This is a genomic window from Salmonella sp. 32100201201700099SM, assembly GCF_017572645.1.
In the GTDB taxonomy this organism is placed as follows: Bacteria; Pseudomonadota; Gammaproteobacteria; order Enterobacterales; family Enterobacteriaceae; genus Salmonella; species Salmonella enterica.
Map to the genome: position 1 here is coordinate 115,343 of NZ_JAGERQ010000004.1, position 57,076 is coordinate 172,418.

Annotated in this window: 55 protein-coding genes, 7 pseudogenes and 1 CRISPR repeat array (2 of these 63 cut by a window edge); of the genes and pseudogenes, 48 read left to right on the forward strand and 14 right to left on the reverse strand. The window is 50.9% G+C overall.

What is annotated here, in order from left to right:
• Positions 1-356, reverse strand: the 5' end (the start) of a protein-coding gene (locus J4685_RS07885; RefSeq protein WP_000192065.1) for a CRISPR-associated helicase/endonuclease Cas3. The gene continues 2,344 nt to the left of window position 1, outside the view; only the first 356 of its 2,700 coding nucleotides appear in the window; the start codon lies at positions 354-356; the stop codon falls past the left edge of the window.
• Positions 357-713: 357 nt separating this feature from the next.
• Between J4685_RS07885 and casA the strand changes: the two are divergent.
• The 7 genes and pseudogenes from casA to cas2e all read left to right on the forward strand — a co-directional run bounded on the left by casA (position 714) and on the right by cas2e (position 6,601).
• Positions 714-2,249, forward strand: a pseudogene (gene casA / locus J4685_RS07890) (type I-E CRISPR-associated protein Cse1/CasA).
• A 16-nt stretch (positions 2,250-2,265) separates the two neighbouring features.
• Positions 2,266-2,868 (forward strand): type I-E CRISPR-associated protein Cse2/CasB, encoded by a 603-nt coding sequence (gene casB, locus J4685_RS07895; RefSeq protein WP_000935107.1) that lies wholly within the window; start codon positions 2,266-2,268, stop codon positions 2,866-2,868.
• A 22-nt stretch (positions 2,869-2,890) separates the two neighbouring features.
• The gene (gene cas7e / locus J4685_RS07900; RefSeq protein ID WP_001670238.1) at positions 2,891-3,949 is read left to right on the forward strand and encodes a type I-E CRISPR-associated protein Cas7/Cse4/CasC; all 1,059 of its coding nucleotides are present in this window, start codon (positions 2,891-2,893) and stop codon (positions 3,947-3,949) included.
• A 9-nt stretch (positions 3,950-3,958) separates the two neighbouring features.
• Positions 3,959-4,684: a type I-E CRISPR-associated protein Cas5/CasD gene (cas5e, locus tag J4685_RS07905; RefSeq protein WP_000666426.1), complete on the forward strand. Its 726-nt coding sequence runs from the start codon at positions 3,959-3,961 to the stop codon at positions 4,682-4,684.
• Positions 4,684-5,388: a type I-E CRISPR-associated protein Cas6/Cse3/CasE gene (cas6e, locus tag J4685_RS07910; RefSeq protein WP_000281412.1), complete on the forward strand. Its 705-nt coding sequence runs from the start codon at positions 4,684-4,686 to the stop codon at positions 5,386-5,388. The genes cas5e and cas6e overlap by 1 nt, the downstream gene beginning before the upstream one ends.
• Complete coding sequence (gene cas1e / locus J4685_RS07915; RefSeq protein ID WP_000118672.1) at positions 5,388-6,278, forward strand: type I-E CRISPR-associated endonuclease Cas1e; 891 nt, start codon at positions 5,388-5,390, stop codon at positions 6,276-6,278. Before cas6e ends, cas1e begins: the two co-directional genes overlap by 1 nt.
• 29 nt (positions 6,279-6,307) lie before the next feature.
• Positions 6,308-6,601: a type I-E CRISPR-associated endoribonuclease Cas2e gene (gene cas2e, locus J4685_RS07920; protein ID WP_000062282.1), complete on the forward strand. Its 294-nt coding sequence runs from the start codon at positions 6,308-6,310 to the stop codon at positions 6,599-6,601.
• A gap of 84 nt (positions 6,602-6,685) precedes the next feature.
• A CRISPR array of direct repeats spans positions 6,686-7,141; the repeat unit is 29 nt; unit sequence GTGTTCCCCGCGCCAGCGGGGATAAACCG.
• A 14-nt stretch (positions 7,142-7,155) separates the two neighbouring features.
• Here cas2e and J4685_RS07925 read toward each other — a convergent pair.
• Positions 7,156-8,202 (reverse strand): annotated as a pseudogene (locus tag J4685_RS07925) (aminopeptidase).
• Between the two features lie 250 nt (positions 8,203-8,452).
• On the opposite strand from J4685_RS07925, the gene cysD reads away from it, so the two are divergent.
• The 10 genes from cysD (at position 8,453) to J4685_RS07975 (ending at position 15,894) form a co-directional block, all read left to right on the forward strand.
• On the forward strand, positions 8,453-9,361 hold the full coding sequence (gene cysD / locus J4685_RS07930) for a sulfate adenylyltransferase subunit CysD (protein ID WP_000372402.1): 909 nt from the start codon (positions 8,453-8,455) through the stop codon (positions 9,359-9,361).
• Between the two features lie 9 nt (positions 9,362-9,370).
• Positions 9,371-10,810: a sulfate adenylyltransferase subunit CysN gene (gene cysN, locus J4685_RS07935; RefSeq protein ID WP_001092272.1), complete on the forward strand. Its 1,440-nt coding sequence runs from the start codon at positions 9,371-9,373 to the stop codon at positions 10,808-10,810.
• Positions 10,797-11,402, forward strand: coding sequence for an adenylyl-sulfate kinase (cysC, locus tag J4685_RS07940; RefSeq protein ID WP_001173658.1), 606 nt, complete (start codon positions 10,797-10,799; stop codon positions 11,400-11,402). The genes cysN and cysC overlap by 14 nt, the downstream gene beginning before the upstream one ends.
• 50 nt (positions 11,403-11,452) lie before the next feature.
• Positions 11,453-11,776: a DUF3561 family protein gene (locus tag J4685_RS07945; protein ID WP_011233164.1), complete on the forward strand. Its 324-nt coding sequence runs from the start codon at positions 11,453-11,455 to the stop codon at positions 11,774-11,776.
• 190 nt (positions 11,777-11,966) lie between these two features.
• A complete protein-coding gene (ftsB, locus tag J4685_RS07950; RefSeq protein ID WP_000517480.1) occupies positions 11,967-12,278 on the forward strand; it encodes a cell division protein FtsB in 312 nt (103 codons plus the stop codon).
• A gap of 18 nt (positions 12,279-12,296) precedes the next feature.
• Complete coding sequence (gene ispD, locus J4685_RS07955; protein ID WP_000741651.1) at positions 12,297-13,007, forward strand: 2-C-methyl-D-erythritol 4-phosphate cytidylyltransferase; 711 nt, start codon at positions 12,297-12,299, stop codon at positions 13,005-13,007.
• The gene (gene ispF / locus J4685_RS07960) at positions 13,007-13,486 is read left to right on the forward strand and encodes a 2-C-methyl-D-erythritol 2,4-cyclodiphosphate synthase (RefSeq protein WP_001219244.1); all 480 of its coding nucleotides are present in this window, start codon (positions 13,007-13,009) and stop codon (positions 13,484-13,486) included. The genes ispD and ispF overlap by 1 nt, the downstream gene beginning before the upstream one ends.
• Positions 13,483-14,532: a tRNA pseudouridine(13) synthase TruD gene (gene truD, locus J4685_RS07965; RefSeq protein ID WP_000134246.1), complete on the forward strand. Its 1,050-nt coding sequence runs from the start codon at positions 13,483-13,485 to the stop codon at positions 14,530-14,532. Before ispF ends, truD begins: the two co-directional genes overlap by 4 nt.
• Positions 14,513-15,274, forward strand: coding sequence for a 5'/3'-nucleotidase SurE (gene surE, locus J4685_RS07970; protein ID WP_001221546.1), 762 nt, complete (start codon positions 14,513-14,515; stop codon positions 15,272-15,274). Before truD ends, surE begins: the two co-directional genes overlap by 20 nt.
• Positions 15,268-15,894: a protein-L-isoaspartate(D-aspartate) O-methyltransferase gene (locus J4685_RS07975; protein ID WP_000253542.1), complete on the forward strand. Its 627-nt coding sequence runs from the start codon at positions 15,268-15,270 to the stop codon at positions 15,892-15,894. Before surE ends, J4685_RS07975 begins: the two co-directional genes overlap by 7 nt.
• A gap of 138 nt (positions 15,895-16,032) precedes the next feature.
• On the opposite strand, the gene J4685_RS22500 is transcribed toward J4685_RS07975, so the two are convergent.
• The gene (locus tag J4685_RS22500; RefSeq protein ID WP_228370100.1) at positions 16,033-16,191 is read right to left on the reverse strand and encodes a peptidase; all 159 of its coding nucleotides are present in this window, start codon (positions 16,189-16,191) and stop codon (positions 16,033-16,035) included.
• On the opposite strand from J4685_RS22500, the gene nlpD reads away from it, so the two are divergent.
• Both nlpD and rpoS read left to right on the forward strand, forming a co-directional pair.
• Positions 16,121-17,203 carry a murein hydrolase activator NlpD gene (gene nlpD, locus J4685_RS07980; RefSeq protein WP_228370099.1) on the forward strand — a complete coding sequence of 361 codons (1,083 nt, stop codon included), beginning with the start codon at positions 16,121-16,123 and terminating at the stop codon, positions 17,201-17,203. The two genes, J4685_RS22500 and nlpD, sit on opposite strands and share 71 nt — an antisense overlap.
• Before the next feature lie 62 nt (positions 17,204-17,265).
• The gene (gene rpoS, locus J4685_RS07985) at positions 17,266-18,258 is read left to right on the forward strand and encodes an RNA polymerase sigma factor RpoS (RefSeq protein WP_000081498.1); all 993 of its coding nucleotides are present in this window, start codon (positions 17,266-17,268) and stop codon (positions 18,256-18,258) included.
• 44 nt (positions 18,259-18,302) lie between these two features.
• Here the strand turns inward: rpoS and J4685_RS07990 are convergent, their stop codons facing one another.
• The 3 genes and pseudogenes from J4685_RS07990 to J4685_RS22505 form a co-directional block, all read right to left on the reverse strand.
• Positions 18,303-18,539, reverse strand: a complete 237-nt coding sequence (locus J4685_RS07990; RefSeq protein ID WP_000562964.1) for a non-oxidative hydroxyarylic acid decarboxylases subunit D — start codon at positions 18,537-18,539, stop codon at positions 18,303-18,305.
• A gap of 10 nt (positions 18,540-18,549) precedes the next feature.
• Positions 18,550-19,977: a non-oxidative hydroxyarylic acid decarboxylases subunit C gene (locus tag J4685_RS07995; RefSeq protein WP_000863165.1), complete on the reverse strand. Its 1,428-nt coding sequence runs from the start codon at positions 19,975-19,977 to the stop codon at positions 18,550-18,552.
• A 6-nt stretch (positions 19,978-19,983) separates the two neighbouring features.
• Positions 19,984-20,571 (reverse strand): annotated as a pseudogene (locus J4685_RS22505) (non-oxidative hydroxyarylic acid decarboxylases subunit B); the annotation flags it as partial.
• Positions 20,572-20,741: 170 nt separating this feature from the next.
• Here J4685_RS22505 and J4685_RS08000 point away from each other — a divergent pair.
• A complete protein-coding gene (locus J4685_RS08000) occupies positions 20,742-21,146 on the forward strand; it encodes a MarR family winged helix-turn-helix transcriptional regulator (protein ID WP_000423337.1) in 405 nt (134 codons plus the stop codon).
• A gap of 18 nt (positions 21,147-21,164) precedes the next feature.
• On the opposite strand, the gene ygbI is transcribed toward J4685_RS08000, so the two are convergent.
• Positions 21,165-21,929, reverse strand: coding sequence for a DNA-binding transcriptional repressor YgbI (ygbI, locus tag J4685_RS08005; protein WP_000613181.1), 765 nt, complete (start codon positions 21,927-21,929; stop codon positions 21,165-21,167).
• A 196-nt stretch (positions 21,930-22,125) separates the two neighbouring features.
• On the opposite strand from ygbI, the gene ltnD reads away from it, so the two are divergent.
• Genes ltnD through J4685_RS08035 form a run of 6 tightly spaced genes read left to right on the forward strand, consistent with a single transcriptional unit; the run spans position 22,126 to position 28,153 of the window.
• Positions 22,126-23,049, forward strand: a complete 924-nt coding sequence (gene ltnD, locus J4685_RS08010) for an L-threonate dehydrogenase (protein WP_000206951.1) — start codon at positions 22,126-22,128, stop codon at positions 23,047-23,049.
• Positions 23,043-24,305, forward strand: a complete 1,263-nt coding sequence (otnK, locus tag J4685_RS08015) for a 3-oxo-tetronate kinase (RefSeq protein WP_000912483.1) — start codon at positions 23,043-23,045, stop codon at positions 24,303-24,305. Before ltnD ends, otnK begins: the two co-directional genes overlap by 7 nt.
• Positions 24,302-24,940: an aldolase gene (locus J4685_RS08020; protein WP_000153636.1), complete on the forward strand. Its 639-nt coding sequence runs from the start codon at positions 24,302-24,304 to the stop codon at positions 24,938-24,940. The genes otnK and J4685_RS08020 overlap by 4 nt, the downstream gene beginning before the upstream one ends.
• 4 nt (positions 24,941-24,944) lie before the next feature.
• Positions 24,945-25,670 (forward strand): HPr family phosphocarrier protein, encoded by a 726-nt coding sequence (locus J4685_RS08025; RefSeq protein ID WP_001136881.1) that lies wholly within the window; start codon positions 24,945-24,947, stop codon positions 25,668-25,670.
• 39 nt (positions 25,671-25,709) lie between these two features.
• The gene (denD, locus tag J4685_RS08030) at positions 25,710-26,660 is read left to right on the forward strand and encodes a D-erythronate dehydrogenase (protein ID WP_001165726.1); all 951 of its coding nucleotides are present in this window, start codon (positions 25,710-25,712) and stop codon (positions 26,658-26,660) included.
• Entirely contained in the window at positions 26,657-28,153 is a 1,497-nt protein-coding gene (locus J4685_RS08035; RefSeq protein WP_000202715.1) for a GntP family permease, read from the forward strand. Before denD ends, J4685_RS08035 begins: the two co-directional genes overlap by 4 nt.
• Positions 28,154-28,194: 41 nt before the next feature.
• Here J4685_RS08035 and J4685_RS08040 read toward each other — a convergent pair whose 3' ends face one another.
• A complete protein-coding gene (locus tag J4685_RS08040; protein ID WP_000216310.1) occupies positions 28,195-29,127 on the reverse strand; it encodes a LysR family transcriptional regulator in 933 nt (310 codons plus the stop codon).
• Positions 29,128-29,214: 87 nt separating this feature from the next.
• Between J4685_RS08040 and J4685_RS08045 the strand changes: the two genes are divergently transcribed.
• Positions 29,215-30,423 carry an MFS transporter gene (locus J4685_RS08045; protein ID WP_000222390.1) on the forward strand — a complete coding sequence of 403 codons (1,209 nt, stop codon included), beginning with the start codon at positions 29,215-29,217 and terminating at the stop codon, positions 30,421-30,423.
• Positions 30,420-30,800 carry a DUF4440 domain-containing protein gene (locus J4685_RS08050; RefSeq protein WP_001070461.1) on the forward strand — a complete coding sequence of 127 codons (381 nt, stop codon included), beginning with the start codon at positions 30,420-30,422 and terminating at the stop codon, positions 30,798-30,800. Before J4685_RS08045 ends, J4685_RS08050 begins: the two co-directional genes overlap by 4 nt.
• A gap of 55 nt (positions 30,801-30,855) precedes the next feature.
• Here J4685_RS08050 and mutS read toward each other — a convergent pair whose 3' ends face one another.
• Entirely contained in the window at positions 30,856-33,423 is a 2,568-nt protein-coding gene (gene mutS / locus J4685_RS08055) for a DNA mismatch repair protein MutS (RefSeq protein ID WP_001005811.1), read from the reverse strand.
• Between the two features lie 158 nt (positions 33,424-33,581).
• Here mutS and J4685_RS08060 point away from each other — a divergent pair.
• Positions 33,582-34,102: pseudogene (locus tag J4685_RS08060) on the forward strand (cytoplasmic protein).
• Positions 34,103-34,271: 169 nt separating this feature from the next.
• On the opposite strand, the pseudogene pphB reads toward J4685_RS08060, so the two are convergent.
• Positions 34,272-34,928: pseudogene (pphB, locus tag J4685_RS08065) on the reverse strand (protein-serine/threonine phosphatase).
• 226 nt (positions 34,929-35,154) lie between these two features.
• On the opposite strand from pphB, the pseudogene J4685_RS08070 reads away from it, so the two are divergent.
• Positions 35,155-35,582 (forward strand): annotated as a pseudogene (locus J4685_RS08070) (transposase); the annotation flags it as partial.
• 72 nt (positions 35,583-35,654) lie between these two features.
• Here J4685_RS08070 and J4685_RS08075 read toward each other — a convergent pair.
• From J4685_RS08075 to invH, 4 genes and pseudogenes are all read right to left on the reverse strand, one after another.
• A complete protein-coding gene (locus tag J4685_RS08075; protein WP_000971655.1) occupies positions 35,655-36,182 on the reverse strand; it encodes a GNAT family N-acetyltransferase in 528 nt (175 codons plus the stop codon).
• Entirely contained in the window at positions 36,179-36,469 is a 291-nt protein-coding gene (locus J4685_RS08080; RefSeq protein ID WP_000855694.1) for a DUF1778 domain-containing protein, read from the reverse strand. Before J4685_RS08080 ends, J4685_RS08075 begins: the two co-directional genes overlap by 4 nt.
• A gap of 269 nt (positions 36,470-36,738) precedes the next feature.
• Positions 36,739-36,939: pseudogene (locus J4685_RS08085) on the reverse strand (transposase); the annotation flags it as partial.
• 403 nt (positions 36,940-37,342) lie between these two features.
• Positions 37,343-37,786 (reverse strand): SPI-1 type III secretion system invasion lipoprotein InvH, encoded by a 444-nt coding sequence (gene invH / locus J4685_RS08090; RefSeq protein ID WP_000715096.1) that lies wholly within the window; start codon positions 37,784-37,786, stop codon positions 37,343-37,345.
• Between the two features lie 455 nt (positions 37,787-38,241).
• Here invH and invF point away from each other — a divergent pair, with 455 nt between their 5' ends.
• The 18 genes from invF to sipA all read left to right on the forward strand — a co-directional run.
• A complete protein-coding gene (gene invF, locus J4685_RS08095) occupies positions 38,242-38,892 on the forward strand; it encodes a type III secretion system transcriptional activator InvF (protein WP_001674874.1) in 651 nt (216 codons plus the stop codon).
• The gene (gene invG, locus J4685_RS08100) at positions 38,889-40,577 is read left to right on the forward strand and encodes a type III secretion system outer membrane ring protein InvG (protein WP_000848102.1); all 1,689 of its coding nucleotides are present in this window, start codon (positions 38,889-38,891) and stop codon (positions 40,575-40,577) included. The genes invF and invG overlap by 4 nt, the downstream gene beginning before the upstream one ends.
• Positions 40,574-41,692, forward strand: coding sequence for a type III secretion system gatekeeper InvE (gene invE / locus J4685_RS08105; protein ID WP_000612166.1), 1,119 nt, complete (start codon positions 40,574-40,576; stop codon positions 41,690-41,692). The genes invG and invE overlap by 4 nt, the downstream gene beginning before the upstream one ends.
• A gap of 24 nt (positions 41,693-41,716) precedes the next feature.
• A complete protein-coding gene (invA, locus tag J4685_RS08110; protein ID WP_000927219.1) occupies positions 41,717-43,774 on the forward strand; it encodes a type III secretion system export apparatus protein InvA in 2,058 nt (685 codons plus the stop codon).
• A 23-nt stretch (positions 43,775-43,797) separates the two neighbouring features.
• On the forward strand, positions 43,798-44,205 hold the full coding sequence (spaK, locus tag J4685_RS08115) for an SPI-1 type III secretion system chaperone SpaK (protein ID WP_001164071.1): 408 nt from the start codon (positions 43,798-43,800) through the stop codon (positions 44,203-44,205).
• Entirely contained in the window at positions 44,202-45,497 is a 1,296-nt protein-coding gene (invC, locus tag J4685_RS08120) for a SctN family type III secretion system ATPase InvC (RefSeq protein WP_000856761.1), read from the forward strand. The genes spaK and invC overlap by 4 nt, the downstream gene beginning before the upstream one ends.
• Entirely contained in the window at positions 45,475-45,918 is a 444-nt protein-coding gene (gene spaM, locus J4685_RS08125) for an SPI-1 type III secretion system protein SpaM (protein ID WP_000555884.1), read from the forward strand. Before invC ends, spaM begins: the two co-directional genes overlap by 23 nt.
• Positions 45,918-46,928, forward strand: a complete 1,011-nt coding sequence (gene spaN / locus J4685_RS08130) for an SPI-1 type III secretion system protein SpaN (protein WP_000503101.1) — start codon at positions 45,918-45,920, stop codon at positions 46,926-46,928. The genes spaM and spaN overlap by 1 nt, the downstream gene beginning before the upstream one ends.
• Positions 46,928-47,839, forward strand: coding sequence for an SPI-1 type III secretion system protein SpaO (gene spaO, locus J4685_RS08135; protein WP_000058733.1), 912 nt, complete (start codon positions 46,928-46,930; stop codon positions 47,837-47,839). The genes spaN and spaO overlap by 1 nt, the downstream gene beginning before the upstream one ends.
• Positions 47,829-48,503, forward strand: a complete 675-nt coding sequence (spaP, locus tag J4685_RS08140; RefSeq protein WP_000526017.1) for an SPI-1 type III secretion system export apparatus protein SpaP — start codon at positions 47,829-47,831, stop codon at positions 48,501-48,503. The genes spaO and spaP overlap by 11 nt, the downstream gene beginning before the upstream one ends.
• Positions 48,504-48,528: 25 nt before the next feature.
• Positions 48,529-48,789 carry an SPI-1 type III secretion system export apparatus protein SpaQ gene (gene spaQ / locus J4685_RS08145; RefSeq protein WP_000342503.1) on the forward strand — a complete coding sequence of 87 codons (261 nt, stop codon included), beginning with the start codon at positions 48,529-48,531 and terminating at the stop codon, positions 48,787-48,789.
• Between the two features lie 3 nt (positions 48,790-48,792).
• On the forward strand, positions 48,793-49,584 hold the full coding sequence (spaR, locus tag J4685_RS08150) for an SPI-1 type III secretion system export apparatus protein SpaR (RefSeq protein WP_000964940.1): 792 nt from the start codon (positions 48,793-48,795) through the stop codon (positions 49,582-49,584).
• Positions 49,571-50,641 (forward strand): SPI-1 type III secretion system export apparatus protein SpaS, encoded by a 1,071-nt coding sequence (gene spaS, locus J4685_RS08155; protein WP_000097721.1) that lies wholly within the window; start codon positions 49,571-49,573, stop codon positions 50,639-50,641. Before spaR ends, spaS begins: the two co-directional genes overlap by 14 nt.
• A 137-nt stretch (positions 50,642-50,778) precedes the next feature.
• Entirely contained in the window at positions 50,779-51,276 is a 498-nt protein-coding gene (sicA, locus tag J4685_RS08160; protein ID WP_000386309.1) for a SycD/LcrH family type III secretion system chaperone SicA, read from the forward strand.
• A 2-nt stretch (positions 51,277-51,278) separates the two neighbouring features.
• A complete protein-coding gene (gene sipB, locus J4685_RS08165) occupies positions 51,279-53,060 on the forward strand; it encodes an SPI-1 type III secretion system needle tip complex protein SipB (protein WP_000245785.1) in 1,782 nt (593 codons plus the stop codon).
• A 27-nt stretch (positions 53,061-53,087) separates the two neighbouring features.
• Entirely contained in the window at positions 53,088-54,317 is a 1,230-nt protein-coding gene (gene sipC / locus J4685_RS08170) for an SPI-1 type III secretion system needle tip complex protein SipC (RefSeq protein ID WP_000909021.1), read from the forward strand.
• Positions 54,318-54,386: 69 nt separating this feature from the next.
• Positions 54,387-55,409, forward strand: coding sequence for an SPI-1 type III secretion system needle tip complex protein SipD (gene sipD, locus J4685_RS08175; RefSeq protein WP_000932243.1), 1,023 nt, complete (start codon positions 54,387-54,389; stop codon positions 55,407-55,409).
• An 18-nt stretch (positions 55,410-55,427) separates the two neighbouring features.
• Positions 55,428-57,076, forward strand: partial view of an SPI-1 type III secretion system effector SipA gene (sipA, locus tag J4685_RS08180; RefSeq protein ID WP_000258813.1) — the 5' portion only. 409 nt of this gene lie beyond the right edge of the window; 1,649 of the gene's 2,058 nt are visible here — the first part of the coding sequence; its start codon is at positions 55,428-55,430; its stop codon lies beyond the right edge, outside the window.

Here is a 57,076-nt window from a genome sequence, read left to right on the forward strand (position 1 = left end):
CCCCATAAATAGAAGCCTAAGGAATCATGTCTCTCAAATGCGGAAACACCGCTAATGGGAGAGACTAAGGGAGAGTCTGGGAATTCGGCGTATTTTTGAAATCCTCTGGCGAATTTTCCGATATCGTGGCTGGCAAGAAACCAGATTATCCAGTTTTCTGCATTTGTACCTGAGATATTACATTCTTTTAATATATTACATGAATTGAATGTATTGTTTTTTATTATGTATTCCCCGCATGCAGCAACGTCCAGGCAATGGTATGCCAGTAAATGATAATTACAGGTTATGTTTTCTGTTGATTTATCTGTTTTCCCCCAATAGCAGAGGTAGTCCAGATATTCTATCTGTGTCATCTTTTTTCTGTAGGAGGGGGATTACAATGAAATCGATAATAAATTGGGATACGGGTAATTGGCCAGTTTTTTTGTCTGGATTAGGTTATCCCCGCTGGCGCGGGGAACGCTGCGCTATTAAGACTGCATCTACGGTTTATCCCATAATTTTAGGGAACGTATTAAAGATAACAGATAACTATAAAAAATACATAGTCTGATTTAAGACTGTATCTACTTTTTATTTATATTTTCGTCTTCGAGAAAATGTAGTATAACTCCGATGACAGTATTTAAGAGATACCTCAGGACGGAACCTACCTATAGGTAGGTAATATTCCAAATTGGCTTAATAAATAGCCCTGCAGGAGTAAAGGTATGGATTTAACCAAAGAGAAATGGCTTCCCGTCATATTCTCAAACGGCGATAAAAAGAAAATATCATTACGCGATCTTCTGGATAACCGCATTCAGGATCTTGCCTATCCTCGGGCTGACTTTCAGGGGGCGGCATGGCAAATGCTGATTGGTATTTTACAATGTACCGTCGCGCCGGAAGATAAAGAAGAATGGGCAGATATCTGGCATGAAAGTATCGAATTCGAACAATGGGAGAAGGCGTTAAATACGATTTCTCTGGCTCTACAGTTCGGCGAGCAAAAACCTTCCTTCCTGCAAAGTTTTGATCCTCTCGATAGTGAATATGGTTCTATTGCCGGGCTGCTGGTGGATGCTCCGGGCGGGAATGCGCTCAAGCTCAATAAAGATCATTTTGTAAAACGTGGCAACGTAGAACAAATATGTCCTCACTGCGCGGCGATAGCGCTATTTGCGATTCAAACCAATTCACCTGCCGGCGGGGCGGGTTACCGGGTAGGGATGCGCGGCGGTGGTCCGCTGACTACGCTGGTGGTACCGCAGGAAGAAGATAAATATCCACTATGGAAAAAACTTTGGCTTAACGTTTTGCCGCAGGAAGAGCCGCCGAATGTTACACAGCATCCACTCATTTTTCCCTGGCTTGCGCCGACGAAAACCAGCGAAAAAGCGGGGAATGTGGTCACACCGGATAATGCGCACCCCTTGCAAGCCTACTGGGGGATGCCGCGGCGCATAGAACTGGATTTCACCCACACTGTGGCAGGTATCTGCGATTTGTGCGGGGAGCATCACGAATCACTGCTACTGCAAATGCGTAGTAAAAATTATGGCGTTCAGTACGACAGTTGGCTACATCCCTTCTCCCCATATCGGCAGGCATTGAAAGATCCATCCGCACCCTGGCTGGCGTTTAAAGGGCAGCCGGGCGGGTTAAGTTATAAAGACTGGTTGGGGCTGATGCTCAATCGTGAGGATAAGTTCAACAAAATGCAGCCTGCAAAGGTCGTTCGTGCCGCTGGTCAGCGGAACAAAATGAGCCTGTGGTGCTTTGCCTAGGATATGGATAAGGCCAAGGTCCGCTGCTGGTATCAGCACCGAATTCCGCTCATTAGCGTTTCGCACGAAGAGCAATTTCTCGCTGCGCTTAACATTGTGCTGGTGCTGGCTAGTGAGTCGCTGTCGCTGTTACGGAACGCGTTAAAGAGCGCTAAATTCGATTGTCCGAAAGAAGCCAAAATGGATTTTAGTATGGTGGATATCGCCTTCTGGCAGGAAACCGAACCCGCTTTTCGGACGTTGCAAGAGGCGCTGGCTGTCGATCCGCTTCGGCAGGATACACAGACTCGTCACGCAGTAAGTCAGTGGGAGGCGGAATTAGCACACTATCTATTTCACGTTTTTGACCGTGATGCCCTGACCAACCCCGACTGCCCGGACGATATCCTGCAGCGCCAGCTGACGGCCCGACAGGATTTAGCCAGCAGCTATCGTAAACATAAAGCGCGCAAGGATGTGTTGGCGCTGGTCGAATAACAGAAGGAAGCCAAATATGCTGAATAGCAATACAGCAGTGTTATGCAGAATTCTCCACCCCGATGCGCAGAAGGCACTACTTGACTGGTTTGCTACGCTGTCTGAGCGTTATGAGCGCAAGGATGGTAAACGAGTCAACGGTCGCGCCTGGCGGGCTGAGTTGAAAAGAATGGCGCCGCCATATGGCGTAATGATATGTGAAGGGCATGACGCTCTCCGCCAGGCTCTGCTTAAACATATGCGACTGCAACCTCTTGATGAGATGGCTCTGGCTCTGTTTGTCAGCGTCGCTGTGCATATTAAGAGTCATAAGGAGAATATTAGTTTCGCTGCGCAGTTAGGGGAAAAGCTTAAAGGTTCCACGTCGTGCGTTTCTGGTCTGCGTTTTGAACGTTTGCAAAAAGCGTCCGACCCGGAAACATTTTGCCAGTTGTTGATTCAGGCAGTGAAGATTCGCGGTACGGAGGGGGTGAATGTTCTTTCACTTGCCGATGGCATTTTCCTGTGGATGGAAGAGTGGCAACGACGCGAAAACCATCAGCCGGAATTCCGTAACCCCTTTGAACGAAGTCGCATCCGTTGGGCGAACGAATATCTTTCCACGTCGCGTGGCAAATAATCATTTTTAGAAGGATTTGATAATGACAACTTTTATTCAACTGCATTTATTGACTGCTTATGCGCCCGCTAACCTGAATCGTGATGAGTCTGGCAGACCGAAGACCGCGTTTATGGGAGGAGTTGAGCGTTTACGCGTATCGTCGCAAAGTCTGAAGCGTGCCTGGCGGGTGTCGGAAACTTTTGAAGCGGCAATGGATGGCTTTATGGGTAAGCGTACTCGTCGAATTGGCGTGGATTATGTTTATCGTCCGATGAAAGATGCCGGAATTGAAGAAAAAATTGCTAAGAGTTCGTCTGAGTTAATCGCTAAGCAATTTGGCAAGCTTAAAAGTGATAAAGATGCGAAACCGGAAAAAAATCTCGAAATTGAGCAGATCGTTCACGTCAGTAACCATGAAATTAGTTTGATTAAACAACTGGTTGATACGCTAATTGCCGACAAACGCGAACCTAACGATGAAGAAGTGAAGCTTCTGCGCAAAGAGCAGCGTAGCGTAGATATGGCGCTGTTTGGCCGTATGCTGGCGTCATCGCCTGAGTTCAACGTCGAGGCTGCTTGTCAGGTATCCCATGCGTTGGGCGTAAGTGCCGTGACCGTTGAGTCTGATTTTTTCACCGCCGTTGACGATCTGAATAATAAAGAGGAAGACGCAGGTTCCGGGCATATGGGCGAGCAGGGTTTTGCCTCGGCGCTTTTCTATACCTATGTCTGTATCAGCCGCGATCTGCTGGTGGAAAACCTGGGTGGTAACGAAGAACTGGCGAAGCGTACTATCGCGGCACTCACTGAAACAGCGTTAACCGTCTCGCCAACCGGTAAACAAAACAGCTTCGCTTCTCGTGCCTATGCCACCTATGCGTTGGCCGAAGTCGGGCAAAAACAACCGCGTTCTCTGGCGGCGGCATTTTTCCAGCCGGTACGCGATACCGATCAAATTCCTGCGGCAATAACCCGTTTAAAACAGCAGCGCGCCAGCTTCGATAGCGTATATGGAAACTGTGCAGACGATTATCGCGAGTTGAACGTTCAGGAAGGTACGGGATCTCTGGCGGAATTACTGGCCTTTGTTAGCCAGTAAGGATGAATAATGAAGGAATATCTGGTTTTTCAGCTTTATGCGCCGCTGGCGTCGTGGGGGGAGGAAGCGTCTGGCGAGATTCGCCACTCAGCTACGGTTCCCACGCGCTCTGCGCTATTGGGTCTGCTTGCCGCAGCGTTAGGAATTCGTCGCGACGAAGAAGCGCGGCTGAATAACTTTAACCGGCACTATCATCTGGCGGTGCACGCGTTGGCTTCACAAGATCGCTGGTTGCGGGATTATCACACGGTTAGCGCGCCGCGAGAAAACAAAAAGTATCGTTATTACACGCGCCGGGATGAACTGACTCTCGCGTCGGATGAAGTGGGAACGCTTATCTCGCAGCGAGAGTATCGCTGCGATGGCTACTGGCATGTGGCAATAAGCGCCACGCCTGATGCACCATATTCGCTTAGCGAACTGCGAGAGGCGCTGCTGACACCGCATTTTCCGCTCTATCTGGGGAGAAAATCCTGCCCGCTGGCGTTACCGTTAGCGGCGCGTTTAATGACCGGCACCTTAAAAGAGGTATTCACTCATGCTGTGGAGGAGATTTCCGCAGCGGAATTAAGTGGATTTACCCTGCGTAAGGGTATTTGTTATTGGGATGATCCTGATGAGGAGAGTCTGGTCTGGCAACAAAAGCAGCATAGCAATAACCAGCCAGTTAGCCGCCAACGCTGGCAGTTTGGCGGCTACACCCGCTTCAATGGGCCGTTGCAGGAGAGAACATAATGTATCTTTCTCGTATTCAACTCCGGTTTAATAATTTGCGACCGGAGATGTTGGCAAAGTGGAATTCAGCCAGGCCTTATGCCAGCCACCAGTGGTTATGGCAGCTCTTTCCGGAACAGGAATTGCGTCAGTTTCTGTTTCGCGAAGAGGCGCATGGCGGCTTTTTTATGCTCTCGGCAATACCGCCGTTATTGCAGCACTCCCTGTTTCTTATTGAAACCAAACCATTTAATCCGCAACTGACAAATGGTCTTGAGCTTGATTTTCAACTACGAGCTAACCCGGTGATAACCCGTAACGGTAAGCGCAGTGACGTGATGATGAACGCGAAACATCAGGCGAAGGCGAATGGTGTGGAGAAAGAACGGTGGTGGGAGCTTCAACAGCAGGCCGCGCAGGCGTGGCTGGAACAACAAGGGCAGCAGCATGGTTTCCGGTTGATTGCACCGGAACCTGATGATTTCGCTATGTGGGCTGGTGACGAGTACAGTGAATTGCAGGCGCATTGTGGATGCGTGCAAGCGTATCAGCAACATCGTTTTGTCCGTAAAGACCAGGAAACCCCAATCACTTTCAGTAGCGTTGATTTTAGCGGTGCGCTCTGTATCACCGATGCAGCACTGTTTAAACAGGCTTTATTTTCCGGATTAGGTAAAAGTAAAGCGCTGGGCTGCGGAATGCTGATGGTAAAAAGGAAACGCTGATGAGCTGGCTGCCGCTGAATCCCATCCCGTTGAAAGACCGTGTTTCGATGATATTTCTCCAGTACGGACAAATTGATGTGATCGACGGTGCGTTTGTGCTTATCGATAAAACGGGTGTACGTACCCATATTCCTGTTGGATCGGTGGCCTGCATCATGCTGGAACCGGGGACGCGGGTTTCCCATGCCGCCGTGCGACTTGCGGCAACGGTGGGTACGTTACTGGTGTGGGTGGGGGAAGCGGGCGTACGCGTTTACGCTTCGGGGCAGCCTGGTGGTGCCCGTTCCGACAAATTGCTTTATCAGGCGAAACTTGCACTGGATGAAGATTTGCGGCTGAAGGTCGTGCGTAAAATGTTTGAATTACGTTTTGGCGAACCCGCGCCGAGCCGTCGTTCTGTAGATCAATTGCGTGGTATTGAGGGGAGCCGTGTGCGGGCAACCTATGCACTACTTGCTAAGCAGTATGGCGTGAAATGGCAGGGACGTCGCTACGATCCGAAAGACTGGGAGAAAGGCGATGTCATTAATCAGTGTATCAGCTCGGCAACCTCCTGCCTCTATGGCGTAACGGAGGCGGCAATACTGGCTGCCGGATATGCGCCCGCGATTGGATTTGTGCACACCGGCAAGCTGCTTTCTTTTGTCTATGATATTGCCGATATCATTAAATTTGAGACCGTTGTACCGAAAGCATTTGAAATTGCGCGACGTAATCCTGCCGAGCCCGATCGTGATGTCCGTATTGCCTGCCGGGATATCTTCCGCAGTGGAAAAACATTGGCGAAATTGATTCCTCTTATTGAAGATGTTCTCGCGGCAGGGGAAATTCAACCGCCGTTACCTCCTGAAGATTCACAACCCATAGCGATCCCTCTTCCTGTTGCGTAGGGAGATTCCGGTCATCGGAGTACCTAACGATGAGTATGCTGGTTGTTGTTACCGAAAATGTTCCTCCTCGTCTGCGGGGGAGGCTGGCCGTCTGGTTACTGGAAATTCGAGCTGGTGTGTATGTTGGTGATGTTTCCGCAAAGATCCGCGAGATGATATGGCAACAGGTTTCCGTTCTGGCAGATGAGGGAAATGTTGTTATGGCGTGGGCGACAAATACAGAATCAGGTTTTGAGTTTCAGACTTTTGGTGTAAATCGACGTATTCCGGTAGATCTTGATGGACTGCGATTGGTGTCGTTTCTACCTGTTGAAAATCAATAAGTTAGAGATCTTTAAAAATTAGGAAAAGTTGGTGGGTTTTTTGTGCGCTAAAAAAGTATTTAAATTCAATTGGGTAGATTTAGAGTGTTCCCCGCGCCAGCGGGGATAAACCGCACGTCTACTGCGTCAGTTGTACCGGCTACGTGTGTTCCCCGCGCCAGCGGGGATAAACCGTACACCAAATGGGGGCCAGCAAAGAAAATGCTGTGTTCCCCGCGCCAGCGGGGATAAACCGGACAGCACGGTATTGCGTCACATCGTAATGAGGTGTTCCCCGCGCCAGCGGGGATAAACCGCACACGAACACTTTCTACGCGAGGGCGGCGCTGTGTTCCCCGCGCCAGCGGGGATAAACCGCTGTTTAGTTAAATCGTCGGCAAACGTAAACGGTGTTCCCCGCGCCAGCGGGGATAAACCGCGATTGCATCATCGCGCATAGTGTCAAATGTCGTGTTCCCCGCGCCAGCGGGGATAAACCGAGAAAATATAATTGTTCGTGACAGAATGATTCGTGTTCCCCGCGCCAGCGGGGATAAACACGTTTCACCAGCATATCAGGACGTTTTTTCCGCCTTCGCCAGCTCTTTTACCAACGGCAGCATTATCCGCACTACATCGCGGCTACGGCGCTCAATCCGCCCTGGCAGCGCCTTGTCTATATGCTGTTGATTATCAAGCCGTACGTCGTGCCAGCTATTGCCGTTCGGGAAGGATGCATTTTTCACACGTTGCTGGTATCCGTCTTTTTTACCCAGATTCCAGTTCGTCGCCTCAACAGAAAGCACCGATATTCCCGCTTTATCGAAAACCTCCGCATCATTACAGCAACCCGTTCCTTTGGGGTAGGATGGATTGCGTCCCGGATTGGTGTTGGCGGCGATGCCATAACGGCGCGCAATCGCTAATGCCCGATCGCGGGTCAGTGTACGCACCGCTTCCGGCGTATTTTTCCCGCTATTAAAATAGAGCTTGTCCCCAACAATCAGGTTATCGAGATTAATCACCAGCAGCGTATTTTTCTTCTCAGCGTCACTCATTCGTTTGAGTAAATTTTTCGCGCCTAGCTTTCCCTCTTCTTCCCCGCTGGTGGCGATAAAACGAATCCCATAATGGGTCGGTATATCTTTCAGACGCGCCGCCAGTTCCAGCATAACGCCTAATCCCGCGGCATTATCATCCATTCCCTGTAACGTTAAACCGCCCAGATTGGCATCGACATCAGCATCGCTCTGCGGAGCGTAGGTATCCAGATGCGCCATAATGATGATCTGCTGCGGCACGCGCCCTTCATGGGCGGCGATGACCGTACTGCCCGTCACGTTATGCTAGTTTTTGCGATTATCCTTCGTGGTATAAATAAATCGGCTATTAAACGTTCGAATATCGCTTTGGTATCCCATCTGGGTAAATTGTTGGCGTAAATAATCGGCAGACAACATCTCGGCGGGGGAGCCAGTCATTCTCCCGGGAAAAAAGGTGGCGATATGTCGTGCCTGAGTATTCGCTATTTCACCAGGCCCTGGTGATGCTGCTTGTGCAGGAAGGATAAAGCCTACGCCGAGCGCCAGAATGACGGCAAAGCGGCGCGTTGCGGAAAACATAATGAGTCCTTAAATACAGAACAAAATTTTACGGGGCTAGTATGAAACCGCGATCGTGTTAATACAATTTCATTTGCTCCTAAATGCTGGCAATCCGGTACGTTAAGCATTTTTTGATATTGGTTTTTGGGCCGCGTTATTCCTTTGAGGAACTACTCATTCCAATTCGTCATTTCATTCACTCTCCCGCGCTCCCTATAGTCGTGTAATCGAAATGTTTAGCAAAAAACGGTATTGCAAAGGAACGGTTATGGATCAAAAACGACTCACCCACCTGCGGCAACTGGAGACGGAAAGTATCCACATTATCCGTGAAGTAGCAGCGGAATTCGCTAATCCGGTCATGCTGTACTCCATTGGTAAAGACTCCAGCGTCATGCTGCATCTGGCGCGTAAGGCGTTTTATCCGGGTACGTTACCGTTCCCGCTATTGCACGTTGATACCGGTTGGAAATTCCGTGAGATGTACGCCTTTCGCGATCGTACCGCCAACGCATACGGCTGCGAATTGCTGGTACATAAAAATCCAGAAGGCGTGGCGATGGGCATCAATCCGTTCGTTCACGGTAGCGCTAAACACACTGACATTATGAAAACCGAAGGGTTAAAGCAGGCGCTGAATAAGTACGGTTTTGATGCCGCGTTCGGCGGCGCACGGCGCGATGAGGAAAAATCCCGCGCGAAAGAACGTATTTACTCCTTTCGTGACCGTTTCCATCGCTGGGACCCGAAAAATCAGCGGCCAGAGTTGTGGCGTAACTATAACGGTCAGATTAATAAAGGCGAAAGTATACGCGTCTTCCCGCTCTCCAACTGGACAGAGCAGGATATCTGGCAATACATCTGGCTGGAAAACATCGACATCGTGCCGCTGTATTTGGCTGCTGAACGCCCGGTTCTGGAACGTGATGGCATGTTGATGATGGTGGATGACGATCGTATCGACCTCCAACCTGGCGAAGTCATCAAAAAAAGGATGGTGCGCTTCCGTACACTTGGCTGTTGGCCGCTCACCGGGGCGGTGGAATCCCACGCGCAAACGCTGCCGGAAATTATCGAAGAGATGCTGGTTTCTACCACCAGCGAGCGCCAGGGGAGGATGATTGACCGCGATCAGGCGGGGTCGATGGAGCTTAAAAAACGTCAGGGGTATTTCTAAGGAGCCGCCATGAACACCATACTTGCACAACAAATCGCCAGTGAAGGCGGCGTCGAAGCCTGGATGATTGCCCAACAACACAAAAGCCTGCTGCGTTTTTTAACCTGTGGCAGCGTTGATGACGGTAAAAGTACGCTGATAGGTCGTTTGCTGCACGATACCCTGCAAATTTATGAAGATCAGCTCTCTTCTCTGCATAATGACAGTAAACGTCATGGCACGCAGGGAGAAAAACTCGATCTGGCGCTGCTGGTAGATGGGCTGCAGGCCGAGCGTGAGCAGGGCATTACTATTGACGTCGCGTACCGCTATTTCTCCACGGAAAAACGAAAATTTATTATCGCCGACACGCCGGGCCATGAACAATATACCCGTAATATGGCGACCGGAGCGTCCACCTGCGATCTGGCGATCCTACTGATCGACGCGCGTAAAGGCGTGCTGGATCAGACGCGTCGCCATAGCTTTATCTCCACTCTGTTGGGGATCAAACACCTGGTGGTGGCAATCAACAAAATGGATCTCGTTGACTACCGCGAAGAGACCTTCGCCCGTATTCGCGAAGATTACCTGACCTTTGCTGAACAGTTGCCGGGCGATCTGGACATTCGCTTTGTCCCGCTTTCGGCGTTGGAAGGGGATAATGTCGCCGCGCAGAGCGCCAATATGCGCTGGTACAGCGGCCCGACGCTGTTGGAAGTCCTGGAAACGGTAGACATACAGCGTGCGGTAGACCGTCAGCCGATGCGCTTTCCAGTACAATACGTCAATCGCCCGAACCTTGATTTTCGGGGGTATGCCGGCACTCTGGCGTCTGGTAGCGTCAAAGTCGGAGAGCGCATTAAAATGCTGCCGTCCGGCGTGGAATCCAGCGTGGCGCGTATCGTCACTTTTGATGGCGACAAAGAAGAAGCCTGTGCGGGCGAAGCCATTACCCTGGTACTCAACGACGACATTGATATTAGCCGCGGCGATCTGCTGCTGGCGGCAAACGAGACGCTGGCACCTGCGCGGCACGCCGCGATCGATGTGGTATGGATGGCGGAACAGCCGCTGGCGCCGGGCCAAAGCTACGACGTTAAACTTGCGGGTAAGAAAACCCGCGCGCGTATCGAGGCTATTTGCTATCAGATTGATATCAACAATCTGACTCAACGAGACGTCGAGAGCCTGCCGTTAAACGGTATTGGTCTGGTAGAGATGACATTCGATGAGCCGCTCGCGCTGGATATTTATCAGCAAAATCCGGTGACGGGCGGGCTGATTTTTATCGACCGACTTTCTAACGTTACCGTGGGTGCTGGCATGGTGCGGGAACTGGATGAACGCGGAGCGACGCCGCCCGTGGAATACAGTGCGTTTGAGCTGGAGCTGAATGCGCTGGTACGCCGTCATTTTCCGCACTGGGACGCCCGAGATTTGCTGGGAGATAAACATGGCGCTGCATGATGAGAACGTGGTCTGGCACTCTCATCCCGTTACTGTCGCCGCTCGTGAACAGCTCCACGGCCACCGTGGCGTGATGCTGTGGTTTACCGGACTCTCCGGTTCGGGAAAATCAACGGTGGCCGGCGCGCTGGAAGAGGCGTTACATCAGCGTGGCGTCAGTACCTACCTGTTGGATGGCGATAATGTGCGCCACGGTTTGTGCCGTGATTTAGGCTTTAGCGATGCCGATCGCCAGGAAAATATTCGGCGGGTAGGCGAAGTGGCCAGTCTGATGGCGGACGCTGGCCTGATTGTTTTGACGGCATTTATTTCTCCGCACCGCGCCGAGCGGCAACTGGTAAAAGAGCGCGTCGGCCACGATCGTTTTATCGAGATTTATGTCAATACGCCGCTGGCTATCTGTGAACAGCGCGATCCTAAAGGATTGTATAAAAAAGCGCGCGCGGGCGAGTTGCGTAACTTTACCGGTATCGACGCCATTTACGAAGCGCCTGACTCGCCCCAGGTTCATCTTAATGGTGAACAATTAGTAACAAATTTGGTTTCCCAATTATTAGACCTGCTGAGACGGCGCGATATTATCAGATCCTGAGACACCACCGGGCTTGTATGCCCGGTATGGTCAAGGTTACAGGATTTAATATGCGTAATAGCCATAACATTACTTTCACAAGGTCAGACGCCTTCATGGTCGACGATGACGCCACCAGTGCATTTCCGGGGGCGGTGGTCGGCTTTGTGTCATGGCTGCTGGCGTTGGGGATCCCTTTTCTGCTTTATGGCCCTAACACGCTGTTTTTTTTCCTCTATACTTGGCCCTTTTTCCTCACGTTAATGCCGGTATCGGTGATTATCGGCATTGCGTTGCATCTGTTGGTAAAGGGCAAAATACTTTTTAGCATCATGTTTACTCTACTGGCCGTAGGCGCGCTGTTCGGCGCGTTATTCATATGGCTATTAGGGTAGACGGGTTATCACTACGCCTCCGGTCATAATTCAAACCGTAACCAACAATGAGATTATGTTCTCCTTACTCGGGTATACGTAACATCCGGCAAATGTGGTACATTTGCCGGCGTTGTCGCGGCAATCCCGTCCTGAATGTGGAGTCACAGAGGACGTTATGGGATGATGATGCCGTTTTTCAGGGGGCAGGATGGGTAAACTAACGCTGCTGTTGCTGGCTTTACTGGTCTGGCTACAGTACTCGCTGTGGTTCGGTAAGAACGGCATACATGACTATAGCCGCGTCAACGATGATGTGGTCGCGCAGCAGGCGACAAACGCCAAACTTAAAGCGCGTAACGATCAGCTTTTTGCCGAAATTGACGATCTCAATGGCGGCCAGGAAGCGATTGAGGAGCGCGCGCGCAACGAACTTAGCATGACCAAACCGGGCGAAACCTTCTATCGTCTGGTGCCTGACGCCTCAAAACGCGCGGCAACGGCGGGGCAAACTCATCGATAAACCATCCAGGGATTTAACATGGCAGCCACTTTATTGGACGTTTGCGCCGTGGTGCCGGCGGCCGGATTTGGCCGCCGAATGCAAACAGAATGTCCTAAGCAGTATCTCTCAATCGGTAATAAAACCATTCTGGAGCACTCAGTTCATGCGCTGCTGGCGCATCCTCGGGTGACACGCGTTGTTATTGCTATCAGCCCTGGCGATCATCGCTTTGCCCAACTTCCGCTGGCGAATCATCCGCAAATCACCGTTGTGGATGGCGGCAACGAACGCGCTGATTCCGTTTTGGCCGGGTTACAGGCCGTTGCAAAGGCGCAGTGGGTGCTGGTGCACGACGCGGCAAGACCCTGTTTGCATCAGGATGACCTGGCGCGGTTACTGGCCATCAGCGAAAACAGCCGGGTCGGCGGTATCCTCGCCAGTCCGGTGCGCGACACCATGAAACGCGGCGAACCAGGGAAAACCGCTATTGCCCATACCGTAGAGCGCGCCGATTTATGGCACGCGCTCACCCCGCAGTTTTTCCCCCGCGAACTCTTGCACGATTGTCTGACGCGTGCGCTGAATGAAGGCGCGATCATCACCGACGAGGCGTCAGCGCTGGAGTATTGTGGTTTTCATCCGGCGCTGGTAGAAGGTCGCGCGGATAACATCAAGGTCACCCGTCCGGAAGATCTGGCGCTGGCGGAATTTTATCTGACCCGAACCATCCACCAGGAGAAAGCATAATGCGAATTGGACACGGTTTTGACGTACACGCGTTTGGCGGAGAAGGGCCGATTATCATTGGCGGCGTGCGTATCCCTTATGAAAAAGGGCTATTGGCGCATTCCGATGGCGATGTGGCGTTACATGCGCTGACCGATGCGCTGCTGGGCGCGGCGGCGCTTGGCGATATCGGCAAGCTCTTCCCGGATACCGATCCGGCATTTAAGGGAGCGGATAGCCGCGAACTACTGCGTGAAGCCTGGCGTCGTATTCAGGCCAAGGGGTACACCCTCGGCAACGTGGATGTCACCATTATTGCGCAGGCGCCGAAAATGCTGCCGCATATTCCGCAAATGCGCGTCTTTATCGCCGAAGATCTCGGCTGCCATATGGATGACGTTAACGTGAAGGCGACGACGACGGAAAAGCTCGGATTTACCGGACGCGGAGAAGGCATTGCCTGCGAAGCGGTCGCGTTGCTGATGAAGGCGGCGAAATGACAGAGTTTGACAATCTCACCTGGCTGCACGGAAAACCACAAGGTAGCGGATTGCTGAAAGCGAATCCGGAAGATTTTGTGGTGGTTGAAGATTTAGGCTTTACGCCGGATGGTGAAGGCGAGCACATTCTGCTGCGTATTTTGAAAAACGGTTGCAATACCCGTTTTGTCGCTGACGCGCTGGCGAAATTCCTGAAAATTCACGCTCGCGAAGTGAGCTTTGCCGGGCAAAAAGATAAACACGCCGTTACCGAGCAGTGGCTGTGCGCGCGCGTGCCGGGGAAAGAGATGCCCGATTTCAGCGCCTTTCAGCTGGAAGGTTGTAAAGTGCTGGAATACGCGCGTCACAAGCGTAAGCTGCGTTTAGGCGCGCTGAAAGGCAATGCCTTTACGCTGGTGTTGCGTGAAATAAGCGATCGCCGCGATGTCGAAACACGATTGCAGGCGATTCGCGATGGCGGCGTGCCGAACTATTTCGGCGCACAGCGATTCGGCATTGGCGGCAGCAACTTGCAGGGCGCGCTGCGCTGGGCGCAAAGTAACGCGCCGGTGCGCGATCGCAATAAACGCAGTTTTTGGTTGTCGGCGGCACGTAGCGCGTTGTTTAATCAAATTGTTCACCAGCGGCTGAAGAAACCAGACTTTAATCAAGTTGTTGACGGCGATGCGCTACAATTAGCGGGGCGTGGAAGCTGGTTCGTCGCGACATCTGAAGAACTGCCTGAATTGCAGCGCCGGGTAGACGAAAAAGAGCTGATGATTACAGCGTCGTTGCCGGGCAGCGGAGAGTGGGGAACACAGCGTGCGGCGCTGGCGTTTGAGCAAGATGCCATTGCCCAGGAAACGGTGTTGCAATCGCTGTTGCTGCGCGAAAAAGTAGAGGCGTCGCGCAGAGCGATGCTGCTTTATCCGCAACAATTAAGCTGGAACTGGTGGGATGACGTTACCGTCGAGTTACGTTTCTGGCTGCCCGCAGGCAGTTTTGCCACCAGCGTAGTAAGGGAACTGATCAACACAATGGGTGATTATGCGCATATTGCTGAGTAACGATGACGGGGTTCACGCGCCCGGTATACAAACGCTGGCGAAAGCGCTGCGTAAGTTTGCTGATGTACAGGTCGTAGCCCCGGATCGTAACCGCAGCGGCGCGTCTAATTCCCTCACGCTGGAATCTTCGCTTCGTACTTTTACCTTTGATAATGGCGATATCGCCGTACAGATGGGGACGCCGACCGATTGCGTCTATCTGGGCGTTAATGCCTTAATGCGTCCGCGTCCGGATATTGTCGTTTCCGGTATTAACGCGGGTCCGAATCTGGGCGATGATGTGATCTATTCCGGTACAGTCGCCGCGGCGATGGAAGGTCGTCATCTCGGCTTTCCGGCATTAGCGGTCTCCCTTAACGGCTATCAGCATTATGATACGGCTGCGGCCGTGACTTGCGCGCTTTTGCGAGGGTTAAGCCGGGAGCCGTTGCGTACCGGGCGTATTCTCAACGTGAATGTCCCGGATCTACCGTTAGCGCAGATTAAAGGCATCCGCGTGACTCGCTGTGGTAGCCGCCATCCAGCGGATAAAGTAATCCCGCAGGAAGATCCGCGCGGTAATACATTGTACTGGATTGGCCCGCCGGGCGATAAATACGATGCCGGGCTGGATACCGATTTCGCGGCGGTGGATGAAGGCTACGTCTCCGTCACGCCGTTGCATGTGGATTTAACCGCGCACAGCGCGCATGATGTGGTTTCAGACTGGTTAGACAGCGTGGGAGTTGGCACGCAATGGTAAGTGGACGTGTACAGGCTCTTCTTGAACAATTGCGCGCGCAGGGCATCAGAGATGAGCTGGTGCTTAATGCGCTTGCCGCAGTGCCGCGCGAGAAATTTATTGATGAAGCGTTTGAACATAAGGCCTGGGAAAATATCGCTTTGCCGATAGGCCAGGGTCAGACGATATCGCAGCCCTATATGGTGGCGCGAATGACGGAACTGCTCGAACTGACACCGCAATCCAGGGTGCTGGAAATTGGCACCGGTTCCGGCTATCAGACGGCGATTCTGGCGCATCTGGTACATCACGTTTGCTCCGTTGAGCGGATTAAGGGGCTGCAATGGCAGGCGCGCCGCCGCCTGAAGCAGCTCGATTTACATAATGTTTCTACCCGTCATGGCGATGGCTGGCAAGGCTGGCAGGCGCGTGCGCCGTTTGACGCTATCATTGTGACGGCCGCGCCGCCGGAAATTCCTACCGCGCTCATGGCACAGTTGGATGAAGGCGGCATTCTTGTTCTGCCCGTGGGCGATGAGCAGCAGTTTTTGAAACGCGTGCGTCGCCGGGGCGGCGAATTTATTATCGATACCGTGGAGGCCGTTCGCTTCGTCCCGTTAGTCAAGGGAGAGCTGGCCTAGTTTGCCCTGCAAACGCCCACTCTTACGCCTGATGAAGCCGAAACGAATACCTGGAGTTTTCCTGGTTATTCCCGGTGGGTTAAGCGTATCGTGAACACATTTTCCCGTGTTCACTTAATGCGTTGCACGGTTCTTACGTCACTGGTTGTTAACCAAATTTTTTCCTGGGGGATAAATGAGCGCGGGAAGCACAAAATTCACCGTTAGTCGCATTGCGGCACTATCACTGGTTTCACTATGGCTGGCAGGTTGTACCAGTTCGTCAAACCCTCCGGCGCCGGTCACGTCTGTGGACAGTGGTTCGTCATCAAATACCAATTCCGGGATGTTGATCACACCGCCGCCAAAAATGGGCGCGACGACGCAACAAACGCCGCAACAAGCGCCGCAAATTCAACCCGTTCAGCGTCCTGTAACGCAGCCCATGCAAACTCAACCGGTCGCGGAACAACCCGTGCAGATGGAAAATGGGCGAATTGTATACAATCGCCAGTATGGGAATATTCCGAAAGGTAGCTATACGGGTGGCAGTACTTACACCGTGAAAAAGGGTGATACGCTTTTTTACATCGCCTGGATTACCGGGAACGATTTCCGCGATCTGGCCCAGAGAAACAGTATTTCTGCCCCGTATAGCCTGAATGTAGGGCAAACTTTGCAAGTTGGTAACGCATCCGGTACGCCAATTACTGGCGGAAATGCGATCACCCAGGCGGATGCAGCACAGCAAGGAGTTGTGAACAGGTCTGCACAAAATTCCACCGTTGCAGTTGCGTCTCAACCAACAATTACGTATTCTGAGGGCTCAGGTGAACAAAGTGCTAACAAAATGTTGCCAAACAACAAGCCTGCTGGGACGGTTGTCACAGCGCCTGTAACGGCACCAACGGTAAGCACGACCGAACCAAATGCAAGCAGTACGTCAACCAGCGCGCCGATTTCCGCATGGCGCTGGCCGACGGATGGCAAAGTGATCGAAAACTTTGGCGCTTCCGAAGGGGGCAATAAAGGGATCGACATTGCAGGCAGTAAGGGACAGGCTATCGTCGCAACCGCTGATGGGCGCGTCGTATATGCCGGTAACGCACTGCGTGGTTACGGTAATCTTATTATCATCAAACATAACGATGATTACCTGAGTGCCTACGCCCATAATGATACGATGCTGGTCCGGGAACAACAGGAAGTTAAGGCGGGGCAAAAAATCGCTACTATGGGTAGCACCGGCACCAGCTCTACACGCTTGCATTTTGAAATTCGTTACAAGGGGAAATCCGTAAACCCGCTGCGTTATTTACCGCAGCGATAAAGCGGCGGAACCAGGCTTTGACTTGCTAGTTCCGTCAAGGGATCACGGGTAGGAGCCACCTTATGAGTCAGAATACGCTGAAAGTTCATGATTTAAATGAAGACGCGGAATTTGATGAGAACGGAGTAGAGGCTTTTGACGAAAAAGCCTTGAGTGAAGAGGAACCCAGTGATAACGACCTGGCTGAAGAAGAGCTGTTATCGCAAGGGGCCACACAGCGTGTGTTGGACGCGACTCAGCTTTACCTTGGTGAGATTGGGTATTCACCACTGTTAACAGCCGAAGAAGAAGTCTATTTTGCGCGTCGCGCACTGCGTGGAGATGTCGCTTCTCGCCGTCGCATGATTGAGAGTAACCTGCGTCTGGTGGTAAAAATTGCCCGCCGTTATGGCAATCGTGGACTGGCGTTGCTGGACCTGATTGAAGAGGGCAACCTGGGGCTTATCCGTGCAGTCGAGAAGTTTGACCCGGAACGCGGGTTCCGCTTCTCAACATACGCAACCTGGTGGATTCGCCAGACAATCGAACGGGCGATTATGAACCAAACCCGTACGATTCGCTTGCCGATTCACATTGTTAAAGAGCTGAACGTATACCTGCGCACCGCACGTGAGTTGTCGCATAAACTGGACCACGAACCGAGTGCGGAAGAAATTGCAGAGCAACTGGATAAACCGGTTGATGACGTCAGCCGTATGCTTCGTCTCAACGAGCGCATTACCTCGGTAGACACTCCGCTGGGCGGTGATTCCGAAAAAGCGTTGCTGGACATCCTGGCCGATGAAAAAGAGAACGGTCCGGAAGACACCACGCAAGATGACGATATGAAACAGAGCATCGTCAAATGGTTGTTCGAACTGAACGCCAAACAGCGTGAAGTGCTGGCGCGCCGTTTCGGTCTGCTGGGATATGAAGCTGCGACACTGGAAGATGTAGGCCGTGAAATCGGTCTTACGCGTGAACGTGTTCGTCAGATTCAGGTTGAAGGCCTGCGCCGTCTGCGCGAAATTCTGCAGACGCAGGGGCTGAATATCGAAGCGCTGTTCCGCGAGTAAGTACCCTTGTCAAAAAAAGGCCAGTCGACAGACTGGCCTTTTTTTTACCGTTTGTCTTCTGCCAGCAACGGCGGGATACTCGGCACCATTGGCGCGTCATCAATATCTTTTTGCGTCATGCGAAACGCTTGTGGATAGTGTTCGCGGCTGGTACGGCGTAACGGTTCGGTATCGCGCCAGGTATACAGACAATGCTGACACTGATATACCGTCCAGACTCCTTTTACCGGCGAAGTCGCCATGAGTTCAATATGTGCATCGGCACAGCGTGGACAAATCATCGGTTACTCCTTATTTACGGTTGGCCAGCATGGCGGTCAGCTTTTCAGCCCAGGCTTTAGTTTCCGGTAAATCCACAACCGGCTGGCTATAGTGACCACGGTTATCTGGCGCAACCGGCGTGGTAGCGTCAATGATCAGTTTGTCGGTAATCCCCGCCGGGCTTGAACCCGGGTCCAGTTCCAGGACGGACATATTCGGTAGCTGTACCAGATCGCCTGCCGGATTCACTTTCGACGACAACGCCCACATCACCTGTGGCAGATTAAATGGATCGACATCTTCATCAACCATGATCACCATCTTCACATATCCCAGACCGTGCGGCGTCGTCATCGCGCGCAGGCCCACCGCACGGGCAAAGCCGCCGTAGCGTTTTTTGGTCGAGATGATGGCCAGCAAGCCGTGGGTGTACATAGCGTTTACCGCCTGCACTTCCGGAAATTCGGCTTTCAGCTGTTGATACAGTGGCACACAGGTCGCCGGCCCCATCAGGTAGTCGATTTCCGTCCACGGCATCCCCAAATAGAGCGATTCAAAAATGGGTTTGCTGTGGTAAGAGACCTTATCGATACGCACCACGGTCATGTTGCGACCGCCGGAATAGTGGCCGGTAAATTCGCCGAACGGCCCTTCAATTTCACGTTTACGGCTTTCGATGACCCCTTCAAGAATGACTTCAGATCCCCACGGTACATCAAAACCGGTCAGCGGCGCGGTGGCGATAGGATAGGGGCTTTCACGCAGCGCGCCTGCCATTTCATACTCTGACTGATCGTATTTCAGCGGCGTTGCGCCCATCAGGGTAATGATCGGATCGTTACCCAACGTGATCGCAATCGGCAGATCTTCCCCGCGCTCTTCGGCTTTGTGCAGGTGCAATGCGATATCATGCATCGGCACTGGTTGCAGACCCAGCTTACGCTTGCCTTTAACTTCCATACGGTAGATGCCGACATTCTGCTTGCCGAAGTTATCGGGATCGAGCGGATCGCGTGATACCACACAGGCTTTATCCAGATAGAATCCGCCGTCGCCGTCGTTCAGACGAAACAGCGGCAGGATATCAAACAGGTTGATTGCGTCGCCGTCGACGGTATTTTCCGCCCAGCCCGGATTCGCCCGTCGTTCCGGCGCAACCGGAAAATTGTCCCAGCGGCGAATAAATTCATCGATCTGTTTTTTAACCGGCGTGTTAGGCGGCAAACCCAGAGAGATGGCATGGTTCTGCCAGGAACCGATGGTATTCATCGCCACGCGGGCGTCGGTAAAACCACGAATATTGTCAAACCACAGCGCGGGCGCGCCATCGCCGATTCGTCCCGTTGCGTTGGCAGCGGCGGCGAGATCCGGCTCCGCATTCACTTCCTCGCTGATTTTCAGCAGTTGTCCCTGCTGATCCAGCGCATGTAAAAAACTGCGCAAATCATCAAATGCCATTATCACATTCTCCTGTGAAAAATTTGCTGCCTGTCGCAGTCCTTGCCAGCGGCGCGCGCGCGTATGCTCCAGACCAAACTGGTCGAGAACGCGCGCTACGATGTGCTGGATAATATCGTCAACGGTTTGCGGCAGGTTGTAGAACGCGGGCATGGGCGGCACTATCGCCACCCCCATACGAGAAAGCGCAAGCATGTTTTCCAGATGAATCGTGCTGAGCGGCATTTCCCGCGGCACAAGTACCAGCTTGCGACCCTCTTTCAACACGACATCGGCAGCGCGTCCCACCAGCCCCTCGGCATAGCCGGCGCGAACCCCCGCCAGTGTTTTCATACTGCAGGGGATAATAATCATGCCGTCGGTACGAAATGAGCCGGAGGAAATGGTCGCCGCCTGATCGGCCGGGCTATGACAATAATCTGCCAGGGCGGCTACCTCAGCGGGCGTGTAGGGCGTCTCCAGTTCAATAGTGGTTTTCGCCCACTTTGACATTACCAGATGCGTTTCAACATCAGGTATCGCCCGTAATGCCTGGAGTAGCTCGACGCCAAGCGGCGCGCCGGTCGCACCGGTAATCCCCACAATCAATCTCATTTCTTACCTCAAATATCGTTCGTATACGAACATTTTGATCAAAATACGCCCACACGGCCTTTGCGACAAGATCGCTCCCGACGCCTGCGCACGTTTAGCTAAAGCATTCGTCATTAAAAAACCGTGCATAAGTCGTTATGATAGAAAAAGTTAATTTATCCGGAGCGCTCATGGAGTTACGAAACACCGCGTTTCATCTGTTACGCCAACTTTTTCAGCAACATACCGCACGCTGGCAGCATGAACTACCGGAGCTCACCAAACCTCAATATGCGGTGATGCGCGTTATTGCTGAACATCCGGGTATTGAACAGGTCGATCTGACCGAAGCGGCGGTCAGCACTAAAGCGACGCTGGCGGAGATGTTAAGCCGGATGGAAAATCGTGGGCTGGTAAAGCGAGAAAACGATCCGCTGGATAAACGTCGGCGTTTTGTCTATCTCACGGCTCAGGGCCAAACGTTGCTCGCCGCCGCGATACCACTGGGGGATCGCGTTGACGATGAGTTTTTGGGGCGACTGAGCGCTGAAGAACGCGAACAGTTTACGCGACTGGTACGCAAGATGATGACGTAAGCGGCTTGCGCCGCTTCGCTATTGTTTGGCCATCAACAGTGAGATATCCACTTTGGCCAGCGCCCGAATTGCGCTTTCCGGCAGGCCGTCATCGGTGACGATTTGGTTGAATTCCGCCAGCGGTAACGCCAGCCACGTCGCGACCTGGCCGTATTTGGTCGCGTCGCACACCAGAATTTTTTGGCGGCTGGCGCTGGCGACGGCCCGTTTCACCGTGACTTTATCTTCTGCCGGCGTTGAAATACCGCGCACGCTCCAGGAAGAGGCGGAAATAAAGGCCTGGTCAATCATCAGCCCGCGCAAAAGCGTCGCCGCGGCTTCACCGACGCACGACCGGTTTTCCCGGCATACCGCCCCGCCAGTGTGAATAATTGTGCAACCGCTATTGTCCATCAGGTAATCGGCGATAACGAAATCATTCGTCACCACCGTAAGTTTATTCATCGTAACCAGCTGCCTGGCAATCGCCAGCGTGGTCGTACCTGCATCAAGGTAGATACAGCTTTCTGGCTGTACCAGGCTGGCGGCCAGTTTGCCAATCGCCGCTTTCTGCGGCGTCGCCAGTTCGGTTTTGATCTGATGCGAGGGTTCGTGCGCCACGCGAGTCGATGATTGCACGCCGCCAGAGACCTGGATTACCGCGCCTTGCTGCTCCAGTTTTTGTAAATCACGGCGGATAGTCATGTGGGATACATGCATGCGCTCGGTCAGTTCAGCGATACTGACGATGCCTTTCTCCGCCACCATATCAAGAATGATTTGTCGACGCTCAGTAGGTATCAACGTCTGCTCCTTTCTTTAGTCCTGTCGCGATTTTACGCGATTTCTCGTCACAGCGTGTGAAGTTCTATGAGGATTGCCTTCACAAAAAATAACATATTTTGTTATTTTTTGTGAAACAACTCACCGCAATTGTTTATAAAAACGCCTATATTCACATAACAAAACATAATATCACGTAAATTAACATGGAGTGATAATGACAACAGGAACTGATTTTCATGTCGGCATTGTGGGGCTTGGCTCAATGGGAATGGGCGCTGCGCGTTCATGCCTGCGCGCCGGGCTTTCCACATGGGGGGCCGATCTTAACCCGCAAGCGTGCGCGAATCTTCTTGCTGAAGGGGCTTGTGGGGCTGCCGCCAGCGCCAGGGAGTTCGCCGGCGTCGTGGATGCGTTAGTCATTCTGGTCGTCAATGCCGCCCAGGTCAGACAGGTGTTATTCGGTGAGGATGGCGTCGCCCATCTGATGAAACCCGGAAGCGCGGTGATGGTCTCGTCTACGATCTCAAGCGCCGACGCGCAAGAGATCGCCGCGGCGTTGACGGCATTGAATCTTAACATGCTGGATGCGCCGGTTTCCGGCGGCGCGGTAAAAGCGGCGCAGGGCGAAATGACGGTGATGGCCTCCGGGCGCGAGGCGGCGTTTACCCGCCTGAAGCCTGTGCTGGACGCCGTTGCCAGCAACGTTTATCGCATCAGCGATACACCGGGCGCAGGCTCAACCGTCAAAATCATTCATCAACTGCTGGCTGGAGTGCATATTGCGGCGGCGGCCGAAGCGATGGCGCTGGCCGCGCGGGCCGGTATTCCTCTGGACGTGATGTATGACGTCGTGACCCATGCCGCCGGAAACTCCTGGATGTTCGAAAACCGTATGCAGCATGTCGTTGACGGCGACTATACCCCGCGTTCGGCCGTCGACATTTTTGTCAAAGATTTGGGGCTGGTTGCCGACACGGCGAAAGCGCTGCGCTTCCCCTTACCGCTGGCCTCTACGGCGTTAAATATGTTCACCAGCGCCAGTAACGCCGGTTATGGCAAAGAGGATGACAGCGCTGTGATCAAAATTTTCTCGGGGATTACTCTGCCTGGCGTCACGCCTGAGGAGCCGTCATGTTAAAAATTGGCGTCATTGCCGACGATTTTACCGGCGCGACTGACATCGCCAGTTTTCTGGTCGAAAACGGGATGCCGACAGTGCAGATCAATGATGTCCCAACCGGGACGCAACCGGAAGGGTGCGACGCGGTGGTTATCAGCCTGAAAACCCGCTCATGCCCGGCGCAAGAGGCGATAAAACAATCGCTGGCGGCGCTGGTATGGCTGAAAAAACAGGGCTGCCAGCAAGTCTATTTCAAATATTGCTCGACTTTCGATAGTACCGCCGAAGGCAATATCGGCCCGGTCACCGATGCGCTGATGGTGGCGCTGGATACCTCATTTACCGTGATTTCTCCCGCGCTGCCGGTTAACGGACGCACGGTTTATCAGGGCTATCTGTTTGTCATGAACCACTTGCTGGCGGAGTCCGGTATGCGCCACCACCCTATCAATCCGATGACCGACAGCTACCTGCCGCGTCTGATGGAAGCGCAGGCGCAAGGACGCTGCGGCGTTATTCCGGCTCAGACGCTTGATGAAGGCGTTGCCGCGCCCCGTGCGGCGCTGTCGCGTTTACAGCAGGAAGGATATCGCTACGCGGTACTTGACGCGCTCAATGAGCGGCACCTGGAAATCCAGGGCGAGGTTTTGCGTGATGCCCCGCTGGTGACTGGCGGTTCCGGGTTGGCAATGGGGCTGGCGCGTCAGTGGGCGAAGCACGGCGTTTCTCAGGCCCGTTCCGCAGGCTATCCACTGAGCGGTCGCGCGGTGGTGCTTTCCGGTTCCTGTTCGCAAATGACGAATCAGCAGGTGGCTTTCTATCGACAACATGCTCCCACACGCGACGTTGACGTGGCGCGCTGCCTGTCATCCGAGACGCGCGAGGCCTACGCTGAAGCGCTGGCGCAGTGGGTGCTCAGTCAGGACAGCGAACTGGCGCCAATGATTAGCGCCACCGCCTCCACGCAGGCGCTGGCCGCCATCCAGCAGCAATATGGCGCTACCGAAGCCAGCCATGCGGTAGAGGCGCTCTTTTCCCTGCTGGCCGCTCGCTTAGCGGAAGGCGGTATCACCCGGTTTATTGTGGCGGGCGGCGAAACCTCGGGCGTGGTGACGCAAAGCCTCGGTATTACCGGTTTTCACATCGGACCGTGCATTTCACCCGGCGTGCCGTGGGTCAACGCGCTCCATGCGCCAGTCTCGCTGGCGCTAAAGTCAGGTAATTTTGGCGATGAATCCTTTTTCATCCGCGCTCAAAGGGAGTTTCAGGTATGACGATACTGGCAAAAGAAGAGCACGCTTTGCGAGAAGAGATGGTCAGGATAGCCGCCTCGTTTTTCCAGCGCGGCTATGCCACCGGCTCGGCAGGCAACCTCTCGCTGTTACTGCCGGACGGCAATATTCTGGCGACGCCCACCGGTTCGTGTCTGGGTAATCTCGACCCGCAGCGGCTATCCAAAGTGGACCCACAGGGCGAATGGCTCAGCGGCGATAAACCGTCTAAAGAGGTGCGTTTTCATCTGGCGTTGTATCGCAATAACCCTTGCTGCAAGGCCGTGGTTCATCTGCACAGCACCTGGTCAACGGCGCTTTCCTGTCTCGAAGGACTGGACCCGCAAAATGTGATTCGCCCGTTTACCCCCTATGTGGTGATGCGGATGGGGGACATTCCGCTGGTTCCCTACTATCGCCCGGGGGATGACCGAATTGCCCGCGATTTGGCAGCGCTGGCGGCCCGGCATCAGGCCTTTTTACTGGCTAATCATGGGCCGGTCGTGTGCGGGGAGAATTTGCAGGAAGCCGCTAATAATACCGAGGAGCTGGAAGAGACGGCAAAGCTGATTTTTATCCTTGGCGAACGCCCGATTCGTTATTTAACCACCGAAGAAATTGCGCAGTTAAGGAGATAACCCGATGCCGCGTTTTGCCGCCGCTGCCGCAGCCGGTTTTCAGGCCGTTGAGTTTCTGTTCCCCTACGGCTTTGCCGCGAGCGAGATTAAAGCCCAGCTATCGCGTCATGATCTGACGCTGGCGCTGTTTAATACTTCGGCGGGCGATACCGCGGCGGGCGAGTGGGGACGTGCCGCGCTACCGGGGCGCGAACACGACGCGCGCGCCGATATTGAACTGGCTCTGGAATACGCTCTGGCGCTGGAATGCGAGCAGGTTCACATCATGGCGGGCGTAGTGCCGGATGGCGCTGATGGCGCACGTTATCGCGCCACGTTTATCGATAATTTGCGTTATGCCGCCGACCGGTTTGCCGCCCACGATAAACGTATTTTGATCGAAGCGCTGAGTCCCGGCGTTAAACCCGGCTACCTCTTTTCCAGCCAATATCAGGCGCTGGGCATCGCAGAAGAGGTTGACCGCCCGAATGTGTTCATCCAGCTCGACACTTTCCACGCACAAAAAGTGAATGGCAATTTGAGTCACCTGATTCGCGAGTACGCGGGCCGCTATGCCCATGTACAAATCGCCTCACTACCGGACAGACATGAACCGGATGATGGCGAGATCAACTACCCATGGCTGTTCCGGCTGTTCGATGACGTAGGTTATCGCGGCTGGATAGGCTGCGAATACCAACCACGGAATACCACGCAGGACGGGCTTGGCTGGTTTAACGCCTGGCGCTAACCCTGAACTACCCTACACAACAATAAAGAGGACATCCGAATGCAGATTATCATTACCGGCGGGGGCGGCTTTTTAGGCCAGAAACTCGCAAGCGCCTTATTAAACTCATCGCTGGCGTTTAACGAACTGCTTCTTGTTGATTTAAAAATGCCTGCACGGTTATCAGATTCCCCTCGTTTACGCTGCCTGGAAGCTGACTTAACCCAGCCGGGCGTGCTGGAGAATGTGATTACCGCTAATACCTCTGTTGTTTATCATCTCGCTGCGATTGTCAGCAGTCATGCGGAAGACGATTTCGATCTGGGATGGAAAGTTAACCTGGATCTTACCCGCCAGTTACTTGAGGCGTGTCGTCGACAACCGCAGAAAATTCGTTTTGTCTTCTCCAGCTCGCTTGCCGTTTATGGCGGTACGCTGCCGGAATGCGTCACCGATACCACCGCGCTCACGCCGCGCTCGTCTTATGGCGCGCAGAAGGCCGCCTGTGAACTGTTGGTCAACGACTATACCCGCAAAGGCTATGTGGATGGGCTGGCGCTGCGTTTGCCGACGATCTGTGTTCGCCCGGGTAAACCAAACCGCGCTGCCTCTTCTTTTGTCAGCGCGATTATTCGTGAACCGTTGCAGGGCGAGACGATCGTCTGCCCGGTGTCGGAAAGTTTGCGGCTGTGGATTTCCAGCCCAGCGACGGTGATCCATAACCTGTCGCTGGCCGCAACGTTACCCGCGCCTGGCGAGGCGAGCAGCATCAACTTACCGGGGATCAGCGTAACCGTGGGCGAGATGCTGGAAACGTTGCGTCAGGCGGGCGGTCAGGCGGCGCGCGATCGGGTTACGCATCAGCGCGACGAAGGCGTCGAGAAAATTGTCGCCTCCTGGCCGGGACGTATCGATAACCAGCGTGCGCTGGCGTTAGGTTTTGTCGCCGATAAACGTTTCGATGACATTATCGAACGCTTTCGACAAGATGATATGGAGGGGAGGTCATGACAAGTTTACCGACCCCAATTATCGGCCTGATCGTTGCCGTTTTCGTGCTGGTATGGCTGGTGTTACGCACCCGTGTTCATGCGCTGATCGCGATGCTGGCGGCGGCCTGCATCGCCGGTCTGTTGGGGGGAATGGGCATTGATAAAACGCTCTCTGTCATCACCAGCGGATTCGGTACGACGCTGGGCAGCATTGGCCTGGTGATTGGTCTCGGCGTAATGATGGGGCGCTTGCTGGAGGTTTCCGGCGCGGCGGAGCGTATCGCCTGGAGCTTTATCAAATGGCTGGGGAAACGCCGTGAAGAGTGGGCGCTGGCAATCACGGGTTATATTGTCAGCATCCCCATTTTCGTCGATTCCGCTTTTGTCATTCTTTATCCGGTGGCGAAAGCGCTGGCGAAAAGCGGTAAACGTTCGCTACTGACGCTGGGCGTCGCGCTGGCGGGCGGGCTGGCGGTCACTCACCATACGGTACCTCCGACGCCCGGTCCGCTGGGGGTAGCCGGGATTTTTAACGTCGACATCGGCGCAATGTTATTGACCGGGATGGCGCTGGCGGTGCCCTGTGTGATCGGCATTGTGTTCTATGCGCAGTGGCTGGATAAACGCTACCCTGATTTCGTGCCGCGTACGCTGAACGCCGATGAAGTTAATGCCGCGCTGGAGCAGTACAATAAAGAGAAAGAGCAAAAGGATCTGCCGAGCCTGACGCTCTCTCTGCTGCCTATTGTGGTGCCGATCGTGCTGATCTTCCTGAAGGCTATCTGCTCCACTCTCGCCACCATAGAAGGATGGTCCGGCCTGGCGACGCATCCGGTGGTACAGGCAATCAACTTTGTGGGAAGTCCGGTGATCGCGTTGGCCATCAGCGTTCTGCTGGCGGTGTATACGCTGGTGCCGCGCATGGATAAACATACCACTGCAGAGCGTCTGGAAGAGGGCTTGCAAAGCGCCGGGATTATCTTACTGGTCACGGGCGCTGGCGGCGCGTTGGGCGCGATCCTGCGCGACAGCGGCGCGGGGCAACAGCTGGCGGAGCAGGTTGCCAACCTGCCGATCTCGCCGATCCTGATCCCGTTTATCGTGGCGACGCTGGTACGCCTGATTCAGGGATCGGGGACGGTGGCGATGATCACTGCCGCCTCGATTTCCGCGCCGATCCTGGCGCAGATCCCCGGCATCAATATGTTGCTTGCCGCTCAGGCCGCAACGATGGGGTCGCTGTTCTTCGGCTACTTCAACGACAGCCTGTTCTGGGTGGTTAACCGCATGATGGGCGTCTCTGATGTCAAACAGCAGATGGTGGTTTGGTCTGTACCGACGACCATTGCCTGGGCGATTGGCGGCACCGGCGTGGCGCTGATTAACCTGCTGTTCGGTTCCGGCGGCAGTTGGCTCGATCCGTTACTGCCGATTGTCGTTCTGGCGGCAATTATGCTGTGGGTGCGTTGGCAGGCGCAGGGGATCAAAGACAAGCTGGTAGTTAAGGATTAAGACGGTATTATCCGTCCGGGAGCGCAATGCTCCCGGACTGGCTACGATGATGGGGCGTGCTCCCCGCAATCCCATTGCGAACGTAAAAAATCAATAAATGCGCGTACTTTTGTCGATACATGGCGGGCGTCCGGATAAACGGCATAAATGCCCTGACGGGGAAAATGATAGTCGGGTAACAGGTGAATTAACGTTCCATCCTCCAGTGCGGTGTTGACTAACCATTGCGGCAGTAATGCGACGCCGCTTCCCGCGAGAGCGAAGGCCATCAGCGAGCGCGCGCTGTCGACAGAAATTTTTCCGGCTTTGCTTATCTCCAGGCGTGAGTGTTGGCCATGATTATTCGTTACTGTCCACCGTAGCGGCGTAGGTAATCGCTCATGAATAATCCATTCCGCCTGGGCCAACGACTCCAGTGATGAAACAGGGTTGCGGGCGAGCCACTGCGGCGCGGCGACCGGCAGAATGGTAAAGCGGGATATCAGCGCGGCGCGATAGCGGGAGTCCGCCAGCGAGCCAAGCCGAATCGCCACATCAAAGCGCTCGGCAATTAAATCGGCATGATGTGATGAGGACATATGCCGAATACGGAGATCGGGATGGCGCTGACTAAACTGCGCCAGTACCGGAATGACCACCTGTTCGCCAAACTCGGACGTAGTGGTAATACGTAACTCGCCGCCCAGCCCACTATGGCTGGCACGCACTTCATCCTGCAAATTTTTCGCGGCGTTGAGTAAATTCACGCCTTTTTGGTAAAAGAGGACGCCGGCGTCTGTGAGCGTCAATCGTCGGGTGGAACGTAGCAGTAACGTTACGCCAAGCTCTTTTTCAAGCTGCCGAATATTAAAACTCACTACTGCTTTTGTTTGGCCCGATGCGGCCGCCGCCGCCGTGAAGCTGCCGCTATCTACCACGGCGATAAACAGCGACATACGCTGCAAATTGAGCATGGCGAGCTCCTTTACTGTCAAAATTATTTTGACAGTATATCGTTGAAGCGCGGACTTATCTGGCTTTCTCCGGACGGCTACATTAGCGCCTCTGACGGAGGATGTATAATGACGTATCGCAGTAAAGTGGCAGTGGTTTACCTGCTCGGCTTCTTTCTTGATCTGATTAATCTGTTTATTGCTAGCGTGGCTTTTCCTGCGATGTCCGTGGATCTGCATACGTCCATATCGGCGCTGGCATGGGTGAGTAATGGTTATATCGCAGGATTAACGCTGATCGTTCCGTTTAGCGCGTTTCTTTCGCGTTATCTCGGCGCACGACGGCTGATCATATTTTCGCTCATTCTGTTTAGCGTTGCCGCCGCTGCCGCAGGTTTTGCCGATTCCTTACACAGCCTTGTTTTCTGGCGTATTGTGCAGGGGGCGGGCGGTGGCTTATTGATCCCGGTTGGTCAGGCGTTAACCTGGCAACAGTTTGAACCGCATGAACGCGCTGGCGTGTCATCGGTTGTCATGATGGTGGCGCTACTGGCGCCGGCATGTTCGCCTGCGATTGGTGGGCTGCTGGTGGAAACGTGCGGCTGGCGCTGGATATTCTTTGCCACGCTGCCGGTGGCCGTTCTCACTTTATTGCTCGCTTATTGTTGGCTGAACGCCGCGTCGACGACAATGGCGTCAGCAAGATTGCTCCATCTGCCGCTGTTGACGGACAGGCTGCTGCGTTTTGCCATGATCGTCTATCTGTGCGTACCGGGTATGTTCATTGGTATCAGCGTGGTCGGGATGTTTTATCTACAGAACATCGCGCAGCTATCGCCTGCGGCGGCGGGGTCGCTGATGCTCCCCTGGTCGATCGCTTCATTTGTCGCCATTATGCTTACCGGACGTTATTTCAATCGGCTTGGGCCGCGTCCGCTGATTATCGTCGGCTGTCTTCTTCAGGCCGCAGGGATACTGCTTTTAACTAACGTTACGCCTGCGACATCGCACCGTGTACTGATGATGATATTCGCCTTAATGGGCGCTGGCGGCAGTTTGTGCAGCAGTACTGCGCAGAGTGGCGCTTTCCTGACTATTGCTCGCCGGGACATGCCTGACGCCAGCGCGCTATGGAATCTTAATCGTCAGCTCAGCTTTTTCCTTGGCGCGACGCTGTTGACGCTGCTGTTAAACGCGCTCCAGCGCGTTATGTCGCTTGAGGTTGCTTATCGCTGGACCTTTATTGCCGCCGCCGGTATCACCCTGCTGCCCCTTATTTACGCTGTCTGTCTGAACAATAGACAGGCGCTTCTGTGCCTGAAAAAGGAAAGACCATGAATCCATATAAAGATGAAATTATTCACGCCCATGCGGCGATTGAGAACTGGCTTAGTAAGGGGGTGGGTAGCCTGGAGGCGTTGATAGCGCGTTTTGCTGTTGATTTTACGATGATAACGCCAGGAGGTATTTGTCTGGATTATCCGGCGCTCGGCGCTTTTTTCCAGGCGCAGCGCGCGTGTCGCCCGGGGCTGGTTATCGTGGTTGAGCACATTGACCTTGTGGCGGAGTGGCCGGAAGGTGCCGCGCTGCGTTATCGTGAGCGCCAGCAACTGCCGGGTCAGGCTGAGACGGTACGCTGGTCGACGGTCATTTTAAAAAGGGAAAGAGGACGGATAGTCTGGCGTCATTTACACGAAACGACAGCCACAGCCTGAAAAGCCTGTGCTGGCGCGTGGGCCCGATAACGCGGCGCTATCGGGCCCGACACGTTTACACCAGACTTTTCAGCCGATAGATCCACTCCAGCGCCTGGCGTGGCGTCAGGGAGTCCGGATCGAGATTCTCCAGCGCTTCAACGGCAGGCGATGTCTCCTCCGGGGCGGCAAGCAACGACATTTGCGTGCCGTCCACCTGCGTTGCCGCCGCATTGGGCGAGATGCTTTCCAGCTCGCGGAGTTTTTGGCGCGCGCGTTTGATGACTTCTTTAGGGACGCCCGCAAGCGCCGCGACCGCCAGGCCATAGCTCTTACTTGCCGCGCCGTCCTGCACGCTGTGCATAAACGCGATAGTATCGCCGTGTTCCAGCGCATCCAGGTGGACGTTCGCCACGCCTTCCATTTTCTCCGGTAATTGGGTCAGCTCGAAGTAGTGGGTAGCGAACAGCGTTAACGCTTTAATCTTATTCGCGAGATTCTCCGCGCAGGCCCAGGCCAACGACAGCCCGTCATACGTGGAGGTACCGCGCCCGATTTCATCCATCAATACCAGACTGTTTTCCGTGGCATTATGCAGAATGTTCGCGGTTTCGGTCATCTCCACCATAAAGGTCGAACGCCCGGAGGCCAGGTCATCCGCTGCGCCGACGCGGGTAAAAATACGGTCGATGGGGCCGATTTCCACGTTTTGCGCCGGAACGTAACTGCCGATATAGGCCAGCAGGGCGATCAATGCCGTTTGCCGCATATAGGTACTTTTACCGCCCATATTGGGGCCGGTAATGATCAACATCCGGCGCTGCGGCGACAGGTTGAGCGGGTTAGCGATAAACGGCTCATTCAGTACCTGTTCAACCACCGGGTGGCGACCTTCGGTAATACGGATACCGGGTTTATCGGTAAATGTCGGGCAGGTGTAATTCAGCGTCCAGGCGCGTTCGGCCAGGTTAACCAGCACATCCAGCTCCGCCAGCGCGTTGGCGCTCTGCTGTAAATCGGCCAGATGCGGCAACAGCAGATCAAACAATTCGTCATATAGCTGTTTTTCCAGCGCCAGCGCTTTGCCTTTCGAGGTCAGAACTTTATCTTCGTACTCTTTTAGCTCAGGAATAATGTAGCGTTCGGCATTTTTCAGCGTCTGGCGACGCACATAATTGATGGGCGCCAGATGGCTTTGACCACGGCTAATCTGAATGTAATAACCATGTACCGCGTTATAGCCGACTTTCAGCGTATCCAGCCCGGTACGCTCGCGTTCGCGAATTTCCAGACGATCGAGATAATCGGTGGCGCCATCCGCCAGCGCGCGCCATTCGTCCAGCTCTTCATGGTAGCCGGGCGCAATAACGCCGCCGTCGCGGACCAGTACCGGCGGCGCGTCAATAATGGCGCGTTCCAGGAGGTCGCGCAGTTCGGCGAAATCGCCCATTTTTTTACGCAACGCCTGTACCGGCGCGCTGCCAACGGTTTCAAGCTGAGCGTGCAATTCCGGCAGTTGCTGAAAGGCGTGACGCATTCGGGCGAGATCGCGCGGACGCGCGGTGCGCAGCGCCAGACGCGCAAGGATACGCTCCAGATCGCCGACCTGACGCAGCACCGGTTGCAGTTCGCTGACGGTGTCCTGCAAGGCGCCGATGGTCTGCTGGCGTTCACGCAATATGTCGGTATTTCGTACCGGCATATGCAGCCAGCGTTTAAGCATTCGGCTACCCATTGGCGTCACGGTACAGTCAAGCACCGCGGCGAGGGTATTTTCGACACCACCGGCCAGGTTTTGGGTAATTTCCAGATTGCGGCGGGTCGCGGCATCCATAATGATGCTGTCCTGCTGGCGTTCCATCGTAATGGAACGAATATGCGGCAGGGAGGTGCGCTGGGTATCTTTTACGTACTGTAACAGGCAGCCTGCCGCACATAATCCACGCGAGGCATTTTCGACGCCGAAACCGACCAGATCCCGCGTACCGAACTGCAGATTTAACTGCTGGCGGGCGGTATCAATCTCAAACTCCCACAACGGGCGACGGCGCAGACCCCGGCGTCCCTCTATTAACGCCATTTCAGCAAAATCTTCGGCATACAACAGTTCGGCGGGATTGGTGCGCTGCAGCTCTGCGGCCATCGTTTCACGGTCGGCGGGTTCGCTCAGACGAAAGCGCCCGGAGCTGATATCCAGCGTGGCGTAACCGTAGCCTTTACCATCCTGCCAGATAGCCGCCAGCAGGTTATCCTGACGCTCCTGTAACAGGGCTTCATCGCTGATGGTGCCAGGCGTAACGATACGCACGACCTTACGTTCAACGGGACCTTTGCTGGTGGCCGGATCGCCAATCTGTTCGCAAATAGCGACGGATTCGCCCTGATTGACCAGTTTCGCGAGGTAGTTTTCTACGGCGTGGTGCGGGATACCCGCCATAGGGATAGGTTCGCCAGCCGATGCGCCGCGTTTGGTCAGCGAAATATCGAGCAACTGCGACGCACGCTTTGCGTCGTCATAAAACAGCTCGTAAAAGTCTCCCATACGATAAAAGAGCAGGATCTCCGGATGCTGGGCTTTCAGCTTGAGATACTGCTGCATCATGGGGGTGTGGTTGGAGAAGTCCTTATCAAATGACTCATTCATATTGATTTTACTCGTTTTTTTATTCTTTCAAGTGTTCATGTGGCCCCGGGTAAAACCCTTATAAACTCACATAAACCCATAAATTTGTAGCTCACCTGTAGCCTAAAATGTGACAGGTTACATTCTCATCATTCCTGGACTACAACAGGGGTGATACTTTGAAAACAACTCTCAGCCAGCCTTTCATTATCAACAAGTTAAGTATCAATGTTAAGCCTGCACTCAGTCGCTCTGGAAAAATCGTTTTCGAAGCTAACCCAGCTCAAAAACTCTACATTGTTTTCGATGACCACAGAGAAGCTCCTGCTGGTTTCGGGGTAAAAGCCAGTTTGACGAAAAAAACCTACGTAATCCAGCGAAGAGTAGCCTCGTCAGATCGTAATGTCAGTGAGGGTAGGAAGCCAAGTTCTGTCTTGAAAGTAAAAGTTGAAAATGTGTTCGATTTTCCAAATATTGACGAAACAAGGCAATCTGCAGGCAATTAGTTCAGACCATGTTCGCAACAAAGAGAAATCACAACAAAATTAAGAGGGAAACGGATGCTTCCGAACTCAAGACCGTAATCAAGATTGTGTTGCATGAAGGCAAGCCGATCCATTTCGCCACCACGGTTATTGTGCTTTATTCCGATAGGTATCTTGAGCTGTGCGATCTTTACTCTTCTCAGGCGATCGAGTAACTACCTGCGTCGGATTACGGCTTCGTTTTTTGGTCTGCGATCTTAATGATGAAATGGGCGGAAAAACGCGAAATTTAGACGCTATTACGAATGAGCAATGGTACTTATTGAAGGCTATATCATTGCCATAATGCAGGGAGGGTTAATATTATATAATTCTATTTCTAGACTACTTTATTTTAAAAAAAGACAGATTGCCTGAACAGAAAGAACCGGTGTCAATGTAGATTTGATTGGCGAATGTTGTTGTGTAGTCAACAATCATATGGCCGAAGATGAAAGTATCCGCACCGCGTATTGGATGGATATTCCCCTGTAACGAACTAAGCAGACGATCGCGTGACCATAGAACGCTATCAATATCAACTTGCTTCCCATAATCGTAGCTGTCATCTGGATAATCGGCATGGGCAATCACGTACTTCTTTGAGGACGTTTTAACCTCTATGATGTGAGGACGCTGCTTAAAAGTTAGTAATAGCTCAGTGGCTTCTTGCCTGTCTTTTTGGGTGACCGAGTCGTACCAGTAACCACCGTTTACATACCAGAAATTGCCATCCTGTGTTTCAAAAGCGTCAAGCGCCATAGCTTCATGATTACCCACTACAGAAATAAACCATGAGGTATTTAACAGTCTCAGTGTTTCAAGGTTTTCTTTTCCTCGATCAATGTTATCTCCAGTGGAGATCAATAGATCGGTATCAGGAGAGAAATTTAATTGAGCCAGTCTGGTTAACAATAAGGAGTAACATCCATGAATATCACCAACGACTCAAATGTGGCGATAGAGATCGCTGTTGATGTCAGCATAACGAATTAATTCCATGATGTTCCTATAGCACAATTTTGGAGGCTGGTATTATAACAAAGAAGTAGGGTAATATTAATTTTTATTGTTTAAAATACACAGTTATTAAAATAGCCTACAAGCTAGAAATGAACAGATAATATATATTTTATGAATCGGTTAATTAAAGTAGACGATGTGCTTGAAAGATGCGCTATTTCTCGCGCAACACTTTCCTGATTAATTGCAAAGGCATACTTTCCCGCTCAGCGGCACGACAGATGCGCAGGCACTGCCGGGGCTGATTAGCCAGACTCACCGTAAAATCAGGGAAGCCTCGGCTGACGGCGCTTATGACACGCGCTATTGCCATGATGTGTTATTAATCAGGCCGCTAATCCCGCCACGAAGCGGTGCGCGATACTGGCCGGGCAAGTACCATGAGCGTAACCACGCGGTGGCGAATCAACATCTGAGCGGCAGCAATGAGGTCTGGAAAAGAAAGTGGGCTATCACCGTCGTTCAGTAGTGGAAACAGCGATGTTCCGTCTCAAAACCTTGCTGGGCGGCCATCTGAGCCTGCGGAACTATGACGCGCAGGTGGGTGAAGCGATGGCGATGGCGATGGCGATGGTCAAAGCGCTGAACCGGATGACGTTGTTGGCAATGCTGACCAGCGTCAGGCTCGTATAACGAGTGCTCCGGCGGGAGTCCTGTATCCTTATCGTTGGCCGATTCTGAATTATTCAACAAAGCCTCATGTTGTCATAACCTACCAGATGCAGATAAAGCAGCATAAAGCGTTTTAAACGACAGCAACAAGGAAAGGGGTTGATCGTTTAATGGTACTGCGCCAAATCCTTTGTACCAGTCGCAGACCTGTTTATTTTTGGCATCAATAAGCAGGGCTACGCCACCGACCTGCAAAGCCGCCTGTATGCAACGCTTTCCGGCAGATAACAAAAGTTGTGCTCCCAGCCCTTGCCCCTGCATAGATTTGTCTACGGCTAAACGACCCAGACGAAACACTGGCACATCATATCTCCCTAATCCTTTGCTGATTGCGCCGGGAACCTGTGCATATATCAGTGATGCAGGACTGACTGAGTAAAAGCCGTGGATACGTGTAACATCCGAATTATCAAGCGCAACGTAGGTTTTTGTTGTCCCTTTCTCATGATTTTGTCGTGCATGGCGTTGCAGGAATTGGTTCAGATCGGCATCCCCACAATCAAAATTCATTCGATTGTGAGTTTTCCCTATCGCGGCCTCATGCCAGTCTGTAAACATCATTTCTTCATGTCCGGCAGGGCGAAAGCAGCGGCAAGAAGCTTTTCATTCGGCGCTGGCGGGTTATCTAAAATTTCCATGATCATTTGAGTATCACGCTCCGTCAGATATACCCGTTCGGCGGCATCAACAATCTTCTGTGCGACAGGTAGTACGTTACTGACCACAAAATCCGTCAGGTTGGTTTGCTGGATTGCCGCAGCGCGGACTATCAACTTTTTGGCATCCGTCGATACACGTAACGACAATCTTTCGTTAGATTCTATAGCTATCTGAGGCATGGTTTTCATCCTCCTGTTTATGAACAATATGTACAATTATAATACATATCTGTACGCTTTCAAAGCGTACATGTGAGGCTGATATAGTCCAGACATGGCAAGAAGGTCGTTCACTGTCTTTAAACAGGGCATTAACTTCGGTTTATCGCGATTGCATTATTTTAATCTCACTGATTACGTATCATCAGGGAGTTTGCTAAATATATTCATGATTCTCTTTTTTGCCGTAACTGCTTGATTGATCCTACCCGCGTAGTATGAACACAACCCTAAGCGGCGGACATCTCCTGCTCACGTTCAGAAGAAGAGAGCTGAGTTTGCTGTTTGCTTCGCCAGCTGTAGAGCTGTGATTTATACAGGTTAAGCTCACGGGCGGCAGCGGGCACCCCAATGCGTTCCGCCAGTTTCAGGGCTTCCTGACGAAATTCAGGCGTGTGCTGCTTGCGTGGCTTTTTGGTGGTTGATGCTGGTTTTGTTATGTGAGTCACCTCTTGCTTGAGCGTTTACTCACTTAGTTGTGTGTCCACTATTGCTGGGTAAGTTCAAAAGAACGTTATCCGCGAAAAGTGGATGGGGTATCGTAAGAATGCCAACATGTGGGGCAAGAGGGGGATGTCAGTTTATCGCGATATACGAGACGATAGTTTATCAGTATAAGTTTCGGCTATTTTCCCGAGTTTGGGAGGCCGTTCTTTATCACAAATAAAAAAAGCAGCAGCGAGGTGCTGCTGTATCAAAAAGCAGATTGATAAATGCAACGTAAGAGACAAATGGCCAACCGTAAAAGTGACCATAGCTATAATAATTATATTGATATTAAGTGGTAATGCAAAATATGGTCTTAATTATATCATGATGAGTTCAGTCAGCGGTGATATGGCCTTATAAGGCTTGCAGTCTTTCATGGGCAGCAAGTAACGTCTGATATATGCTTAAATTCTTACTTCCGGGTTCAAGTAGAACTTTTTTAAATTCGGTCATGAGTTGCTCTTCATCTTCTTTCGAACGCATGTATTGTGGATGTTCCTGGAAGAAGGTAAGCGCCTGTTCTTTGGTTTGTTTATATTTTTCGCAAAAAATGCTTGAGCTGATTGCGCTATTTTTTGATGCGGAATTATCAGCGTTCTGGTTTGATAATGATTTATTCTTCGCAAGGTCTGACGGCACATACGGAAGAGACTGACACTCATCAATACTATTTGCGTTGGCCAGTTGCTCTTTCTGAGCGCCAGGTTGCTGTACCGGTTTGCTCACGGAGGAAGGGAGGGGCACCTGGGCACAGCCGATCAGTAAAAAGACAGGAAGACAGCTATAAAATTTTTTCATATTAACTCCAACTACAGAAGAATGAGGCGCCATGTTTTTACACAACCGTCAGAATGTTATCTGACAATAGTGATAAGGGGCGAATGCGTTTCAGGAATGCTAGCAAAAAAAACTCCTGATATAAATAATTAATTCTCCATCCCGACGACAATATCTGAATTTTTGCTGCTGTAGAACAATAAGCCATAATTTGTATACTATGAGCTGATTTTCTATTTTAAATCAGCAAGCGCTGTGCAAGTTGGCTAATTTAATTAGCGGGTGGCATCAGTTTCATAATGATTGCATCAGGATTTTGCCACCCGCTCCTGGTATTGTTTACATATTAAAATGATTTTTAACTGGTGCTGACAACTATGCTAAATACGCAGGAAGTACTTAAAGAAGGAGAGAAGCGGAAAATCCGCAGCCCGGAAGCATGGTTTATACAGACGTGTTCCGCGCAAAAGCTGCATATGTCATTTTCTGAAAGCCGACACAATGAAAACTGCCTGATTCAGGAAGGCGCGCTGCTTTTTTGCGAGCAGGCCGTTGTCGCACCAGTATCAGGAGACCTGGTTTTTCGACCGTTAAAAATTGAAGTACTCAGCAAATTACTGGCATTTATCGATGGCGCAGGATTAGTGGACACGACATATGCTGAATCCGATAAATGGGTTTTGCTGAGTCCTGAGTTTCGCGCTATTTGGCAAGATCGTAAACGCTGCGAGTACTGGTTTTTGCAGCAAATTATTACGCCTTCTCCGGCCTTCAATAAGGTACTGGCGCTGTTACGAAAAAGCGAGAGTTACTGGTTGGTTGGCTATTTACTCGCTCAGTCAACCAGCGGCAACACGATGAGAATGCTGGGAGAAGACTATGGCGTTTCTTATACCCATTTTCGTCGTTTGTGCAGCAGAGCGTTGGGCGGAAAAGCGAAGAGTGAATTACGAAACTGGCGTATGGCGCAATCGCTGCTGAATAGTGTAGAAGGCCACGAGAACATCACCCAATTAGCCGTTAATCATGGTTACTCATCGCCTTCACATTTTTCTAGTGAGATCAAAGAGCTGATCGGCGTTTCGCCGCGGAAATTATCAAATATTATTCAATTGGCAGACAAATGAAGACACATATTCTTTTGGCCAGAGTGCTGGCATGTGCCGCGCTTGTTCTGGTTGCACCTGGTTATTCTAGTGAAAAAATACCTGTAACGGGAAGTGGGTTTGTTGCGAAAGACGATAGCCTGCGGACATTTTTCGATGCCATGGCGCTACAGCTAAAGGAGCCTGTCATTGTTAGCAAAATGGCGGCACGAAAAAAAATTACGGGCAACTTTGAGTTTCACGATCCTAACGCATTACTGGAGAAGCTTTCCCTACAACTGGGGCTGATTTGGTATTTCGATGGGCAGGCTATCTATATTTATGACGCCAGTGAAATGCGCAATGCCGTGGTTTCTTTACGCAACGTCTCACTCAATGAGTTCAACAATTTTCTAAAACGCTCAGGTTTATATAACAAAAATTACCCGCTACGTGGCGATAACCGTAAAGGAACATTCTATGTTTCAGGGCCACCCGTCTATGTTGATATGGTGGTCAACGCCGCCACCATGATGGACAAGCAAAACGATGGTATTGAGCTGGGACGCCAGAAAATAGGGGTGATGCGTCTGAACAATACCTTCGTGGGCGATCGTACCTACAATCTGCGCGATCAGAAAATGGTTATTCCCGGTATTGCTACGGCCATTGAAAGGTTATTGCAGGGAGAAGAGCAACCCTTAGGTAATATTGTCAGTAGCGAACCCCCGGCGATGCCAGCATTTTCAGCGAATGGAGAAAAAGGTAAAGCAGCAAATTATGCCGGTGGCATGAGTCTGCAGGAAGCTTTAAAGCAAAATGCCGCGGCGGGCAATATTAAAATCGTGGCCTATCCGGATACCAACAGTTTGTTAGTAAAGGGAACGGCTGAGCAGGTGCATTTTATCGAAATGCTGGTTAAAGCGCTGGATGTCGCCAAACGTCACGTAGAATTATCCCTGTGGATTGTCGATCTTAATAAAAGCGATCTGGAGCGTTTGGGCACTTCATGGAGCGGCAGCATAACTATTGGGGACAAACTTGGCGTGTCATTAAACCAGTCTTCAATAAGTACCCTCGATGGCAGCCGATTCATCGCCGCGGTCAATGCGTTAGAAGAGAAGAAACAGGCGACGGTGGTTTCGCGTCCGGTATTACTGACTCAGGAAAATGTTCCCGCTATTTTTGATAACAACAGAACGTTTTACACCAAGCTGATTGGGGAACGTAATGTGGCGCTTGAGCATGTAACATACGGAACAATGATCCGAGTGCTGCCCCGTTTTTCCGCAGATGGTCAGATAGAAATGTCGCTGGACATTGAAGATGGCAACGATAAGACGCCGCAATCCGATACTACCACCTCCGTAGATGCGTTACCCGAAGTCGGGCGAACGTTAATTAGCACTATTGCAAGAGTTCCGCACGGAAAAAGTTTGCTGGTCGGTGGTTATACACGGGATGCAAATACCGATACTGTCCAAAGTATTCCGTTTTTAGGCAAATTACCGCTTATTGGTAGCCTGTTCCGTTATTCCAGTAAGAATAAAAGTAATGTTGTTCGTGTGTTCATGATTGAACCAAAAGAAATTGTCGACCCGTTAACGCCGGATGCCAGCGAATCGGTAAACAATATTCTGAAGCAAAGCGGTGCCTGGAGTGGGGACGATAAGTTACAGAAATGGGTTCGTGTTTATCTGGATAGAGGTCAGGAGGTAATTAAATGATTCCTGGCTCAACCTCCGGTATTTCATTTTCCAGAATATTGTCCCGGCAGGCATCTCATCAGGATGCGACCCAGCATACTGATGCGCAACAGGCGGAAATACAACAGGCCGCAGAGGATTCGTCTCCAGGGGCGGAAGTACAAAAATTTGTCCAGTCGACGGACGAAATGTCAGCGGCGCTGGCGCAATTTCGTAACCGTCGCGATTATGAAAAAAAATCCAGTAATTTATCTAACAGTTTTGAACGCGTGCTGGAGGATGAGGCTTTACCGAAGGCGAAGCAAATATTAAAGCTAATTAGCGTACATGGCGGCGCGTTAGAAGATTTTTTACGTCAGGCGCGTAGCTTATTTCCTGACCCCAGTGATTTAGTCCTTGTGTTACGCGAATTGCTTCGTCGTAAAGACCTGGAAGAGATCGTGCGGAAAAAGCTGGAGTCGTTACTTAAGCACGTTGAAGAGCAAACCGATCCGAAGACCCTCAAGGCAGGGATTAATTGTGCGTTGAAGGCCCGGCTTTTTGGGAAAACATTATCGTTAAAACCAGGCTTATTGCGCGCCAGCTATCGGCAATTTATCCAGAGTGAATCACATGAAGTGGAGATTTACTCTGACTGGATAGCCAGTTATGGCTATCAACGTCGACTGGTGGTACTGGATTTTATCGAGGGTTCGCTATTAACCGATATTGACGCGAATGACGCCAGCTGTTCGCGCCTGGAGTTTGGCCAGCTTTTACGACGCCTGACGCAACTTAAAATGTTGCGCTCCGCTGACCTACTGTTTGTGAGTACATTGTTGTCGTATTCGTTTACCAAAGCGTTTAATGCGGAGGAGTCGTCGTGGCTACTACTGATGCTTTCGCTATTGCAACAGCCACATGAAGTGGATTCGCTGTTAGCCGATATTATAGGTTTGAATGCGTTATTGCTTAGTCATAAAGAACATGCATCCTTTTTGCAGATATTTTATCAAGTATGTAAAGCCATACCCTCTTCACTCTTTTATGAAGAATATTGGCAGGAAGAATTGTTAATGGCGTTACGTAGTATGACCGATATTGCCTACAAGCATGAAATGGCAGAACAGCGTCGTACTATTGAAAAGCTGTCTTAATTTAATATTAACAGGATACCTATAGTGCTGCTTTCTCTACTTAACAGTGCTCGTTTACGACCTGAATTACTGATTCTGGTACTAATGGTGATGATCATTTCTATGTTCGTCATTCCATTACCTACCTATCTGGTTGATTTCCTGATCGCACTGAATATCGTACTGGCGATATTGGTGTTTATGGGGTCGTTCTACATTGACAGAATCCTCAGTTTTTCAACGTTTCCTGCGGTACTGTTAATTACCACGCTCTTTCGTCTGGCATTATCGATCAGTACCAGCCGTCTTATCTTGATTGAAGCCGATGCCGGTGAAATTATCGCCACGTTCGGGCAATTCGTTATTGGCGATAGCCTGGCGGTGGGTTTTGTTGTCTTCTCTATTGTCACCGTGGTCCAGTTTATCGTTATTACCAAAGGTTCAGAACGCGTCGCGGAAGTCGCGGCCCGATTTTCTCTGGATGGTATGCCCGGTAAACAGATGAGTATTGATGCCGATTTGAAGGCCGGTATTATTGATGCGGATGCTGCGCGCGAACGGCGAAGCGTACTGGAAAGGGAAAGCCAGCTTTACGGTTCCTTTGACGGTGCGATGAAGTTTATCAAAGGTGACGCTATTGCCGGCATCATTATCATCTTTGTGAACTTTATTGGCGGTATTTCGGTGGGGATGACCCGCCATGGTATGGATTTGTCCTCCGCTCTGTCTACTTATACCATGCTGACCATTGGTGATGGTCTTGTCGCCCAGATCCCCGCATTGTTGATTGCGATTAGTGCCGGTTTTATCGTGACTCGCGTAAATGGCGATAGCGATAATATGGGGCGGAATATCATGACGCAGCTGTTGAACAACCCATTTGTATTGGTTGTTACGGCTATTTTGACCATTTCAATGGGAACTCTGCCGGGATTCCCGCTGCCGGTATTTGTTATTTTATCGGTGGTTTTAAGCGTACTCTTCTATTTTAAATTCCGTGAAGCAAAACGTAGCGCCGCCAAACCTAAAACCAGCAAAGGCGAGCAGCCGCTCAGTATTGAGGAAAAAGAAGGGTCGTCGTTAGGACTGATTGGCGATCTCGATAAAGTCTCTACAGAGACTGTACCGTTGATATTACTTGTGCCGAAGAGCCGGCGTGAAGATCTGGAAAAAGCTCAACTTGCGGAGCGCCTACGTAGTCAGTTCTTTATTGATTATGGCGTGCGCCTGCCGGAAGTATTGTTACGCGATGGCGAGGGCCTGGACGATAACAGCATCGTATTGTTGATTAATGAGATCCGTGTTGAACAATTTACGGTCTATTTTGATTTGATGCGAGTGGTAAATTATTCCGATGAAGTTGTTTCCTTTGGCATTAATCCAACAATCCATCAGCAAGGTAGCAGCCAGTATTTCTGGGTAACGCATGAAGAGGGGGAGAAACTCCGGGAGCTTGGCTATGTGTTGCGGAACGCGCTTGATGAGCTTTACCACTGTCTGGCGGTGACGCTGGCGCGCAACGTCAATGAATATTTCGGTATTCAGGAAACAAAACATATGCTGGACCAACTGGAAGCGAAATTTCCTGATTTACTTAAAGAAGTGCTCAGACATGCCACGGTACAACGTATATCTGAAGTTTTGCAGCGTTTGTTAAGCGAACGTGTTTCCGTGCGTAATATGAAATTAATTATGGAAGCGCTCGCATTGTGGGCGCCAAGAGAAAAAGATGTCATTAACCTTGTGGAGCATATTCGTGGAGCAATGGCGCGTTATATTTGTCATAAATTCGCCAATGGCGGCGAATTACGAGCAGTAATGGTATCTGCTGAAGTTGAGGATGTTATTCGCAAAGGGATCCGTCAGACCTCTGGCAGTACCTTCCTCAGCCTTGACCCGGAAGCCTCCGCTAATTTGATGGATCTCATTACACTTAAGTTGGATGATTTATTGATTGCACATAAAGATCTTGTCCTCCTTACGTCTGTCGATGTCCGTCGATTTATTAAGAAAATGATTGAAGGTCGTTTTCCGGATCTGGAGGTTTTATCTTTCGGTGAGATAGCAGATAGCAAGTCAGTGAATGTTATAAAAACAATATAAGGGCTTAATTAAGGAAAAGATCTATGCAACATTTGGATATCGCTGAATTAGTTCGTTCCGCACTGGAAGTAAGTGGTTGCGATCCTTCATTAATTGGAGGAATAGATAGCCATTCAACAATTGTTCTGGATTTATTTGCATTGCCAAGTATCTGTATCAGCGTCAAGGACGATGATGTATGGATCTGGGCGCAATTGGGTGCTGGCAGCATGGTGGTATTACAACAGCGGGCTTATGAAATCTTAATGACCATAATGGAAGGATGCCATTTTGCCCGCGGCGGGCAATTACTACTGGGGGAGCAGAATGGGGAGCTAACGCTTAAAGCCTTAGTGCATCCGGATTTTTTATCTGACGGTGAAAAGTTCTCTACTGCCTTGAATGGGTTTTACAACTATCTGGAAGTTTTTAGTCGGTCGCTAATGAGATGAAAACACCTCGTTTACTGCAATATCTGGCCTACCCACAAAAAATAACCGGCCCAATTATTGAGGCGGAATTGCGCGATGTGGCCATTGGCGAACTGTGTGAAATACGCCGTGGCTGGCACCAAAAACAGGTTGTTGCACGTGCGCAGGTGGTTGGCTTACAGCGGGAACGCACCGTGCTGAGCCTTATCGGCAATGCCCAGGGGCTGAGCCGCGATGTCGTGCTTTATCCCACTGGACGTGCGTTATCGGCGTGGGTGGGATACTCAGTATTAGGCGCGGTGTTGGATCCGACAGGGAAAATCGTTGAGCGTTTTGCCCCTGAAGTGGCGCCGATTAGCGAAGAACGCGTTATTGATGTCGCACCGCCGTCTTACGCTTCGCGCGTTGGCGTCCGTGAACCGCTGATTACCGGTGTGCGCGCGATTGACGGGTTATTGACCTGTGGCGTAGGCCAGCGAATGGGCATTTTTGCCTCCGCAGGATGCGGTAAGACCATGCTGATGCATATGCTGATCGAGCAAACGGAGGCGGATGTCTTTGTTATCGGTCTTATCGGTGAACGAGGCCGTGAGGTCACTGAATTCGTGGATATGTTGCGCGCTTCGCATAAGAAAGAAAAATGCGTGCTGGTTTTTGCCACTTCCGATTTCCCCTCGGTCGATCGCTGCAATGCGGCGCAACTGGCGACAACCGTAGCGGAATATTTTCGCGACCAGGGAAAACGGGTCGTGCTTTTTATCGATTCCATGACCCGTTATGCGCGTGCTTTGCGAGATGTGGCACTGGCGTCGGGAGAGCGTCCGGCCCGTCGAGGTTATCCCGCCTCCGTATTCGATAATTTGCCCCGCTTGCTGGAACGCCCCGGGGCGACCAGCGAGGGAAGCATTACTGCCTTTTATACGGTACTGCTGGAAAGCGAGGAAGAGGCGGACCCGATGGCGGATGAAATTCGCTCTATCCTTGACGGTCACCTGTATCTGAGCAGAAAGCTGGCCGGGCAGGGACATTACCCGGCAATCGATGTACTGAAAAGCGTAAGCCGCGTTTTTGGACAAGTCACGACGCCGACACATGCTGAACAGGCATCTGCCGTGCGTAAATTAATGACGCGTCTGGAAGAGCTCCAGCTTTTCATTGACTTGGGAGAATATCGTCCTGGCGAAAATATCGATAACGATCGGGCGATGCAGATGCGGGATAGCCTGAAAGCCTGGTTATGCCAGCCGGTAGCGCAATATTCATCCTTTGATGACACGTTGAGCGGTATGAATGCATTCGCTGACCAGAATTAAAGTTTTACAGCGGCGCTGTACGGTATTTCATTCACAGTGTGAGTCGATATTACTTCGCTATCAGGATGAGGACCGCGGGCTGCAGGCCGAGGAGGAGGCGATCCTTGAACAAATAGCGGGTCTGAAATTGTTATTAGATACGCTGCGTGCAGAAAACAGACAGCTCAGTCGTGAGGAAATTTATACGTTATTACGTAAGCAGTCTATTGTTCGCCGGCAGATAAAAGATTTAGAACTCCAGATTATACAAATTCAGGAAAAACGGAGCGAGCTGGAAAAGAAAAGGGAAGAGTTTCAGAAAAAAAGTAAATATTGGTTGCGCAAAGAAGGGAACTATCAACGCTGGATAATTCGTCAGAAAAGACACTATATCCAGCGAGAGATACAGCAGGAAGAGGCCGAGTCAGAGGAGATAATTTAATGGGCGATGTGTCAGCTGTCAGTTCATCCGGGAACATTTTACTGCCGCAGCAGGATGAGGTTGGCGGTTTATCAGAAGCATTAAAAAAAGCGGTGGAAAAACATAAGACAGAATATTCCGGTGATAAAAAAGATCGCGACTATGGCGATGCTTTCGTAATGCATAAAGAAACGGCTTTACCGGTATTACTGGCGGCATGGCGACATGGCGCGCCAGCGAAATCAGAACATCACAATGGCAACGTTTCTGGTCTGCATCATAACGGAAAAGGCGAACTCAGGATTGCTGAAAAACTGTTGAAAGTCACTGCTGAAAAATCTGTCGGTTTGATTTCTGCGGAGGCCAAAGTAGATAAATCCGCAGCGTTGCTATCGCCTAAAAATAGGCCGTTAGAAAGCGTAAGCGGTAAAAAATTATCTGCTGATTTAAAAGCCGTGGAATCCGTTAGTGAAGTAACCGATAACGCCACGGGAATCTCTGACGATAATATCAAGGCATTGCCTGGGGATAATAAAGCCATCGCGGGCGAAGGCGTTCGTAAAGAGGGCGCGCCGCTGGCGCGGGATGTCGCACCTGCCCGAATGGCCGCAGCCAATACCGGTAAGCCTGACGATAAAGATCATAAAAAGGTTAAAGATGTTTCTCAGCTTCCGCTGCAACCAACCACTATCGCCGATCTTAGCCAATTAACCGGCGGCGATGAAAAAATGCCTTTAGCGGCGCAATCAAAGCCGATGATGACTATTTTTCCCACTGCCGATGGCGTGAAAGGAGAGGATAGCTCGCTGACTTACCGTTTTCAGCGCTGGGGAAATGACTATTCCGTCAATATTCAGGCGCGGCAAGCAGGGGAGTTTTCGTTAATACCGTCAAATACGCAGGTTGAACATCGTTTGCATGATCAATGGCAAAACGGTAATCCCCAGCGCTGGCACCTGACGCGAGACGATCAACAAAATCCGCAGCAGCAACAGCACAGACAGCAATCTGGCGAGGAGGATGACGCCTAATGTCATTGCGTGTGAGACAGATTGATCGTCGCGAATGGCTATTGGCGCAAACCGCGACAGAATGCCAGCGCCATGGCCGGGAAGCGACGCTGGAATATCCGACGCGACAGGGAATGTGGGTTCGGTTGAGCGATGCAGAAAAACGGTGGTCGGCCTGGATTAAACCTGGGGACTGGCTTGAGCATGTCTCTCCCGCTCTGGCGGGGGCGGCGGTTTCTGCCGGTGCTGAGCACCTGGTCGTTCCTTGGCTTGCTGCAACAGAGCGACCGTTTGAGTTGCCCGTGCCGCATTTGTCCTGTCGGCGTTTATGCGTAGAGAACCCCGTACCGGGAAGCGCGCTGCCGGAAGGGAAATTGTTGCACATTATGAGCGATCGGGGCGGCCTGTGGTTTGAGCATCTTCCTGAACTGCCTGCAGTCGCGGGCGGCAGGCCGAAAATGCTGCGTTGGCCGTTGCGCTTTGTAATCGGTAGCAGTGATACGCAGCGTTCTTTGCTGGGCCGAATCGGGATCGGAGATGTACTCCTGATTCGTACTTCCCGTGCGGAAGTTTATTGCTACGCGAAAAAGTTAGGTCATTTCAACCGTGTTGAAGGGGGAATTATTGTGGAAACGTTAGATATTCAACATATCGAAGAAGAAAATAATACAACTGAAACTGCAGAAACTCTGCCTGGCTTGAATCAATTGCCCGTCAAACTGGAATTTGTTTTGTATCGTAAGAACGTTACCCTCGCCGAACTCGAAGCCATGGGGCAGCAACAGCTATTATCACTGCCGACCAATGCTGAACTTAACGTTGAAATTATGGCGAATGGTGTTTTGCTGGGTAATGGCGAACTGGTACAGATGAATGACACCTTAGGCGTTGAGATCCATGAATGGCTGAGCGAGTCTGGTAATGGGGAATGATATCTCATTAATTGCCTTACTGGCATTTTCCACCCTGTTGCCATTTATTATTGCGTCAGGAACCTGTTTCGTTAAATTTTCTATTGTATTTGTCATGGTGCGTAACGCCCTGGGATTGCAGCAGATACCTTCAAATATGACGCTTAACGGCGTCGCATTGCTGCTTTCTATGTTTGTTATGTGGCCAATAATGCATGATGCCTACGTCTATTTTGAGGACGAAGATGTCACCTTTAATGATATTTCGTCATTAAGTAAACACGTTGATGAAGGTCTGGATGGTTATCGCGATTATCTGAGCAAATATTCAGATCGCGAGTTAGTTCAGTTTTTTGAAAACGCGCAACTGAAGCGTCAGTATGGAGAAGAGACCGAGACGGTAAAGCGTGACAAAGATGAAATTGAAAAACCATCAATATTTGCGTTATTACCTGCTTATGCGCTGAGCGAAATAAAAAGCGCGTTTAAAATTGGTTTTTATCTCTATTTGCCCTTTGTTGTCGTCGACCTGGTGGTATCCAGCGTGCTACTGGCGCTGGGGATGATGATGATGAGTCCGGTGACGATATCTACACCTATTAAGCTGGTGCTTTTTGTCGCGCTTGATGGCTGGACCTTACTGTCTAAAGGATTGATATTACAGTATATGGACATTGCAACATGACATCATTACGAGACGGGATAGTTAAATGGATGATTTAGTGTTTGCAGGTAATAAGGCGCTCTATCTTGTTTTGATCCTGTCAGGGTGGCCGACGATTGTCGCAACGATTATCGGCCTCCTGGTAGGGTTATTCCAGACGGTAACGCAATTACAGGAACAGACGCTGCCTTTTGGCATTAAATTACTTGGCGTGTGTTTATGCTTGTTTTTACTGTCTGGCTGGTATGGCGAAGTTTTACTCTCTTACGGGCGTCAGGTGATATTCCTGGCGTTGGCTAAGGGGTAAAAAATGCTTTACGCGTTGTACTTTGAAATTCATCACCTTGTTGCGTCTGCGGCACTAGGGTTTGCTCGCGTAGCGCCGATTTTTTTCTTCCTGCCGTTTTTGAATAGCGGGGTATTAAGCGGCGCGCCGAGAAACGCCATTATCATCCTGGTGGCATTGGGAGTATGGCCGCATGCATTGAACGAGGCGCCGCCGTTTTTATCGGTGGCGATGATCCCGTTAGTTCTGCAAGAAGCGGCGGTAGGCGTCATGCTGGGCTGTCTGCTGTCATGGCCTTTTTGGGTTATGCATGCGCTGGGTTGTATTATCGATAACCAGCGAGGGGCAACGCTAAGTAGCAGTATCGATCCGGCAAACGGTATTGATACCTCGGAAATGGCTAATTTCCTGAATATGTTTGCCGCTGTCGTTTATTTACAAAACGGCGGTCTGGTCACGATGGTTGACGTGTTAAATAAAAGCTATCAGCTATGCGATCCGATGAACGAGTGCACGCCTTCATTACCGCCGCTATTAACGTTTATTAATCAGGTGGCTCAAAACGCCTTGGTTCTGGCCAGTCCGGTGGTATTAGTGCTGTTGCTGTCAGAAGTATTCCTGGGTTTATTGTCGCGCTTTGCTCCGCAAATGAACGCTTTTGCGATTTCACTGACGGTAAAAAGCGGCATTGCCGTTTTAATTATGCTGCTTTATTTCTCTCCGGTACTACCGGACAATGTACTGCGACTCTCTTTCCAGGCCACAGGGTTAAGCAGTTGGTTTTACGAGCGAGGGGCGACGCATGTCCTCGAATAAAACAGAAAAACCGACTAAAAAACGGCTGGAAGACTCCGCTAAAAAAGGCCAATCATTTAAAAGTAAAGATCTCATTATCGCCTGTCTGACGCTGGGAGGAATTGCCTATCTGGTGTCGTATGGCTCATTTAATGAGTTTATGGGGATAATTAAGATCATTATTGCGGATAATTTTGATCAGAGCATGGCTGATTACAGTTTGGCCGTTTTTGGGATAGGATTAAAATATCTGATTCCATTTATGCTGCTCTGTTTAGTGTGTTCCGCATTACCGGCGTTATTACAGGCCGGTTTCGTGCTGGCGACAGAAGCATTAAAACCTAATTTATCGGCGTTAAACCCGGTAGAAGGGGCGAAAAAACTTTTTAGTATGCGCACGGTTAAAGATACGGTCAAAACCCTACTGTATCTCTCATCCTTTGTGGTGGCCGCCATCATTTGCTGGAAGAAATATAAGGTTGAAATCTTTTCTCAGTTAAATGGCAATGTTGTGGATATTGCCGTCATTTGGCGTGAACTTCTCCTCGCATTGGTATTAACTTGCCTTGCTTGCGCATTGATTGTCTTATTATTGGATGCTATTGCGGAATATTTCCTGACCATGAAAGATATGAAAATGGATAAGGAAGAAGTGAAGCGTGAAATGAAGGAGCAGGAAGGGAACCCAGAGGTTAAATCTAAAAGACGTGAAGTTCATATGGAAATTCTGTCTGAACAGGTGAAATCCGATATTGAAAACTCACGCCTGATTGTTGCCAACCCCACGCATATTACGATCGGGATTTATTTTAAACCCGAATTGATGCCGATTCCGATGATCTCGGTGTATGAAACGAATCAGCGCGCACTGGCCGTCCGCGCCTATGCGGAGAAGGTTGGCGTACCTGTGATCGTCGATATCAAACTGGCGCGCAGTCTTTTCAAAACCCATCGCCGTTATGATCTGGTGAGTCTGGAAGAAATTGATGAAGTTTTACGTCTTCTGGTTTGGCTGGAAGAGGTAGAAAACGCGGGCAAAGACGTTATTCAGCCACAAGAAAACGAGGTACGGCATTGAGCCGCGTAAAGCAGTAGCGATGTATTCATTGGGCGTTTTTTGAATGTTCACTAACCACCGTCGGGGGTTAATAACTGCATCAGATAAACGCAGTCGTTAAGTTCTACAAAGTCGGTGACAGATAACAGGAGTAAGTAATGGATTATCAAAATAATGTCAGCGAAGAACGTGTTGCGGAAATGATTTGGGATGCCGTTAGTGAAGGCGCCACGCTAAAAGACGTTCACGGGATCCCTCAAGATATGATGGACGGTTTATATGCTCATGCTTATGAGTTTTATAACCAGGGACGACTGGATGAAGCTGAGACATTCTTTCGTTTCTTATGCATTTATGATTTTTACAATCCCGATTACACCATGGGACTGGCGGCGGTATGCCAACTGAAAAAACAATTTCAGAAAGCATGTGACCTTTATGCAGTAGCGTTTACGTTACTTAAAAATGATTATCGCCCCGTTTTTTTTACCGGGCAGTGTCAATTATTAATGCGTAAGGCGGCAAAAGCCAGACAGTGTTTTGAACTTGTCAATGAACGTACTGAAGATGAGTCTCTGCGGGCAAAAGCGTTGGTCTATCTGGAGGCGCTAAAAACGGCGGAGACAGAGCAGCACAGTGAACAAGAAAAGGAATAATTATGGTAAATGACGCAAGTAGCATTAGCCGTAGCGGATATACCCAAAATCCGCGCCTCGCTGAGGCGGCTTTTGAAGGCGTTCGTAAGAACACGGACTTTTTAAAAGCGGCGGATAAAGCTTTTAAAGATGTGGTGGCAACGAAAGCGGGCGACCTTAAAGCCGGAACAAAGTCCGGCGAGAGCGCTATTAATACGGTGGGTCTAAAGCCGCCTACGGACGCCGCCCGGGAAAAACTCTCCAGCGAAGGGCAATTGACATTACTGCTTGGCAAGTTAATGACACTACTGGGCGATGTTTCGCTGTCTCAACTGGAGTCTCGTCTGGCGGTATGGCAGGCGATGATTGAGTCACAAAAAGAGATGGGGATTCAGGTATCGAAAGAATTCCAGACGGCTCTGGGAGAGGCTCAGGAGGCGACGGATCTCTATGAAGCCAGCATCAAAAAGACGGATACCGCCAAGAGTGTTTATGACGCTGCGGCCAAAAAACTGACGCAGGCGCAAAATAAATTGCAATCGCTGGACCCGGCTGACCCCGGCTATGCACAAGCTGAAGCCGCGGTAGAACAGGCCGGAAAAGAAGCGACAGAGGCGAAAGAGGCCTTAGATAAGGCCACGGATGCGACGGTTAAAGCAGGCACAGACGCCAAAGCGAAAGCCGAGAAAGCGGATAACATTCTGACCAAATTCCAGGGAACGGCTAATGCCGCCTCTCAGAATCAGGTTTCCCAGGGTGAGCAGGATAATCTGTCAAATGTCGCCCGCCTCACTATGCTCATGGCCATGTTTATTGAGATTGTGGGCAAAAATACGGAAGAAAGCCTGCAAAACGATCTTGCGCTTTTCAACGCCTTGCAGGAAGGGCGTCAGGCGGAGATGGAAAAGAAATCGGCTGAATTCCAGGAAGAGACGCGCAAAGCCGAGGAAACGAACCGCATTATGGGATGTATCGGGAAAGTCCTCGGCGCGCTGCTAACCATTGTCAGCGTTGTGGCCGCTGTTTTTACCGGTGGGGCGAGTCTGGCGCTGGCTGCGGTGGGACTTGCGGTAATGGTGGCCGATGAAATTGTGAAGGCGGCGACGGGGGTGTCGTTTATTCAGCAGGCGCTAAACCCGATTATGGAGCATGTGCTGAAGCCGTTAATGGAGCTGATTGGCAAGGCGATTACCAAAGCGCTGGAAGGATTAGGCGTCGATAAGAAAACGGCAGAGATGGCAGGCAGCATTGTTGGTGCGATTGTCGCCGCTATTGCCATGGTAGCGGTCATTGTGGTGGTCGCAGTTGTCGGGAAAGGCGCGGCGGCGAAACTGGGTAACGCGCTGAGCAAAATGATGGGCGAAACGATTAAGAAGTTGGTGCCTAACGTGCTGAAACAGTTGGCACAAAACGGCAGCAAACTCTTTACCCAGGGGATGCAACGTATTACTAGCGGCCTGGGTAATGTGGGTAGCAAGATGGGCCTGCAAACGAATGCCTTAAGTAAAGAGCTGGTAGGTAATACCCTAAATAAAGTGGCGTTGAGCATGGAAGTCACGAATACCGCAGCCCAGTCAGCCGGTGGGGTTGCCGAGGGGGTATTTATTAAAAATGCCAGCGAGGCGCTTGCTGATTTTATGCTCGCCCGTTTTGCCATGGATCAGATTCAGCAGTGGCTTAAACAATCCGTAGAAATATTTGGTGAAAACCAGAAGGTAACGGCGGAACTGCAAAAAGCCATGTCTTCTGCGGTACAGCAAAATGCGGATGCTTCGCGTTTTATTCTGCGCCAGAGTCGCGCATAAAAACTGCCAAAATAAAGGGAGAAAAATATGTTAATTAGTAATGTGGGAATAAATCCCGCCGCTTATTTAAATAATCATTCTGTTGAGAATAGTTCACAGACAGCTTCGCAATCCGTTAGCGCTAAAGATATTCTGAATAGTATTGGTATTAGCAGCAGTAAAGTCAGTGACCTGGGGTTGAGTCCTACACTGAGCGCGCCTGCGCCAGGGGTATTAACGCAAACCCCCGGAACGATCACGTCCTTTTTAAAAGCCAGTATTCAAAATACCGACATGAATCAGGATTTGAATGCCCTGGCAAATAATGTCACGACTAAAGCGAATGAGGTTGTGCAAACCCAGTTACGCGAGCAGCAGGCAGAAGTCGGAAAGTTTTTTGATATTAGCGGAATGTCTTCCAGTGCCGTTGCGCTGTTGGCTGCCGCGAATACGTTAATGCTGACGTTGAACCAGGCTGATAGCAAACTGTCTGGTAAGTTGTCATTAGTCAGTTTTGATGCAGCTAAAACGACGGCAAGCTCCATGATGCGCGAAGGGATGAATGCGTTGTCCGGTAGTATTTCCCAGAGCGCGCTTCAGTTGGGGATCACTGGCGTGGGCGCCAAACTGGAATATAAGGGGCTGCAGAATGAAAGAGGCGCGCTTAAACATAATGCCGCGAAGATCGATAAACTGACCACTGAAAGCCACAGTATTAAAAACGTGCTGAACGGGCAGAATAGCGTCAAACTTGGTGCTGAAGGCGTCGATTCTCTGAAATCGTTAAATATGAAGAAAACCGGTACCGATGCGACGAAAAATCTTAATGATGCGACGCTTAAATCTAATGCCGGAACCAGCGCCACGGAAAGTCTGGGTATTAAAAACAGTAATAAACAAATCTCCCCTGAACATCAGGCTATTCTGTCGAAACGTCTTGAGTCTGTCGAATCCGATATTCGTCTTGAGCAGAATACCATGGATATGACCCGAATCGATGCGCGCAAGATGCAGATGACGGGCGATCTGATTATGAAGAACTTAGTCACGGTCGGTGGTATTGCAGGGGCGTCCGGGCAGTACGCCGCTACTCAGGAACGTTCCGAGCAGCAAATTAGCCAGGTGAATAACCGGGTTGCCAGCACCGCATCGGACGAAGCCCGTGAAAGTTCACGTAAATCGACCAGCCTGATTCAGGAAATGCTGAAAACAATGGAGAGCATTAACCAGTCGAAAGCATCCGCACTCGCTGCTATCGCAGGCAATATTCGCGCTTAATCTGACAGATCAACTATACGCCATCAGGGGGGGATTTAATCGCCCTCCTGATGGCGAACTGGGGATATTATGCTTAATATTCAAAATTATTCCGCTTCTCCTCATCCGGGGATCGTTGCCGAACGGCCGCAGACTCCTTCGGCGAGCGAGCACGCCGAGATTGCCGTGGTACCGTCTACCACAGAACATCGCGGCACAGATATCATTTCATTATCGCAGGCGGCTACTAAAATCCAGCAGGCACAGCAGACGCTGCAGTCAACGCCACCGATTTCTGAAGAGAATAATGACGAGCGCACGCTGGCGCGCCAACAGTTGACCAGCAGCCTGAATGCGCTGGCGAAGTCCGGCGTGTCATTATCCGCAGAACAAAATGAGAACCTGCGGAGCACGTTTTCTGCGCCGACGTCGGCCTTATTTAGCGCTTCGCCTATGGCGCAGCCGAGAACAACCATTTCTGATGCTGAGATTTGGGATATGGTTTCCCAAAATATATCGGCGATAGGTGACAGCTACCTGGGCGTTTATGAAAACGTTGTCGCAGTCTATACCGATTTTTATCAGGCCTTCAGTGATATTCTTTCCAAAATGGGAGGCTGGTTATCGCCTGGTAAGGATGGAAATACCATTAAGCTAAATGTTGACTCACTTAAAAGTGAAATAAGTAGTTTAATTAATAAATACACTCAAATAAATAAAAATACGATTTTATTTCCCTCGCAAACTGGCAGCGGAATGACAACAGCAACGAAAGCGGAAGCTGAGCAGTGGATTAAAGAATTGAATTTACCGGACAGCTGTCTAAAGGCGTCTGGTTCTGGTTATGTCGTACTGGTGGATACGGGGCCACTGAGCAAAATGGTTAGCGATCTTAATGGAATAGGATCGGGTTCAGCCCTTGAACTGGATAACGCCAAATATCAAGCCTGGCAGTCGGGTTTTAAAGCACAGGAAGAAAATCTGAAAACCACATTACAGACGCTGACGCAAAAATATAGCAATGCCAATTCATTGTACGACAACCTGGTAAAAGTGCTGAGCAGTACGATAAGTAGCAGCCTGGAAACCGCCAAAAGCTTCCTGCAAGGATAACAGAAGAGGATATTAATAATGGTTACAAGTGTAAGAACTCAGCCCCCCGTCATAATGCCAGGTATGCAGACCGAGATCAAAACGCAGGCCACGAATCTTGCGGCGAATCTTTCCGCGGTCAGAGAAAGTGCCACAGCAACGCTGTCAGGGGAAATTAAAGGCCAGCAACTGGAAGATTTTCCCGCGCTGATCAAACAGGCGAGTCTGGATGCGTTGTTTAAATGCGGGAAAGACGCCGAGGCGTTAAAAGAAGTTTTTACCAATTCAAATAATGTCGCCGGTAAGAAAGCGATAATGGAGTTTGCCGGCCTCTTTCGTTCAGCGCTCAACGCCGCCAGTGATTCTCCTGAGGCGAAGACGCTACTGATGAAGGTGGGGGCAGAGTATACCGCGCAAATCATAAAAGATGGCCTGAAAGAAAAGTCAGCTTTTGGGCCATGGCTGCCAGAAACAAAGAAAGCGGAAGCGAAGCTGGAAAACCTGGAAAAGCAGCTGTTAGATATCATCAAAAATAACACTGGCGGTGAATTAAGTAAATTATCGACGAATCTTGTTATGCAGGAGGTGATGCCCTATATTGCCAGCTGCATTGAACATAACTTTGGCTGTACGTTAGATCCGTTAACCCGCAGCAGTCTTACGCAGCTTGTTGACAAAGCGGCGGCGAAGGCGGTTGAGGCGCTTGATATGTGCCACCAAAAATTAACGCAAGAGCAGGGTACCAGCGTAGGACGGGAAGCCCGGCACCTTGAAATGCAAACGTTGATACCCCTGCTGCTACGTAATGTTTTTGCACAAATTCCTGCAGATAAACTGCCTGACCCTAAAATTCCGGAACCTGCGGCTGGACCAGTACCTGATGGTGGGAAAAAAGCAGAACCTACGGGTATTAATATCAATATTAATATTGATAGCAGTAACCATAGCGTGGATAACAGTAAGCATATTAACAATAGCCGAAGCCATGTCGATAATAGCCAGCGCCATATCGATAATAGCAACCATGATAATAGCCGGAAGACGATTGATAATAGCCGAACATTTATTGATAACAGCCAACGCCATGGCGAGTCACACCATTCGACTAACAGCAGCAACGTAAGTCATAGTCATTCGCGTGTGGATTCGACTACGCATCAAACGGAGACCGCACACAGCGCCAGCACAGGGACAATTGACCATGGCATCGCGGGTAAAATTGACGTCACGGCTCATGCGACGGCAGAGGCTGTGACCAACTCTTCATCCGAAAGTAAAGATGGAAAGGTGGTCACGTCAGAAAAGGGCACTACGGGTGAAACAACCTCTTTTGATGAAGTCGATGGCGTAACCAGCAAGAGCATTATCGGCAAGCCGTTACAGGCCACGGTGCACGGCGTTGATGATAATAAACAGCAAAGCCAGACGGCAGAGATTGTGAATGTGAAGCCGCTTGCCAGTCAACTGGCTGGCGTCGAGAATGTTAAAATCGATACCTTACAATCAGACTCGACGGTAATTACAGGTAATAAAGCCGGTACGACCGATAATGATAATAGCCAGACAGATAAGACTGGCCCATTTTCTGGTTTGAAGTTTAAGCAAAATAGTTTCCTCTCAACAGTACCGAGCGTTACGAATATGCATTCAATACATTTCAACGCCCGTGAGGCGTTTTTGGGTGTGAT

Coding starts and splice junctions, on each gene's coding strand:
- casB (WP_000935107.1), top strand. CDS start 2,266: ATGCTGAATAGCAATACAGCAGTGTTATGCAGAATTCTCCACCCCGAT.
- cas7e (WP_001670238.1), top strand. CDS start 2,891: ATGACAACTTTTATTCAACTGCATTTATTGACTGCTTATGCGCCCGCT.
- cas5e (WP_000666426.1), top strand. CDS start 3,959: ATGAAGGAATATCTGGTTTTTCAGCTTTATGCGCCGCTGGCGTCGTGG.
- cas6e (WP_000281412.1), top strand. CDS start 4,684: ATGTATCTTTCTCGTATTCAACTCCGGTTTAATAATTTGCGACCGGAG.
- cas1e (WP_000118672.1), top strand. CDS start 5,388: ATGAGCTGGCTGCCGCTGAATCCCATCCCGTTGAAAGACCGTGTTTCG.
- cas2e (WP_000062282.1), top strand. CDS start 6,308: ATGAGTATGCTGGTTGTTGTTACCGAAAATGTTCCTCCTCGTCTGCGG.
- cysD (WP_000372402.1), top strand. CDS start 8,453: ATGGATCAAAAACGACTCACCCACCTGCGGCAACTGGAGACGGAAAGT.
- cysN (WP_001092272.1), top strand. CDS start 9,371: ATGAACACCATACTTGCACAACAAATCGCCAGTGAAGGCGGCGTCGAA.
- cysC (WP_001173658.1), top strand. CDS start 10,797: ATGGCGCTGCATGATGAGAACGTGGTCTGGCACTCTCATCCCGTTACT.
- J4685_RS07945 (WP_011233164.1), top strand. CDS start 11,453: ATGCGTAATAGCCATAACATTACTTTCACAAGGTCAGACGCCTTCATG.
- ftsB (WP_000517480.1), top strand. CDS start 11,967: ATGGGTAAACTAACGCTGCTGTTGCTGGCTTTACTGGTCTGGCTACAG.
- ispD (WP_000741651.1), top strand. CDS start 12,297: ATGGCAGCCACTTTATTGGACGTTTGCGCCGTGGTGCCGGCGGCCGGA.
- ispF (WP_001219244.1), top strand. CDS start 13,007: ATGCGAATTGGACACGGTTTTGACGTACACGCGTTTGGCGGAGAAGGG.
- truD (WP_000134246.1), top strand. CDS start 13,483: ATGACAGAGTTTGACAATCTCACCTGGCTGCACGGAAAACCACAAGGT.
- surE (WP_001221546.1), top strand. CDS start 14,513: ATGCGCATATTGCTGAGTAACGATGACGGGGTTCACGCGCCCGGTATA.
- J4685_RS07975 (WP_000253542.1), top strand. CDS start 15,268: ATGGTAAGTGGACGTGTACAGGCTCTTCTTGAACAATTGCGCGCGCAG.
- rpoS (WP_000081498.1), top strand. CDS start 17,266: ATGAGTCAGAATACGCTGAAAGTTCATGATTTAAATGAAGACGCGGAA.
- J4685_RS07990 (WP_000562964.1), bottom strand. CDS start 18,539: ATGATTTGTCCACGCTGTGCCGATGCACATATTGAACTCATGGCGACT.
- J4685_RS07995 (WP_000863165.1), bottom strand. CDS start 19,977: ATGGCATTTGATGATTTGCGCAGTTTTTTACATGCGCTGGATCAGCAG.
- J4685_RS08000 (WP_000423337.1), top strand. CDS start 20,742: ATGGAGTTACGAAACACCGCGTTTCATCTGTTACGCCAACTTTTTCAG.
- ltnD (WP_000206951.1), top strand. CDS start 22,126: ATGACAACAGGAACTGATTTTCATGTCGGCATTGTGGGGCTTGGCTCA.
- otnK (WP_000912483.1), top strand. CDS start 23,043: ATGTTAAAAATTGGCGTCATTGCCGACGATTTTACCGGCGCGACTGAC.
- J4685_RS08020 (WP_000153636.1), top strand. CDS start 24,302: ATGACGATACTGGCAAAAGAAGAGCACGCTTTGCGAGAAGAGATGGTC.
- J4685_RS08025 (WP_001136881.1), top strand. CDS start 24,945: ATGCCGCGTTTTGCCGCCGCTGCCGCAGCCGGTTTTCAGGCCGTTGAG.
- denD (WP_001165726.1), top strand. CDS start 25,710: ATGCAGATTATCATTACCGGCGGGGGCGGCTTTTTAGGCCAGAAACTC.
- J4685_RS08035 (WP_000202715.1), top strand. CDS start 26,657: ATGACAAGTTTACCGACCCCAATTATCGGCCTGATCGTTGCCGTTTTC.
- J4685_RS08045 (WP_000222390.1), top strand. CDS start 29,215: ATGACGTATCGCAGTAAAGTGGCAGTGGTTTACCTGCTCGGCTTCTTT.
- J4685_RS08050 (WP_001070461.1), top strand. CDS start 30,420: ATGAATCCATATAAAGATGAAATTATTCACGCCCATGCGGCGATTGAG.
- mutS (WP_001005811.1), bottom strand. CDS start 33,423: ATGAATGAGTCATTTGATAAGGACTTCTCCAACCACACCCCCATGATG.
- J4685_RS08075 (WP_000971655.1), bottom strand. CDS start 36,182: ATGATGTTTACAGACTGGCATGAGGCCGCGATAGGGAAAACTCACAAT.
- J4685_RS08080 (WP_000855694.1), bottom strand. CDS start 36,469: ATGAAAACCATGCCTCAGATAGCTATAGAATCTAACGAAAGATTGTCG.
- invH (WP_000715096.1), bottom strand. CDS start 37,786: ATGAAAAAATTTTATAGCTGTCTTCCTGTCTTTTTACTGATCGGCTGT.
- invF (WP_001674874.1), top strand. CDS start 38,242: ATGTCATTTTCTGAAAGCCGACACAATGAAAACTGCCTGATTCAGGAA.
- invG (WP_000848102.1), top strand. CDS start 38,889: ATGAAGACACATATTCTTTTGGCCAGAGTGCTGGCATGTGCCGCGCTT.
- invE (WP_000612166.1), top strand. CDS start 40,574: ATGATTCCTGGCTCAACCTCCGGTATTTCATTTTCCAGAATATTGTCC.
- spaK (WP_001164071.1), top strand. CDS start 43,798: ATGCAACATTTGGATATCGCTGAATTAGTTCGTTCCGCACTGGAAGTA.
- invC (WP_000856761.1), top strand. CDS start 44,202: ATGAAAACACCTCGTTTACTGCAATATCTGGCCTACCCACAAAAAATA.
- spaM (WP_000555884.1), top strand. CDS start 45,475: ATGCATTCGCTGACCAGAATTAAAGTTTTACAGCGGCGCTGTACGGTA.
- spaN (WP_000503101.1), top strand. CDS start 45,918: ATGGGCGATGTGTCAGCTGTCAGTTCATCCGGGAACATTTTACTGCCG.
- spaO (WP_000058733.1), top strand. CDS start 46,928: ATGTCATTGCGTGTGAGACAGATTGATCGTCGCGAATGGCTATTGGCG.
- spaP (WP_000526017.1), top strand. CDS start 47,829: ATGGGGAATGATATCTCATTAATTGCCTTACTGGCATTTTCCACCCTG.
- spaQ (WP_000342503.1), top strand. CDS start 48,529: ATGGATGATTTAGTGTTTGCAGGTAATAAGGCGCTCTATCTTGTTTTG.
- spaR (WP_000964940.1), top strand. CDS start 48,793: ATGCTTTACGCGTTGTACTTTGAAATTCATCACCTTGTTGCGTCTGCG.
- spaS (WP_000097721.1), top strand. CDS start 49,571: ATGTCCTCGAATAAAACAGAAAAACCGACTAAAAAACGGCTGGAAGAC.
- sicA (WP_000386309.1), top strand. CDS start 50,779: ATGGATTATCAAAATAATGTCAGCGAAGAACGTGTTGCGGAAATGATT.
- sipB (WP_000245785.1), top strand. CDS start 51,279: ATGGTAAATGACGCAAGTAGCATTAGCCGTAGCGGATATACCCAAAAT.
- sipC (WP_000909021.1), top strand. CDS start 53,088: ATGTTAATTAGTAATGTGGGAATAAATCCCGCCGCTTATTTAAATAAT.
- sipD (WP_000932243.1), top strand. CDS start 54,387: ATGCTTAATATTCAAAATTATTCCGCTTCTCCTCATCCGGGGATCGTT.